This is a genomic window from Enterococcus hermanniensis (assembly GCF_001885945.1).
GTDB classification, from domain to species: Bacteria; Bacillota; Bacilli; order Lactobacillales; family Enterococcaceae; genus Enterococcus_A; species Enterococcus_A hermanniensis.
Map to the genome: position 1 here is coordinate 1 of NZ_JXKQ01000010.1, position 57,671 is coordinate 57,671.

Annotated in this window: 56 protein-coding genes and 1 other annotated feature (1 of these 57 running past the window's edge); of the genes, 36 read left to right on the forward strand and 20 right to left on the reverse strand. The window is 36.7% G+C overall.

Features of this window, described 5'->3' with window-relative positions; genetic code table 11:
* Nucleotides 1-381 precede the first annotated feature (381 nt).
* From croR to serS, 3 genes are all read left to right on the forward strand, one after another.
* Nucleotides 382-1,071 (forward strand): response regulator transcription factor CroR, encoded by a 690-nt coding sequence (gene croR, locus RV04_RS10365; RefSeq protein WP_071858396.1) that lies wholly within the window; start codon nt 382-384, stop codon nt 1,069-1,071.
* Entirely contained in the window at nt 1,061-2,242 is a 1,182-nt protein-coding gene (locus RV04_RS10370; protein ID WP_071858397.1) for a sensor histidine kinase, read from the forward strand. Before croR ends, RV04_RS10370 begins: the two co-directional genes overlap by 11 nt.
* A gap of 30 nt (nt 2,243-2,272) precedes the next feature.
* Nucleotides 2,273-2,484: a binding site (T-box leader), on the forward strand.
* Between the two features lie 43 nt (nt 2,485-2,527).
* Nucleotides 2,528-3,808 carry a serine--tRNA ligase gene (gene serS, locus RV04_RS10375; RefSeq protein WP_071858398.1) on the forward strand — a complete coding sequence of 427 codons (1,281 nt, stop codon included), beginning with the start codon at nt 2,528-2,530 and terminating at the stop codon, nt 3,806-3,808.
* A 74-nt stretch (nt 3,809-3,882) separates the two neighbouring features.
* Here serS and guaB read toward each other — a convergent pair whose 3' ends face one another.
* Nucleotides 3,883-5,367 (reverse strand): IMP dehydrogenase, encoded by a 1,485-nt coding sequence (gene guaB / locus RV04_RS10380; protein ID WP_071858399.1) that lies wholly within the window; start codon nt 5,365-5,367, stop codon nt 3,883-3,885.
* Nucleotides 5,368-5,466: 99 nt separating this feature from the next.
* Nucleotides 5,467-5,943, reverse strand: a complete 477-nt coding sequence (locus tag RV04_RS10385) for a MerR family transcriptional regulator (RefSeq protein ID WP_071858400.1) — start codon at nt 5,941-5,943, stop codon at nt 5,467-5,469.
* Nucleotides 5,944-6,088: 145 nt separating this feature from the next.
* Here RV04_RS10385 and RV04_RS10390 point away from each other — a divergent pair, with 145 nt between their 5' ends.
* Both RV04_RS10390 and RV04_RS10395 read left to right on the forward strand, forming a co-directional pair.
* On the forward strand, nt 6,089-7,555 hold the full coding sequence (locus RV04_RS10390) for an MDR family MFS transporter (protein WP_071858401.1): 1,467 nt from the start codon (nt 6,089-6,091) through the stop codon (nt 7,553-7,555).
* The gene (locus tag RV04_RS10395; RefSeq protein WP_071858402.1) at nt 7,552-8,259 is read left to right on the forward strand and encodes a DUF4811 domain-containing protein; all 708 of its coding nucleotides are present in this window, start codon (nt 7,552-7,554) and stop codon (nt 8,257-8,259) included. Before RV04_RS10390 ends, RV04_RS10395 begins: the two co-directional genes overlap by 4 nt.
* Nucleotides 8,260-8,298: 39 nt before the next feature.
* On the opposite strand, the gene RV04_RS10400 is transcribed toward RV04_RS10395, so the two are convergent.
* The 6 genes from RV04_RS10400 to rsmG form a co-directional block, all read right to left on the reverse strand.
* Nucleotides 8,299-9,003, reverse strand: coding sequence for a DUF1129 domain-containing protein (locus RV04_RS10400; RefSeq protein WP_071858403.1), 705 nt, complete (start codon nt 9,001-9,003; stop codon nt 8,299-8,301).
* Nucleotides 9,004-9,015: 12 nt separating this feature from the next.
* The gene (gene ychF, locus RV04_RS10405; protein WP_071858404.1) at nt 9,016-10,116 is read right to left on the reverse strand and encodes a redox-regulated ATPase YchF; all 1,101 of its coding nucleotides are present in this window, start codon (nt 10,114-10,116) and stop codon (nt 9,016-9,018) included.
* A 44-nt stretch (nt 10,117-10,160) separates the two neighbouring features.
* Nucleotides 10,161-10,346, reverse strand: coding sequence for a DUF951 domain-containing protein (locus RV04_RS10410; protein WP_071858405.1), 186 nt, complete (start codon nt 10,344-10,346; stop codon nt 10,161-10,163).
* Nucleotides 10,347-10,423: 77 nt separating this feature from the next.
* Nucleotides 10,424-11,314, reverse strand: coding sequence for a ParB/RepB/Spo0J family partition protein (locus tag RV04_RS10415; protein WP_071858406.1), 891 nt, complete (start codon nt 11,312-11,314; stop codon nt 10,424-10,426).
* On the reverse strand, nt 11,301-12,068 hold the full coding sequence (locus RV04_RS10420) for a ParA family protein (protein ID WP_071858407.1): 768 nt from the start codon (nt 12,066-12,068) through the stop codon (nt 11,301-11,303). The genes RV04_RS10415 and RV04_RS10420 overlap by 14 nt, the downstream gene beginning before the upstream one ends.
* A gap of 54 nt (nt 12,069-12,122) precedes the next feature.
* On the reverse strand, nt 12,123-12,836 hold the full coding sequence (gene rsmG, locus RV04_RS10425) for a 16S rRNA (guanine(527)-N(7))-methyltransferase RsmG (protein WP_071858408.1): 714 nt from the start codon (nt 12,834-12,836) through the stop codon (nt 12,123-12,125).
* A gap of 575 nt (nt 12,837-13,411) precedes the next feature.
* Here rsmG and RV04_RS10430 point away from each other — a divergent pair.
* Nucleotides 13,412-14,146: a Tim44 domain-containing protein gene (locus tag RV04_RS10430; RefSeq protein WP_071858409.1), complete on the forward strand. Its 735-nt coding sequence runs from the start codon at nt 13,412-13,414 to the stop codon at nt 14,144-14,146.
* A 73-nt stretch (nt 14,147-14,219) separates the two neighbouring features.
* Here RV04_RS10430 and mnmG read toward each other — a convergent pair whose 3' ends face one another.
* From mnmG to rpmH, 6 genes are all read right to left on the reverse strand, one after another.
* Complete coding sequence (gene mnmG, locus RV04_RS10435; RefSeq protein ID WP_071858410.1) at nt 14,220-16,121, reverse strand: tRNA uridine-5-carboxymethylaminomethyl(34) synthesis enzyme MnmG; 1,902 nt, start codon at nt 16,119-16,121, stop codon at nt 14,220-14,222.
* A gap of 18 nt (nt 16,122-16,139) precedes the next feature.
* The gene (mnmE, locus tag RV04_RS10440) at nt 16,140-17,537 is read right to left on the reverse strand and encodes a tRNA uridine-5-carboxymethylaminomethyl(34) synthesis GTPase MnmE (protein ID WP_071858411.1); all 1,398 of its coding nucleotides are present in this window, start codon (nt 17,535-17,537) and stop codon (nt 16,140-16,142) included.
* Between the two features lie 225 nt (nt 17,538-17,762).
* Nucleotides 17,763-18,515 carry an RNA-binding cell elongation regulator Jag/EloR gene (gene jag / locus RV04_RS10445; protein WP_071858412.1) on the reverse strand — a complete coding sequence of 251 codons (753 nt, stop codon included), beginning with the start codon at nt 18,513-18,515 and terminating at the stop codon, nt 17,763-17,765.
* Between the two features lie 73 nt (nt 18,516-18,588).
* Nucleotides 18,589-19,410, reverse strand: coding sequence for a YidC/Oxa1 family membrane protein insertase (locus RV04_RS10450; protein ID WP_071858413.1), 822 nt, complete (start codon nt 19,408-19,410; stop codon nt 18,589-18,591).
* Nucleotides 19,411-19,427: 17 nt separating this feature from the next.
* Nucleotides 19,428-19,763: a ribonuclease P protein component gene (rnpA, locus tag RV04_RS10455; protein ID WP_071858414.1), complete on the reverse strand. Its 336-nt coding sequence runs from the start codon at nt 19,761-19,763 to the stop codon at nt 19,428-19,430.
* Between the two features lie 136 nt (nt 19,764-19,899).
* On the reverse strand, nt 19,900-20,034 hold the full coding sequence (gene rpmH, locus RV04_RS10460) for a 50S ribosomal protein L34 (protein WP_006703104.1): 135 nt from the start codon (nt 20,032-20,034) through the stop codon (nt 19,900-19,902).
* A 502-nt stretch (nt 20,035-20,536) separates the two neighbouring features.
* Between rpmH and dnaA the strand changes: the two genes are divergently transcribed.
* The 14 genes from dnaA to RV04_RS10530 all read left to right on the forward strand — a co-directional run bounded on the left by dnaA (nt 20,537) and on the right by RV04_RS10530 (nt 36,963).
* Nucleotides 20,537-21,862: a chromosomal replication initiator protein DnaA gene (gene dnaA, locus RV04_RS10465; protein WP_071858415.1), complete on the forward strand. Its 1,326-nt coding sequence runs from the start codon at nt 20,537-20,539 to the stop codon at nt 21,860-21,862.
* A 158-nt stretch (nt 21,863-22,020) separates the two neighbouring features.
* Nucleotides 22,021-23,151 (forward strand): DNA polymerase III subunit beta, encoded by a 1,131-nt coding sequence (gene dnaN / locus RV04_RS10470; RefSeq protein ID WP_071858416.1) that lies wholly within the window; start codon nt 22,021-22,023, stop codon nt 23,149-23,151.
* Between the two features lie 227 nt (nt 23,152-23,378).
* Nucleotides 23,379-23,621 (forward strand): S4 domain-containing protein YaaA, encoded by a 243-nt coding sequence (gene yaaA / locus RV04_RS10475; protein ID WP_071858417.1) that lies wholly within the window; start codon nt 23,379-23,381, stop codon nt 23,619-23,621.
* The gene (recF, locus tag RV04_RS10480; protein WP_071858418.1) at nt 23,608-24,729 is read left to right on the forward strand and encodes a DNA replication/repair protein RecF; all 1,122 of its coding nucleotides are present in this window, start codon (nt 23,608-23,610) and stop codon (nt 24,727-24,729) included. Before yaaA ends, recF begins: the two co-directional genes overlap by 14 nt.
* A complete protein-coding gene (gyrB, locus tag RV04_RS10485; RefSeq protein ID WP_071858419.1) occupies nt 24,726-26,675 on the forward strand; it encodes a DNA topoisomerase (ATP-hydrolyzing) subunit B in 1,950 nt (649 codons plus the stop codon). The genes recF and gyrB overlap by 4 nt, the downstream gene beginning before the upstream one ends.
* Nucleotides 26,676-26,686: 11 nt before the next feature.
* Nucleotides 26,687-29,188 (forward strand): DNA gyrase subunit A, encoded by a 2,502-nt coding sequence (gene gyrA / locus RV04_RS10490; RefSeq protein WP_071858464.1) that lies wholly within the window; start codon nt 26,687-26,689, stop codon nt 29,186-29,188.
* 188 nt (nt 29,189-29,376) lie between these two features.
* Nucleotides 29,377-29,679: a 30S ribosomal protein S6 gene (gene rpsF, locus RV04_RS10495; RefSeq protein WP_071858420.1), complete on the forward strand. Its 303-nt coding sequence runs from the start codon at nt 29,377-29,379 to the stop codon at nt 29,677-29,679.
* Nucleotides 29,680-29,723: 44 nt separating this feature from the next.
* Nucleotides 29,724-30,233, forward strand: a complete 510-nt coding sequence (ssb, locus tag RV04_RS10500; RefSeq protein ID WP_071858421.1) for a single-stranded DNA-binding protein — start codon at nt 29,724-29,726, stop codon at nt 30,231-30,233.
* Nucleotides 30,234-30,256: 23 nt separating this feature from the next.
* Nucleotides 30,257-30,490 carry a 30S ribosomal protein S18 gene (gene rpsR / locus RV04_RS10505; protein WP_010742563.1) on the forward strand — a complete coding sequence of 78 codons (234 nt, stop codon included), beginning with the start codon at nt 30,257-30,259 and terminating at the stop codon, nt 30,488-30,490.
* Nucleotides 30,491-30,653: 163 nt separating this feature from the next.
* Nucleotides 30,654-32,618, forward strand: coding sequence for a DHH family phosphoesterase (locus tag RV04_RS10510; protein ID WP_071858422.1), 1,965 nt, complete (start codon nt 30,654-30,656; stop codon nt 32,616-32,618).
* Complete coding sequence (gene rplI / locus RV04_RS10515) at nt 32,615-33,067, forward strand: 50S ribosomal protein L9 (RefSeq protein WP_071858423.1); 453 nt, start codon at nt 32,615-32,617, stop codon at nt 33,065-33,067. The genes RV04_RS10510 and rplI overlap by 4 nt, the downstream gene beginning before the upstream one ends.
* Nucleotides 33,068-33,193: 126 nt before the next feature.
* Complete coding sequence (dnaB, locus tag RV04_RS10520; RefSeq protein WP_071858424.1) at nt 33,194-34,555, forward strand: replicative DNA helicase; 1,362 nt, start codon at nt 33,194-33,196, stop codon at nt 34,553-34,555.
* Between the two features lie 174 nt (nt 34,556-34,729).
* The gene (locus RV04_RS10525; RefSeq protein WP_071858425.1) at nt 34,730-36,022 is read left to right on the forward strand and encodes an adenylosuccinate synthase; all 1,293 of its coding nucleotides are present in this window, start codon (nt 34,730-34,732) and stop codon (nt 36,020-36,022) included.
* A 74-nt stretch (nt 36,023-36,096) separates the two neighbouring features.
* Nucleotides 36,097-36,963, forward strand: a complete 867-nt coding sequence (locus RV04_RS10530) for a DegV family protein (protein ID WP_071858426.1) — start codon at nt 36,097-36,099, stop codon at nt 36,961-36,963.
* 38 nt (nt 36,964-37,001) lie between these two features.
* On the opposite strand, the gene RV04_RS10535 is transcribed toward RV04_RS10530, so the two are convergent.
* Nucleotides 37,002-37,892: a LysR family transcriptional regulator gene (locus RV04_RS10535; RefSeq protein ID WP_071858427.1), complete on the reverse strand. Its 891-nt coding sequence runs from the start codon at nt 37,890-37,892 to the stop codon at nt 37,002-37,004.
* A 139-nt stretch (nt 37,893-38,031) separates the two neighbouring features.
* Nucleotides 38,032-39,651, reverse strand: a complete 1,620-nt coding sequence (locus tag RV04_RS10540; protein ID WP_071858428.1) for an ABC-F family ATP-binding cassette domain-containing protein — start codon at nt 39,649-39,651, stop codon at nt 38,032-38,034.
* 137 nt (nt 39,652-39,788) lie between these two features.
* Here RV04_RS10540 and RV04_RS10545 point away from each other — a divergent pair, with 137 nt between their 5' ends.
* Nucleotides 39,789-40,166 (forward strand): PTS sugar transporter subunit IIA, encoded by a 378-nt coding sequence (locus RV04_RS10545; RefSeq protein WP_071858429.1) that lies wholly within the window; start codon nt 39,789-39,791, stop codon nt 40,164-40,166.
* Nucleotides 40,167-40,198: 32 nt separating this feature from the next.
* Here RV04_RS10545 and spxB read toward each other — a convergent pair whose 3' ends face one another.
* Complete coding sequence (spxB, locus tag RV04_RS10550; protein ID WP_071858430.1) at nt 40,199-41,926, reverse strand: pyruvate oxidase; 1,728 nt, start codon at nt 41,924-41,926, stop codon at nt 40,199-40,201.
* A 152-nt stretch (nt 41,927-42,078) separates the two neighbouring features.
* Between spxB and RV04_RS10555 the strand changes: the two genes are divergently transcribed.
* Entirely contained in the window at nt 42,079-42,897 is an 819-nt protein-coding gene (locus RV04_RS10555) for a ZIP family metal transporter (RefSeq protein ID WP_071858431.1), read from the forward strand.
* 41 nt (nt 42,898-42,938) lie between these two features.
* Here the strand turns inward: RV04_RS10555 and RV04_RS10560 are convergent, their stop codons facing one another.
* On the reverse strand, nt 42,939-43,133 hold the full coding sequence (locus RV04_RS10560) for a hypothetical protein (protein WP_071858432.1): 195 nt from the start codon (nt 43,131-43,133) through the stop codon (nt 42,939-42,941).
* 169 nt (nt 43,134-43,302) lie between these two features.
* Here RV04_RS10560 and RV04_RS10565 point away from each other — a divergent pair, with 169 nt between their 5' ends.
* The 7 genes from RV04_RS10565 to RV04_RS10595 all read left to right on the forward strand — a co-directional run bounded on the left by RV04_RS10565 (nt 43,303) and on the right by RV04_RS10595 (nt 50,408).
* Nucleotides 43,303-43,875: a TMEM175 family protein gene (locus tag RV04_RS10565; RefSeq protein WP_071858433.1), complete on the forward strand. Its 573-nt coding sequence runs from the start codon at nt 43,303-43,305 to the stop codon at nt 43,873-43,875.
* A 102-nt stretch (nt 43,876-43,977) separates the two neighbouring features.
* Nucleotides 43,978-44,646 carry an HAD family hydrolase gene (locus RV04_RS10570; protein ID WP_071858434.1) on the forward strand — a complete coding sequence of 223 codons (669 nt, stop codon included), beginning with the start codon at nt 43,978-43,980 and terminating at the stop codon, nt 44,644-44,646.
* A gap of 406 nt (nt 44,647-45,052) precedes the next feature.
* Entirely contained in the window at nt 45,053-47,128 is a 2,076-nt protein-coding gene (locus RV04_RS10575) for a BglG family transcription antiterminator (protein WP_084405613.1), read from the forward strand.
* On the forward strand, nt 47,128-47,604 hold the full coding sequence (locus tag RV04_RS10580) for a PTS sugar transporter subunit IIA (protein WP_071858436.1): 477 nt from the start codon (nt 47,128-47,130) through the stop codon (nt 47,602-47,604). Before RV04_RS10575 ends, RV04_RS10580 begins: the two co-directional genes overlap by 1 nt.
* 16 nt (nt 47,605-47,620) lie before the next feature.
* The gene (locus RV04_RS10585; protein WP_071858437.1) at nt 47,621-47,911 is read left to right on the forward strand and encodes a PTS sugar transporter subunit IIB; all 291 of its coding nucleotides are present in this window, start codon (nt 47,621-47,623) and stop codon (nt 47,909-47,911) included.
* Nucleotides 47,912-48,064: 153 nt separating this feature from the next.
* Nucleotides 48,065-49,333, forward strand: a complete 1,269-nt coding sequence (locus RV04_RS10590; protein ID WP_071858438.1) for a PTS galactitol transporter subunit IIC — start codon at nt 48,065-48,067, stop codon at nt 49,331-49,333.
* 25 nt (nt 49,334-49,358) lie between these two features.
* Nucleotides 49,359-50,408: a zinc-binding dehydrogenase gene (locus RV04_RS10595; protein ID WP_211271196.1), complete on the forward strand. Its 1,050-nt coding sequence runs from the start codon at nt 49,359-49,361 to the stop codon at nt 50,406-50,408.
* A 48-nt stretch (nt 50,409-50,456) separates the two neighbouring features.
* On the opposite strand, the gene RV04_RS10600 is transcribed toward RV04_RS10595, so the two are convergent.
* Nucleotides 50,457-51,383 carry an alpha/beta hydrolase gene (locus RV04_RS10600; protein ID WP_071858440.1) on the reverse strand — a complete coding sequence of 309 codons (927 nt, stop codon included), beginning with the start codon at nt 51,381-51,383 and terminating at the stop codon, nt 50,457-50,459.
* 134 nt (nt 51,384-51,517) lie between these two features.
* On the opposite strand from RV04_RS10600, the gene rbsR reads away from it, so the two are divergent.
* From rbsR to RV04_RS10630, 6 genes are all read left to right on the forward strand, one after another.
* Nucleotides 51,518-52,510 (forward strand): ribose utilization transcriptional repressor RbsR, encoded by a 993-nt coding sequence (gene rbsR, locus RV04_RS10605; protein WP_071858441.1) that lies wholly within the window; start codon nt 51,518-51,520, stop codon nt 52,508-52,510.
* Nucleotides 52,511-52,631: 121 nt separating this feature from the next.
* Complete coding sequence (gene rbsK, locus RV04_RS10610; protein ID WP_071858442.1) at nt 52,632-53,537, forward strand: ribokinase; 906 nt, start codon at nt 52,632-52,634, stop codon at nt 53,535-53,537.
* A 17-nt stretch (nt 53,538-53,554) separates the two neighbouring features.
* On the forward strand, nt 53,555-53,950 hold the full coding sequence (rbsD, locus tag RV04_RS10615; protein ID WP_071858443.1) for a D-ribose pyranase: 396 nt from the start codon (nt 53,555-53,557) through the stop codon (nt 53,948-53,950).
* Nucleotides 53,951-53,978: 28 nt separating this feature from the next.
* Nucleotides 53,979-54,866, forward strand: coding sequence for a ribose/proton symporter RbsU (gene rbsU / locus RV04_RS10620; RefSeq protein ID WP_071858444.1), 888 nt, complete (start codon nt 53,979-53,981; stop codon nt 54,864-54,866).
* A 93-nt stretch (nt 54,867-54,959) separates the two neighbouring features.
* A complete protein-coding gene (locus RV04_RS10625) occupies nt 54,960-55,361 on the forward strand; it encodes a hypothetical protein (RefSeq protein ID WP_071858445.1) in 402 nt (133 codons plus the stop codon).
* A 60-nt stretch (nt 55,362-55,421) separates the two neighbouring features.
* Nucleotides 55,422-55,724: a DUF5960 family protein gene (locus RV04_RS10630; protein WP_071858446.1), complete on the forward strand. Its 303-nt coding sequence runs from the start codon at nt 55,422-55,424 to the stop codon at nt 55,722-55,724.
* 38 nt (nt 55,725-55,762) lie between these two features.
* Here RV04_RS10630 and RV04_RS10635 read toward each other — a convergent pair whose 3' ends face one another.
* Nucleotides 55,763-56,938 carry a NupC/NupG family nucleoside CNT transporter gene (locus RV04_RS10635; RefSeq protein ID WP_071858447.1) on the reverse strand — a complete coding sequence of 392 codons (1,176 nt, stop codon included), beginning with the start codon at nt 56,936-56,938 and terminating at the stop codon, nt 55,763-55,765.
* 274 nt (nt 56,939-57,212) lie between these two features.
* Here RV04_RS10635 and RV04_RS10640 point away from each other — a divergent pair, with 274 nt between their 5' ends.
* On the forward strand, nt 57,213-57,671 hold the 5' portion of the coding sequence (locus tag RV04_RS10640) for a GntR family transcriptional regulator (RefSeq protein ID WP_071858448.1). 180 nt of this gene lie beyond the right edge of the window; the window shows 459 of its 639 coding nt (coding positions 1-459); its start codon is at nt 57,213-57,215; its stop codon lies off the right edge, out of view.

Below are 57,671 nucleotides of genomic sequence, written 5' to 3' on the forward strand. Positions count from 1 at the left end.
TGAAACTCAACTGACAACTTTGTTATATTAACTCAAAAATAATTATTTGTCAACAATTATTTTAGGTGCCCCGAAATATGAATCCTATTATTGATTCTCCGCTTCAGAACATATAATAATATATCAGTTTTATAGCGTTAGGTCAACAAAAAAACCGCAATTTTATTCATTTTTCAAAAACACGATGAATAAATATAATTAATGTTTTTTTGTTCGCTTTTTATTCTTAAATTCATTATATCAATTAGTTTTAAAATCTAAACTTTCGGTATTTTATTTTTGATTTTTCTTTAACTCGTAGCGTTGTTTTTCGCCTTCTATTGATTTCTTTGGTAAAATGAGTCGTAGTACCACTTATTTATACGGACGGAGGAACCCCATATGAAAGTATTAGTTGCAGATGACGATAAAGAAATCGTCGAGCTATTGAGTATTTATTTACATAATGAAGGCTATGAGGTGGTTAAAGCCTATGATGGAAAAGAAGCGTTAAGTAAACTTAGGACAGCAAATGATATCGACTTGCTTCTATTAGATATTATGATGCCTGTAATGGATGGAATGCAAGTAGTTAAAGAACTTAGAAAAGAATCTCAAATTCCAATTATTATGCTAACCGCAAAGACCACTGATATGGATAAAATCAAAGGGTTAGTTGCTGGTGCTGATGATTATGTTACAAAACCTTTTAATCCTTTAGAAGTAATGGCTCGAGTAAAGTCATTACTTCGACGGACAAAAATGCAAGTAGCCGAAGATCAACCGGATATTTTAGAAATCCAATCATTGATTATTAATAAAGATTCTCATGAAGTAAAAACGATAGACGGAAAAGAAATTCAATTAACGGCTTTGGAATTTGGAATTTTGTATTTATTAGCTAGCCACCCTAACCGTGTTTTCAGTGCTGACGAGATTTTTGAACGCGTTTGGAAACAAGAAAGCATTGTCTCTGCAAAAACTGTTATGGTCCACGTAAGTCACTTACGAGATAAAATTGAAGAAGCAACCGACGGAGAAAAAGTGATCCAAACGGTTTGGGGTGTTGGTTATAAGATCGATGCAAAATAAAGTCGAAAAGAAAAAAAGGATTACTCTTACATCAAAAGAAGTCAGTGAATTAATTGCCGAAGGAATTGTCACTATTATCTTGTTACTTCTATTAAATGTCGCAATTATGGTTTTGTTTAGCCAAATGCTAAATAACTCTCCAGACCTATCAGATGCCATCTATCGATCAAAGAACATTTTTGCTAATAATTTAGGTAGTGATATTTTTTGGAGTGGACGTAATTTTGTAATCCCCTTTTTTCTTATTATTGATGTCTTGATCATCTGTTGGCGACTAATTCGTCGTTATCGCCAAATGCAGTTGCGGCATATTATTAATGAATTGCATTATATTGCTAATGGTAACTACGATTATCGAATTCCTTTTGAGCTACGGGGCGATCTCAGCAAGGTGGTCGATAGTATCAATGGATTAGTCGATAGTACTGTTGCCGCCATTGAAGATGAACGGGCGATTGAAAAATCCAAAGATGAACTAATTACCAATGTCAGTCATGATATTCGTACCCCTCTAACTTCTATTATTGGTTATCTTGGATTGATCGAAGACGGTCAATATCAGAGTCCTGATGAAATACTCAAATATACTAGCATTGCCTACAACAAAGCTAAACAGATGAAATCTTTAGTTGAAGATCTATTTGAATATTCAAAAGTCCGGCAGCCTTCGGTTCCCGTCAACACCATTTCCTTTGATATGGTTCAATTGTTAGAACAATTAGCTGCTGATTTTGAGCTAGAAGCCAGAAAAAAGAACATCCAAGTATTGGTTGAGACGCAAGAGCCACAATTAATAATGGATGGTGATACAGAAAAATTAGTCCGGGTCTTCAACAATTTAATTACGAATGCCTTCAAATACGGGACTGATGCAGATAAAATCTTGATTGGAATCGAAAAAAGTAAGAATGAAGCTATTGTAACTGTCAAAAATAATGGTAAAGAGATCCCTCGCGAAGCCTTGGATCAATTATTTGATCGTTTCTACCGAGTTGACGAATCTCGTTCTCAAGAAATCAGTGGTACCGGATTAGGCTTGGCCATTGCTCAAAATATCATCAATTTACATGGTGGTTATATTTATGCCCAATCAAACGAAGAGTGGACCTCTTTTATTATTCACTTGCCTCTTTATAAAAACCAAGTGAAGACCCTTCCAGATAATCATTGACTTTAATTTTTTGATTGCTTATACTAACCTTAATAAGAAATGCAGGAAACCAAGTACTTATGTTTGTTTTTTTAGAGAGTTGATGGTCGGTGAGAATCAACAGAACAACTTAAGGAAATCCAGTTTCAAAATCTGCGTTTTTCGAAAGAAGAACCGGGTGACGTCGATACTCGTCTTTCAAGTGCAGCTGCTATGCTGAATTTGGGTGGTACCGCGAAATTCAACACCGTTTCGTCCCTATTTACGGGATGAGACGGTGTTTTTTATTTTAAAGGAGGAAAATATATGCTAGATGTAAAAATGATTCGTAATAATTTTACCGAAGTAAAAGACAAATTGGTAACACGTGGTGTAAAAGAAGAAGTTTTAAAACACTTCTTAGAATTAGATGAACAACGTCGTCAATTATTAGTAAAAACAGAAGAATTGAAAAAATATCGAAATGACGTATCAAATGAAATTGCACAATTAAAACGCGATAAAAATGATGCTGCCGATAAGATTGCTGAAATGAAAGAAGTCGGTACAAAAATCAAAGACTTCGATGCGCAAGTGACTGAGATTGATGCGCAATTAACTGAAATTGCTACAACTTTACCAAACCTTCCCCATGATTCTGTTCCTGTCGGTGCAGATGAAGATGATAACGTAGAAGTACGTCGTTGGAGCACTCCCCGTCAATTTGATTTTGAACCGCGTCCGCATTGGGAAGTGGCCGAAGACTTAGATATTCTAGACTTTGAGCGTGGTGCGAAAGTTTCTGGTAGCCGTTTTGTTTATTACAAAGGTTTAGGTGCTCGCTTAGAACGTGCTGTTTATAACTTTATGCTGGATGAGCATATCTACGAGCAAGGTTATACAGAAATGATCACTCCTTACTTGGTCAACAGCAAGTCAATGTTTGGAACAGGACAATTTCCTAAATTTAAAGAAGATGTCTTTCAAGTAGAAGGTCGTGATTTAACACTAATCCCAACTGCAGAAGTTCCGTTAACCAATTATTATGCTGATGAAATCTTAGAAGGCAAAGATCTACCGATTTATTTCACTGCTCTTTCACCTTCTTTCCGTTCTGAAGCTGGAAGTGCCGGCCGTGATACTCGTGGTTTGATTCGTTTACATCAATTTCATAAAGTAGAAATGGTAAAATTTAGCAACAAAGAAAATTCTTATGATGAATTAGAAAAAATGACGAACAATGCTGAAACAATTTTACAAAAGTTGAACTTGCCATATCGCGTGATCACTTTATGCACTGGAGACATGGGCTTCTCAGCTGCTAAAACATATGATATTGAAGTTTGGGTGCCTGCACAAAACACCTATCGTGAAATTAGTTCATGCTCTAACTGTGAAGATTTCCAAGCTCGCCGAGCAATGATCCGTTACCGCGATGAAGATGGAAAAGTTCAATATGCACATACATTAAATGGTTCTGGCTTAGCTGTTGGTCGTACCGTCACTGCTATTCTAGAGAACTATCAAAACGAAGATGGAACTGTTACAATTCCAGATGTCTTAGTTCCTTATATGGGTAATGAAAAAGTAATTAAAAAGAATAACTAAGAATCACTGTCTTTACTTCTATTAATGTACGGGCAAAGAAAAAAGACGGTCAAATGACCGTCTTTTTTGTATTTTTATTGTTCTACTGAATAGTTTGGTGCTTCTTTTGTAATTTGAACATCATGTGGATGTGATTCTTTCAACCCGTTACCACTCATTTGGACAAATTGTGCATTCTCACGTAAGCTTTCTAAGTTTGCTGCTCCAACATAACCCATACCCGCTTTTAATCCACCGATCATTTGGAAAATGATATCTGCCGCAGTCCCTTTATATGCTACACGACCTTCAATTCCTTCAGGAACTAACTTATTGGCTTCATTTACACCACTTTGGAAATAACGATCACTCGATCCTTTTTCCATCGCGCCTAATGAGCCCATGCCTCGGTATGTTTTGAAACGACGACCTTGATAGATTTCAAATTCACCTGGAGATTCATCAGTTCCAGCTAGCATTGAACCTAACATAACTGCATGTCCACCTGCTGCTAAAGCTTTAACGATATCACCAGAGTACTTGATTCCACCATCAGCAATAATTGCTTTTCCATATTGACGAGCAACAGATGCAGCATCATAAATCGCTGTTAATTGAGGAACACCTACCCCTGCAACTACCCGTGTTGTACAAATAGATCCTGGTCCAATACCCACTTTGACTACATCAACACCTGCATCGTATAAAGCTTTAGCTCCCTCAGCAGTTGCGATATTTCCAGCAATCAAAGTCGCTTCTGGGAAGGTTTCGCGAATTTCGCGAATTTTTCTTAAGACACCCGCACTATGTCCATGAGCAGTATCGATTATGATAGCATCAGCACCTGCTTCTAATAAAGCTTCTGAACGTTCAAAAGTGTCACTTGTCACACCCACTGCTGCTGCAACTAATAAACGACCATGTTCATCTTTTGCAGCATTCGGAAATTCAATCACTTTTTCAATATCTTTAATCGTAATTAAGCCACTCAAGCGACCTTCTTCATCTACGATGGGTAATTTTTCAATTTTATGTTTTTGAAGGATTTTTTCTGCATCTTTCAATTTAGTTCCTACAGGAGCTGTCACTAAACCTTCTTTAGTCATCACTTCATCAATCGCCATGTCATAGTCTGTTACAAAACGCATATCACGGTTTGTAATGATTCCAACTAATTTACGGTTTTCTAATGTTTCAACGATTGGAACGCCGCTGATACGATAGCGAGCCATCAATTTTTCTGCATCTTGGACTTTATGTTCTGGAGTTAAGAAAAACGGATCAATGATAACGCCACTTTCTGAACGTTTTACTTTACGAACCTCATCTGCTTGGGCAGCGATACTCATATTTTTATGGATAACTCCAAGACCACCTTGACGGGCCATTGCAATCGCCATTTTACTGTCAGTTACAGTATCCATACTTGCACTCATCAACGGAATGTTCAATTTGATATTTTTAGCCAGTTGTACACTCATATCCACATCATTTGGCAATACATGACTCTCAGCTGGGATTAACAATACATCATCAAACGTCAAACCTTTTTTCGCAAATTTCGTTTCCCAATTAGACATTATTCGTTACCACTCCTCAGAATTATTTTTAATAAAAAACTTAACAGAATGGCTGATTTAAGTCAATAACTTGCATTTAAATCCTCATCTAACCCTTATTTAACTATTAAGAAACCACGTTTTGATGATTGATTCAGATATCTCTGCTTCGTTCTCAATAATTTGATAAGTGACTTCCTCAGACTCTATATCCCGAATCAAATAAAATCCTGCTTTATTTTTAAAATCGTCTAAGTGAATAACAAGATAGCGATCGGCAATTTTTTCAATACTTTTGAATGTATCTCGTAAAATAAGTTTAGCTTGATGGATATTTTCTTGACGTTCACACGCTTTTGTAACTGCTACAGTCAATGTATAACCTTCATCTAAAAAAAGTTTGATCATTTCTACTTTAACAACCATTGGTAACTTAAATTTACGATTTCCACTTTTTTCACCAGTTGAATGAATGTATCCCTTTTGTTCCCAATAGCGAATCTGACGTGGAGAAACACCGGTCATTTTACTTAATTCACTAATTCCTACGACAAATTCATCGCTTTCTATGAGATGCTGGACTTTGCTTTTCTTCAAGATATATCCCTCTCTTCATCAAATAATTATACTTTCGTTGACATTTATGTCAAGCAAGTTGACAAAAAATAAAAACAGCAGTAAAGTAACTATCGGACATTCGTTGTTTCAGAAAATTTCAAAAAAAGAAAGAAGGCGTTAGATCGTGAGTAATAAACAAACGGTCGATATTTACGGTAAGCCTTACAACCGTTCCTTACTAGTCGCTGTACTATTAATCGGAACCTTCTGTACAGTGCTTAACCAAACACTATTAACAACAGCATTTCCAACTCTAATGAAAGCTTTTGATATATCTGCTTCTAGCGTTCAATGGCTAACTACTGGATTTTTATTGGTAAATGGGATCATGATTCCTATCAGTGCCTGGTTAATCAATAAATTCAGTTCAAAACATCTCTATATTACTGCTATGATCATCTTTTTAATCGGTACAATCACTTGTTTCGTAGCACCAAACTTTTCTACATTATTAATTGGACGTCTAATACAAGCAGCCGGTGTTGGTATTTCAATGCCACTACTACAAAACATTATGCTTTCTATCTTCCCACCTGAAAAACGTGGAGCAGCCATGGGTATGGCAGGGGTAGTTATTGGATTAGCTCCAGCCTTAGGACCTACTCTTTCAGGCTGGATCATCGATAATTATACTTGGCGTGATCTTTTCGGTATGGTTATACCTATCGTTATCTTGGTATTAGTTTTAGCTACTTTCTTAATGAAAAGCGTTATACAATTATCTAATCCAAGTATTGATATACTGTCTGCCTTCTTGTCCACTGCTGGTTTTGGTAGCTTACTTTATGGCTTCTCTTCAGTTGGTAATGATGGTTGGGGCAGCGTGAAAGTCATTAGCTTCCTTGTCGTCGGAGTAATCGTGATTGGCTTGTTTGTATGGCGTCAATTACATTTGGAACATCCTTTCTTAGAATTACGCGTATTTAAATCACCCGTATTTACAATTGCCGCAATCTTAAGTGGTGTTGTAAACATGGCCATGGTTGGAGCCGAAATGGTGCTACCTCTATATATCCAAAATATTCGCGGTGAATCAGCTTTCCATTCTGGTTTAATGTTATTACCAGGGGCGTTAGTTATGGGGCTTATGATGCCGATAACTGGGGCAATTTTTGATAAGCATGGAGCAAAACGTTTAGCCATCGGCGGTATGTTTATTTTAGCGGCTGCTACTCTACCTTTTGCCTTCTTAACAAAAGATACACCAGTAGCAATGATCGTTATCTTGTATGCTATTCGTATGTTCGGTATTTCAATGGTCATGATGCCTGTTACGACTTCCGGTATGAACGCTTTACCAATGAACTTAATTAGTCATGGTACTGCTGTAAACAATACCTTCCGTCAAGTCGCTAGTTCTATTGGTACAGCCATTTTAATTAGCGTATTAACTAATGTTACAAAAGATAATCTGCCAAAGGCAAGTTTATTAAAAGAATTGCCTTTAACCTATAAAGATCAAGCAATCAATGCTACTTTATCTGGTTACCATGCAGCCTTTTATGTAGCTGTTATCTTTAGTATTGTTGGTTTCTTTATCACTTTCTTCTTAAAAGCAAATAAAAAAGTTGAAGGAGGCGTTGCAAAATGATTTTTGCCGTAACAATCATCAGTGTTTTAGCATTTGCTTTAACTAATATATTCGCAAAAAAAATGTGGCATACTGCTCTTTCAATTATCTTTGCTCTGCTTTTTATCATCAGTTTATGTTTAATTACTGTTAATGATCATTATCATTATGGTATGAAAAAAGTAACAGATACAACTACACAAGCTCTAACCTCAAGTGCTGATAATAAAAACATGAATATGTTGCTTTATCAACCACTAGGTAATGGTTCTGAAAAAGTTTATATCTATAAAACAAATGAAGCTCAGAAGAAAGCTAAAACAACTGGAACTGAGCATGTAACAAATGTTGTCAAAGAAAATCAAACAAAATCACAAATAGAAACTAAAAAGACTTATTGGGTTTATAAAAATGATACTGCTAAATTATGGTTTAGTCTTTCTAGCAAAAACCGTCAACTAGTTAACGAAAAAAATACTTTTAGCGTTGAAAAAAATTGGGTCGTTTTAAGTACAACACAAGCAAAAAAACTTGCTAAATTAGCAAAAGATCAAAAAGCTACGATGGAAACAGAAGCTAAAGCTTATGTTCAAGAACAAGTCAAAGCGGCTATGATAAAAAATCCTAAAATGAACCAAACTGAACAACAAAAAGTAATCAAACAAGCTACTGCTGAGTATCAACAACAAGCAATGGCTAAGATGATTGCCGAAGCAAAAAAATAAAAAATAAGGCCCTCCTCATTACGAGGAGGGCCTTATTTTTTATTTGCGTGGCGCAGTAGCTAAACTGCTGATGATCCCAAAACGTTTCTTCAAGTAATAACGAGCGGCTAATGCCAATGCTGATAAGACTACTAAAACCATCGGATCAAGAATCGGATTTAATGACTGCGGTAATAATGCCGCGCCATTAAAGACTAAGAACCAAACAAGTGTCACTGAGCCTAGCATAACGATAGTTTTCCATGTTTTTGGTTTCTTTGATTTATCTGCACCTGGCTGTTCATACTGATAAACAAACAAATACATCATATAAAAGACAAGTCCACCAACGGCTGAAGCTATGATTAAAGCTGTTAATCCATAAGTTACCGCTTGTGTTCCACGTGGAACAAATAACCCCATGATTCCGGAAACAATCCCTAACAAACCAAATAGTAATAAGAAATTATCTAACCACATCAATGAAGCAGTAGATGATTTTTTCTTTTCTACAGGTCTATCTACGATAACGTCTAATCGCTCTGAAACTGTACCAAATAATTGGCGCGCAGTCTTCCCTGTTTTTTGTTCTTCAACTAATGTCGGAAGCATTTCATTCAATGCTACTGTCATTTGTTCATCGGACAAATTAGCGGCCCTCAAAGCTTTTTTTAAGTCAAAAATATATTGTTCATTTCGTTTAGTTAATTTTTCTTCAAATTGATCATTCTCTAAACTCAAAGCTTGTAACTTCTCTAACTCCATCTTATTTCCTCCCTAAACGTTGAAACGGAATAACATTACATCGCCATCTTGAACAATATAATCTTTTCCTTCCAATCTAACACGGCCAACTTCTTTTGCTGCGTGCATACTGCCATATTTATTTAAGTCTTCGAAAGAAACAGTCTCTGCACGAATGAATCCCCGCTCAAAATCGGTATGGATGATTCCCGCTGCTTGAGGGGCTTTCATCCCTTTACGGAATGTCCACGCACGAACTTCTTGTTCACCTGCAGTGAAATAAGTTGCTAACCCTAAAAGATCATAAGCTGTGCGGATCAACTGATCTAATCCAGATTCTTCAATCCCCATTGCTTCTAAGAATTCAGCTTTATCTTCTTCTTCTAATTCAGCAATTTCTTCTTCAGCTTCTGCACACACAACAATCACTTCTGAATGTTCGCTTGCTGCAAAATTACGGACAGTTTGAACATAGCCGTTGCTATCTGGATCTGCAACCGTATCTTCATCTACATTGGCTACATATAAAACAGGTTTGCTTGTTAAAAGAAATAGACCTTTTACAATTTGTTGTTCATCTTCCGTAAATTCGATCGTACGAGCAGATTGCCCTTCTTCTAGCACAGGCTTTAGCTTATCTAGAACTGCTAGTTCAGCAACTGCATTTTTTTCTTTCGTTCTTGCGACTTTTGCTACGCGTGTGTAGCGTTTATTTACAGAATCTAAATCAGCTAAAACTAATTCTAAATTGATTGTCTCGATATCTTCTAACGGATCTACACGACCTTCTACGTGTGTGATGTTTTCATCATCAAAACAACGGACTACGTGGCAAATAGCATCAACTTGACGAATATGGCTCAAAAATTGATTTCCTAATCCTTCACCTTTACTAGCACCTTTAACGATACCTGCAATATCAGTAAATTCAAAAGTTGTTGGAACAGTTTTTTTAGGTTGAACTAACTCTGTCAAACGCTCTAAACGCCAATCTGGAACTTCTACCATTCCTACATTGGGATCGATCGTAGCAAAGGGATAGTTGGCAGCTTCCGCTCCCGCTTTAGTAATTGCATTAAATAAAGTTGACTTACCAACGTTTGGTAATCCTACGATTCCGGCTGTTAAGGCCATAATTTACTTCACTCTTTCTCTATTAATTTAGCTTATTCTTATGCCTAATCCTCTTTTTTGACAAGGATTTTTTTCATTTTTTTATCAAAGTCACGACGTGTCATCATCACAATATGTCCACAATTAACACATTTAATTTTTATGTCCGCACCCATGCGAATAATTTCCCAGCGATTTGTCTGACAGGCATGTGGCTTTTTCATTTCTACAATATCACCTAAATCATACATCTGGTAAATCCTCCTCTAGTTCGTTATAAGACCACAGCAAGCGAATTATAACATTGGATTGTATTTGATTAATTGTTTTATGATTCATCAAAATGGATATTTAAGATATCTAAAATACGCGTCAAGTCAGAGGGCGATAGGTATTCAATTGCAATTTTTCCTTTGCCGTCTTTTTCAACGATTTCAACTCCGGTTCCAAACTTATCCATTAAACGATCTTCACTTTCCCTTAGATAATAAGGCTTTTCTTTAGTCAAGCGTGGACCTTTTTTCTTATCTTTAGCTTTTCCTTCGTTATACTCACTAACGATTTGTTCTAATTGACGGACGGTTAGATTTTCTTTTACTGCCCGATTCGCTAATTTTAGAATTTGATCTTTTTTCTTTAATCCTAACAAAGTACGAGCTTGTCCCATCGATAAACGTTCATCTTGGACCATTTCTTTTACCAATTTAGGCAATGTTAATAAGCGCAGATAATTAGCGATGTATGGCCGACTTTTACCTAAGCGATTGGCAACATCTGCCTGAGTCAATTTCAGATTTTTCATCAGCATCTCATAGGCTTCTGCTTCTTCTAAAGGATTTAAATCTTCCCTCTGTAAGTTTTCTAGTACGGCGATTTGCATCATCGCTTCTTCATCGAATTCACGGATAATAGCCGGAACGGTTTCTTTACCCGCTAATTTAGAAGCCCTAAAGCGGCGTTCACCCGCGATGAGCTCATAGCCTTTTACTGCTGATTTTCTAACAATGATTGGCTGGAAAACACCCGATTGTTCAATCGAATTCGCTAATTCCTGTAAGCTATTTTCATCAAAAGATTTACGTGGTTGGTACGGGTTAGGACGTAAATCACTCAAAGGAAGCTCAACTACTTGATCGCGTTTTACATCGACCTCTTCAATCTCAGAAAGATCTTGAAATAAAGCATCAATTCCACGACCTAAACCTTTATTTTTGCTCACGAACTAACACTTCCTTTGCTAAAGCTTGATATACTTCAGCACCTTTAGAGCGAGGATCATAATCTATGATCGGCTTGCCATGACTAGGCGCTTCAGATAAACGAACATTTCTAGGAATAATGGTGTCATAAACTTTTTCTTGGAAATAACGTCGAACTTCTTCTACTACTTCTGCGCCAAGATTGGTACGCGCATCGAACATGGTCAACAATACGCCTTCAATTTCTAATTCTGGATTAAAATGTTTTTGAACCAATCGAACGGTATTAAGCAGTTGGCTCAATCCTTCTAACGCATAATACTCACACTGAACAGGAATCAAAATAGCATCACTGGCCGTAAAAGCATTGATGGTTAAATGCCCTAACGATGGCGGACAATCGATCAAGATGAAATCATAGTCATCATCCACATCTTCCAATGCACTCTTTAAGCGTGATTCTCTTGCCATCATCGATGTTAATTCAATTTCTGCCCCTGCTAATTGTAACGTAGCTGGTACAATCGATAAATTTTCTCTTGAAGTTTCAATGATTGTTTCTTTAATAGGAACTTCATTGACTAAAACATCATAAATATCTTGTTTCACGTCTGGCTTACGTACGCCAAGTCCGCTAGTAGCGTTCCCCTGTGCATCACTATCGATCAGTAAGACTTTCTTACCAACGTAAGCTAAACAAGCACCTAGGTTGACGGTAGTCGTTGTTTTACCTACGCCACCTTTTTGGTTTGCAACAGATATGATCCGTGCCATCTGATTTCCTCCTACTTTTACTTGATTGTTTAATCAAGACTAGCATTTTTACTATTATTTCAACGGTTGCTTGTTAGGCAATCCTGGTTTACGCGGGTATTTTTTAGGTGTTTCTTTCTTCTTCTGAATGGTAATGACATGACGCGTGTCACCATTTGGCAATGAGACGTCTTCAGCTTGAATCAATTTACCACCTAACAACGCAATTGCTGTCTTAGCTTCTACTAATTCTTCATCACTCTTTGCGGCTTTTAACGCAAAGAAATAACCGCCTTTTTTAACTAACGGAACACAAAGTTCTGTTAGAACATTCAAACGAGCCACAGCACGAGCTGTCACAAAATCAAATGACTCGCGATATTTCTTGTTTTGTCCAAACGTTTCCGCACGATCATGATACAGGGAAACACCTTTTAATTCTAACGCTTCAACCAATGTCGTTAAAAACGTAATACGCTTATTCAAAGAATCCACAATCGTGATCTCCAGATCTGGAAAAACAATTTTTAATGGAATACTAGGAAAACCTGCGCCAGAACCGACATCGCATAGTTTGCCTTGAGGCTCAAATGTATCTGAAAAAGCCAGAGTAATCGAATCATAGAAATGCTTCAAATAAACTTCTTTCAGTTCAGTGATTGCTGTAAGATTCATTTTTTGGTTCCATTCAACTAATAATTCAAAATAAGTTGCAAATTGTTGCATCTGAAACGCCGAAAGCGACAGTCCCAGCTTCTCTAATTCAACTTGAAATTCTTCTGGTATCATAAGAAATCCTTTCATTTTGTGAAACAGAAAAATGTTTCACAGACTATCCTCTACTTTAACGCAAATTAACATTTCATGCAATGGCTTACGCATGTTTCACAAAGGGATTAAGAAAGAATTAATGCAATAATTCTAAGACTAAAGTTCCAACTAATGCATCCGTTTTCATCAGGAGATATTATTGAGTTCCACCTCCGAATAACATACTTCTCAGATTCTCTTATTGTCTTAAATCGGTATTTTAACCACCAGTGAAAATATCACATGTGATATTTTTATCAATTAAAAAGCTATTAAAACAATAAAAAAATATTAAAAAAAATTATTTAGTGATTTTTTAACAATCTCGCTCATTGAGAAAGCGTTTAGATTGATCACTATTGATCAATCTAAACGTGATAAAAGTGCTTTTTGAATTGTTTAGAAGTATTAATTGCTTCAACATTAAATGCCAACTACGGATGTTTCACATGAAACATCTACTTTTAGTTATTTGATTAAATTTTTTCCCATTTAATTCTCTTTATATGGTTCTATTCGCTATAATAAATGCAACGCAAAACAAGGAGTATCACATGAAAAAAATTATTATTTTAATTGCTTTTATTTTTCTATTTTTAACAGCTTTCCCTTCACATTCAGCAGCTGTTGCTGGTGGTCATGGTGGTGGGAGTTCCAGTCGCGTATCTAGCTATCATAGCAGTAGGAGCACCAGTTTTAGAAATACTGGCCGGTCAACAACCTATTATTCAACCAGTATTCGTTTCCTTTCACCATTCAGAACATTTATTTTATATTTTCTTTTTATAAGTACTGTTGGTATCTCGTTAATTAGAAAAAAAGTTCAATCTTATCAAGTATCTGAAGCTGTAAGAAAAGAATTTTTAGCCGCTTTACCCGGTGATAAACGAAATAAAAAGCATTTGATCCAAGAAATCAAAAAAATTTTTTTGACTATTCAAACTTCCTGGAACCAAAGTACTTTAGCAATTGCAAAAGATTGCTATACTCCTACTCTTTACCAAAATCACTTAAGTATTTTAAATGCGCAACAAACACAAGGTATTAAGAATCGAACAGAAAAAATCTCACTTAAGAAACTATCGAATTTTCGTATCATTCATGAAAATAGTTTCTCCGTCCAACTTTATTTCACTTGTTTGGATTATGAAGAAGTAGTGGACACAGGTCAGATCATTTCTGGTAGTCATCGTAAAAAACAAGCTTTCTTACAAACTTGGTACTTTAATTATGATGCTACTGACAAACGTTGGAAAGCAGATTTTATCCAACCAATTAATTTAAATTAATTCGTTAAAAAACGATCTGACTCTAAATTAAATTTAGAGTCAGATCGTTTTTTTTGTTTTTTTTCACTAAGAATTATACTTTTTCACTACCTACTTTAGCAATCTTCCCTTGTTCAATATAAACCATTAAAATACTGATATCCGCTGGATTTACTCCACTAATTCGACTGGCTTGAGCAATTGTTTCGGGTTGGATTTTTTGTAATTTTTGTTTTGCTTCTGTTGCTAATCCATTGATAGCTGAATAATCGATTCGATCTGGAATACGTTTTGCTTCCATCCGTTTCAATTTTTCTACTTTTTCCATCGCTTTTTTGATATAACCTTCATATTTGATTTGAATCTCTACTTGTTCAATTTCTTTATTAGCCAATTCCTTATTTTCAGGGATGAATTGCAGTAATTCTTGATAAGAAATTTCAGGACGCTTCAAGAAATCATTGGCTAAAACACCATCTTTTAATTCTGCGCTATTTTTAGCCCGTAGAAAGCTTTGAACTTCCTCGTTAGGTTTTATCCGAATTGTTTGCAATCGAGCCATCTCAGCCTCTATACGGCCTTTTTTGATTAAATAGGCTTGATAGTCTTCTTCAGAAACAAGCCCAATCTCATGTCCAATTTCTGTTAAACGTAAATCAGCATTGTCATGACGCAAAATCAACCGGTATTCAGCTCTGGAAGTTAACAGGCGGTAAGGTTCATTGGTTCCTTTCGTTACTAAGTCATCGATCATCACGCCAATATAACCATCACTACGTTTCATAATAAATGGTTCTTTCCCTTGAATTTTCAAGGCTGCATTGATTCCAGCCATCAATCCCTGACCAGCAGCTTCTTCATAACCACTAGTTCCATTTGTTTGTCCCGCAGTATACAAGTTTTCAATCACTTTTGTTTCAAGTGTTGGACGTAATTGATGCGGTGCAACCATGTCGTATTCAATCGCATAACCCGTCCGCATCATCTCTGCATTCTCTAGTCCTTCAATTGAGTGCAGCACATCGTTTTGCACATCTTCTGGTAATGACGTAGACAAGCCTTGAACATAAACTTCTTCCGTATGACGTCCTTCAGGTTCTAAAAATAATTGATGGCGTTCTTTGTCTGCAAAGCGAACAATCTTATCTTCGATCGATGGGCAGTAACGAGCACCTACTCCATCAACGATACCTGTAAACATCGGTGCACGGTGAAGATTATTTTGAATAATTTCATGACTCTTTAGATTTGTATAAGTCAACCAGCAAGGAATTTGATCTTTCAAATAGTCACTATCTGGTGTTTGATAACTAAAATGATTGGGTTTTTCATCACCTGGTTGAATTTCTGCTTTACTATAATCAATTGTTCCAGATTTAACACGTGGTGGCGTCCCTGTTTTGAAACGATGAATTTCCAATCCTAATTCTCGAAGATGATCCGCTAATTTGATTGAAGGTTGGGAATTATTGGGTCCGGATGAATATTTCAATTCTCCAATGATAATCTCTCCACGCAAAGCTGTCCCTGCGGTGATCACTACTGCTTGAGCAGAATAAACGGCTCCCGTTGAAGTGATGACTCCTTTACAAATCCCATCCTCTACTACTAGACGATCCACTACACCTTGTTTCAAGGTTAAATTTTCTTCTTTTTCAATCGTATGTTTCATCTCTTCCGCATACGCATGCTTGTCTGCTTGTGCTCTTAACGCACGGACGGCCGGACCTTTTCCTGTATTCAACATTCTCATTTGAATATACGTTTTATCAATATTCCGTCCCATTTCACCACCCAGTGCATCGATTTCTCTTACGACCACACCTTTGGCTGGGCCGCCGATTGAAGGATTACATGGCATAAAGGCAACCATATCTAAATTAATCGTGATTAATAACGTTTTTTGTCCCATTCGCGCAGCTGAAAGAGCCGCTTCTGAACCAGCATGTCCTGCACCAACGACGATTACGTCATAATTTCCTGCTTTATATTCCATATTGTTGCTCCTCTTCTTCTATTTCCCTAAACAGAATTGACTAAATAATTGTGTAATCAATTCATCTTGAACGCTGTCTCCAACAATTTCCCCTAAGTAATCCCAACAACGAGTCATATCGATTTGTACTAAATCAACAGGCATACCTGCCATGATGCCATTTCGTACCTCGCTCAGTGATTGGCCGGCTTTTTCGAGTAAAGCAATATGACGAGTATTAGAAACATACGTAGCATCTTTTTCGCCGGTTTGACCACCAAAAAATAGTTTCGCGATTGCTTCTTCTAGTTGATCCAACCCAGCTTTTTCTAATACTGAGATTGCAAAAACTTCATCTTTGCCTAAATAAACAGCTAGTTCGCTTTGAGGAAGTTGACTTGGCAAATCAGTTTTATTAAGCAAAACAATGCGTTTCAAACCCTTGGTTGCCTCAAGTAATGCTTTATCTTCTGTAGTTAATGCTTCACTTTGATTTAATACTAATAAAATCAAATCCGCTTCACTCAGCGCTTTACGACTACGCTCCACGCCGATTCTTTCAACGATATCGTCCGTTTCACGGATCCCTGCTGTGTCGATTAATTTTAGTGGTACACCGCGAACATTCACATATTCCTCGATCACGTCACGGGTGGTTCCAGCTATTTCGGTAACGATTGCTTTTTCTTCATGCAATAAATAATTCAACAAACTAGATTTACCAACATTAGGACGACCTATAATCGCCGTGCTCAAACCCTCGCGCAAAATCTTTCCTTGTTTAGCATTCAACAATAATGCATCGATCTGCTGTCCAACTTGTTGAGATTTTTCCAATAATAATTGTGTAGTTAGTTCTTCGACATCATCATATTCTGGATAATCGATATTCACTTCAACTTGTGCCAATGTTTGTAGAATTTCTTGACGTAAACTACGAATCAAATGCGATAAATTTCCGTCTAATTGATTGATAGCGATATTCATTGCCTTATCTGTTTTTGCCCGAATTAAATCCATTACTGCTTCCGCTTGAGACAAGTCTACTCGACCATTTAAAAATGCGCGTTTGGTAAATTCACCTGGCTCGGCTAGACGCGCTCCTGAACGTAAAACCAATTGTAACAATTGATTAACTACTACAATTCCACCATGACAATTTATCTCAACGATATCTTCACGAGTGAATGTCTTCGGGGCACGCATTACACTGACCATAACTTCATCAACAATTTGTTGATCAGAAGGATCAATAATATGTCCATAATGGATCGTATGTGAAGAAACATCTACTAAACTTTTTTTGCCACTGCGGTAGATACTATCTGCAATTTGTACTGCTTGATCACCGCTCAAGCGTACAATACTGATTGCACCCTCACCCGGCGGTGTTGAAATTGCTGCAATCGTATCAAATTCTAACGTGATCTCTGCCACTATTATTCCTCCTACTAAATGGGTTTTAAACGTAAAAAAAGTGCCTACTCCACCCCTAGTTTTAAGGAGTAGATTGAGCACTTTGACTGCTTATTCTACAAAATTCTGGTGTTAGATTAGCATACTTTTCTTAACAATTCAAGCACACACGCTGAAAGCCTTGCATTTCTCAAATTTTGGTAAAGAAAAAGAGAGTCCGCAGATGCGGACTCCCTGTTCTTTTAATTAAAAATATTTTTTTGCTGGTTCAACAACTAAATAGCGATAAGGATCTTCTCCTTCAGAATGAGTTTTGATGTAATCATCTTTACTCAAAGCTGCATGAATCATTTTTCGCTCAAAGGCAGGCATCGGCTCTAAAAAGACTGGACGGCCGGTTTCTTTCACTTTTTCAGCAGTTCGTTTAGCTAAGCGGACCAATACTTCTTCTCGTTTTTGTCGGTAATTTCCGACATTTACTACAACGGATAATTTTTCTTTAGCTACTCGATGCAAAAAAACTTGCGACAAGTATTGTAAAGCATTTAAAATTTTCCCATGTTTTCCAATTAACATTCCTTGCTTGCTAGTCTCTAAATCCATAATAATCAAGCCATTTGATTCATGTCGAATTTTAACTAGTGCAGGTACTCCCATTTCATTCGTAACATTGGTCAAATAAAGTGCTAGCTCTTTCACTGCTGTATCTCCATCTAAATCGACTAATAAATCCGTCGATTCAGCTGAATCAGTAGTTTCTGATACTTCAGCAAGCGGCTCTGGCTCTACCGGAGTCTCTTCTGTCAATTCAGAAGTAACAATCGGTTCTTCTATTGCAATGGGGTCGATCGAAACACGCGCATCTTTCTTACCCATGCCTAAAAATCCTTTTTTAGCATCGGTTAAAATATCAATAGTAACGGCTTCTTTTTTCAATCCCAAAGCATGCAAACCTTGAGAAATGGCTTCGTCAATTGTTGGCCCTTCGTAAATAGGCATTTATTAAACCTCCTTATCTGTAATGAATGATTTTTTGAAATCACATAAATCCTATTATTAAAATATATTCCTTTTAGTTTTTACGTTTTTTCTTTGGTCGTTTGGCTTTTTCTAATGCTCGTTCTCTATCACGGATTTGGCGCGCTGCTTCTTCCCGTTCGCGACGAATCTTAAACGGATTGTTGATCAATAATGTTTGAACAACTTGGAAAGCATTCGAGACTACCCAGTAAAGCGATAAGCCACTTGCCAAATTCAAAGCCATCACAAAAATCATAACCGGCATTGCAAAATTCATAACTTTCATTGAAGCATTTGATTCGATTTGACTCATACTAGATAGATACGTACTTGCAAAAGTAAAGACGGCTGCAAGGATTGGTAAAATGAAGTATGGATCCGACTGACTCAAATTCAGCCATAAGAAGTGTCCTGAACGTAATTCAGGAATTCGTAAGATTGCTTGATACAATGCCATCATTACTGGCATTTGTACTAGTAGCGGCAAACAACCCGCGTAAGGGTTCACATTATTTTCCGCATAAAGCTTTTTCGTTTCTGCTTGAAGCTTTTGCTGTGTTTCTTGATCCCGAGAACTATATTGTTGTTGCAATGCCTTTAATTTAGGTTGCAATTCTTGCGTTTTGCGCATACTTTTGGTTTGAAAATGCATTAAAGGCATTAAAATCACCCGAATAATGATCGTGAATAAGATGATCCCTATTCCGACATTACCGAAAGATAATCCTTTGATTGCTTGACCAAAGTAATAAACAACATACCGATCCCACAAGCCCGTGCTATGCGCACTTACTTGACTTGTTCCACAAGCAGACAACAAGAAGACTAGACTTAGCAATCCTGTCATTAATAATATTCTTTTGTATTTCTTCACGTATTTCTGTTTCCTTCCTAACTCAGTATTTTTGCTAATTTTAAAACATGTAGTAGATTTGAACGCATTTCAGCATGAGGTAAGTCTTTTGTAGTTGGACGAGCAATCACAATAAAATCAATTGGTGGCAATTCTGTTTTGATTTCTTGCAATACTGCACGTATTTGACGTTTCACGTGATTACGTGTCACAGCGTTGCCCACTTTCTTCCCTACAGAAATTCCTACTCGAAAATGTTTTTGACCAGAAGGCTCTAGACGATAAACTACGAATTTTCGATTCGCAAAAGAAACACCTTCTTGAAACACCTTTTGAAATTCTCGTTCTTTTTTGACCCGATATTTTTTCTTCATCTAGTTTCCTTCGTTTCTTTTCAATCTATACCTGACAATAATACCATATTTCAAAATGAGGAATCATCCTTATTAGTAGAAAAATTCTTAAAATCTCTATCATTGGATACAAAAAAAACCACTGACCAGCAGTGGCTTAAGCAGCAAGTACTTTTCTTCCTTTACGACGACGGCTTGCTAATACGCGACGGCCGTTTTTAGTGCTCATACGTTTACGGAATCCATGAACTTTTTGACGTTTACGTTTATTTGGTTGATAAGTTCTTTTCATTTAAAATACACCTCCATAACTAACTTTACATAGACATACCTGAATATTATAACGACTAGCACCCTATTTTGTCAATCATCAAATATAAAAAAGAAAATTCTTTATCCACAATTTTTGGGGATAAAACAAGCTAGATTGTGTACAACAGTTTTCCACAAAAAAATAGATTCTGTTTTTCTAGCCAGTTTTCCACAAAAACAAGCCCTTTGCATAAGTTATCAACAGGGTGGATAACTTATGTGCAAAACTCTTACTATCCTTTTCATACCAACCTCTATTTTTTAAGCTTTTTGTGACTATTCCAGAAAAAAACTTCACTTTTTAGAATTATGCACAAGTTTGTAAAAGGGACTTTTTCACCGTGTGTATATTATTTTGAATTTTTATACATTCTGTGGAAAAATAATTTATTTGTTTTATTCTAAGTTAGGTTGTGGAAAACTTATTGAAAAAATGATAAAGTAAAGCTATCTGAATTTTATTAAATTAGGAGGCGAATTATTTGACCTCATTAGACAATTTCTGGCAGGAATTAAAGGAACGCTACAAAGCGGACCTTAATCCTGCCAGTTATGATGCTTGGGTAGGCACAGCTAAACCATTAGCTTTAACAAATAATCAGTTAACAATTGAAGTAACAAGCGATTTACATAAGCGCTATTGGGAAAAACATTTAGCTGCTAAAATTGTAGAAATAGGGTTTAAAGTCACGGGGGATGAGATTATGCCTGTCTTTGTGACACCTGATGAGGCACCCGCAGTTAGCATTACAGAAAAAGAAGAACCACCTAAAGTTGAAGTAACTAAGCGAGCAATGCTCAATCCCAAATACACATTTGATACATTTGTTATCGGGAAAGGTAACCAAATGGCGCACGCAGCTGCTTTAGTGGTCGCTGAAGAACCAGGATCTATTTACAATCCACTTTTCTTTTATGGAGGAGTTGGTTTGGGGAAAACTCACTTGATGCATGCAATCGGTCATCAAATGTTAGAAATCAATCCTGAGGCTAAAGTAAAATACGTTTCTAGTGAAACTTTTGCAAATGATTTTATTAACTCGATCAAAAATAAAACTTCTGAGGAATTTCGTCAGGAATATCGTAAAGTTGATTTGCTTTTAGTCGATGATATCCAATTTTTTGCAGATAAAGAAGCTACGCAAGAGGAATTTTTCCATACCTTTGAGAATCTATATAATGATAATAAACAAATCGTTTTAACTAGCGATCGTTTACCAAATGAAATTCCTAAACTGCAAGAACGTTTAGTTTCACGTTTTGCTTGGGGATTATCGGTAGATATTACACCTCCAGACCTTGAAACAAGAACGGCCATTTTACGAAAAAAGGCTCAAGCTGAAAATTTAGAGATTCCAGATGATACGCTAAGTTACATTGCAGGCCAAATTGATTCTAATATCAGAGAATTAGAAGGAGCACTTGTTAGAGTTCAAGCTTTTGCTACTATGAATAATGCTGATATTACTACGAGTATTGCTGCAGATGCATTGAAAAGCTTGAAGGGATCAAGTAATTCACAACTAACAATTACTACGATTCAAGAAGAAGTTGCGAAATTTTATCACATCCAAGTAAAAGACTTAAAAGGGAAGAAACGTGTAAAAGCGATTGTTGTACCACGCCAAATCGCTATGTATCTCTCGCGTGAAATGACCGAAAATTCACTACCAAAAATTGGTGCTGAATTTGGCGGAAAAGACCATACTACTGTCATTCATGCTCATGAAAAAATTAGTCATTTAGTTAAAACCGATAGCAGTATGCAGCAAGAAATCTCAGAAATTAAAAATTTGTTGTTAGGATAGTATGTGGAAAACACTAAAAATAAGAATGGATTTATCCACACACTTTCCACAAGTGGAAAACCTTTCAGCACAATCTTTAGATAGACTTTTCCACAAGATTAACAGCACCTACTACTTATATTACTTATATTATTAAATAAATAAAAAGGAGTTTCACCATGAAATTTACAATCAACCGTGCTCGTTTCATTCAAGAATTACAAACAGTTCAACGTGCTATTTCGACGAAAACAACCATTCCAATCCTTACTGGAGTAAAGATTGAATTAAATAATGATGGATTAAACTTAACAGGGAGTAATGCAGATATTTCGATCGAAACATTTTTAGCTACAGAAGATGAAAAAGCAGAATTAAGAATTGCTGAAATTGGAACGATCGTATTGCAAGCACGCTTCTTTAGCGAAATTATTCGCCGTTTACCAGAAACAACATTTACTTTAGAAGTTCAAGAAAATCATCAAGTTTTGATTACTTCCGGAGCAGCACATTTTACAGTTAATGGTTTAGATGCGGACAATTATCCACACTTGCCTGTAGTGGAAGAACAAAATCAATTAAAAATACCTGTCCACATGTTGACAAAATTGATTAGTGAAACTGTTTTTTCTGTATCTCAACATGAAAGCCGTCCAATTCTTACAGGGGTACATTTTACGATGACCAACGACCAATTATTGGCTGTTGCAACCGATTCGCATCGTCTAAGTCAACGTATCGTGCCAGTAGAGAATGCCAATAAAGACTTCGATATTGTTATTCCAGGGAAAAGCTTGGTCGAATTATCTCGTTCGTTGTCTGACGAGGAGGCTGAAGTGGAGATTAGTATCATGGAAAACCAAGTATTGTTTAAAACACCCACGATGTATTTCTACTCACGTCTGCTAGAAGGGAATTATCCTGACACAAATCGTTTAATTCCAACTAGTTTTAATACAGAATTGGTATTCTCAGTCCCAACATTTTTAGCTGCAATTGAACGAGCATCATTATTGTCTCATGAAGGTCGAAATAATATTGTACGTTTAGCAATCAGTGATAATTCTGTTATTTTATATGGTAATTCACCTGAAATTGGTAAAGTAGAAGAAGAATTAGTCTATGAACAGGTCAGTGGTGATCCGTTAGAAATTTCTTTCAATCCAGATTATATGAAAGATGCTTTACGTGCTTTTGGCGATATGAATATCAAAATCCAATTTATTTCTTCAATTCGTCCGTTCACTTTGGAACCAAGTGAGGGAGATGTTTCCTTTATTCAATTGATCACACCGGTTCGAACAAATTAAACTGTCTAAATTATAAGTTTCATGAAAAGAATAAAAAATTATGTAAAAGTTAATTTTGCTGTAAAAGGTCTTAAAATCGATTTTAAGGCCTTTTACTTTTTTTTGAGTAATTTAAATAAAACAAGCTAAAACTTCTTATATCGTAAAATATAACGAGTTAATTTGTTTTATCCGTAAAAAAAAGGTATAATAAAGTAGTGTTTCTAGCATGAAAATGAGGGATGAATGTGAAACAGAAAGTTTTTTTAGAAACGGAGTTCATGACGCTAGGCCAGCTGCTTAAAGAAGTCAATGTGATTTCTAGTGGAGGACAAGCGAAATGGTTTTTAGCGGAAGAAACAGTCTTTGTAGATGGTGAGTTAGAAAATCGCCGTGGCCGAAAGCTCTATCCAGGAATGATGATTGAGATTCCTGAGGTAGGAACTTTTTTTATGGTCAAAAATAGGACAGAAAATAATGAAGCTGAATAAGCTTGAACTAAGAAATTATCGCAATTACGATGAATTATTATTGGAATTTCCTAATCGATTAAATATTTTCCTGGGTGAGAATGCCCAAGGTAAGACAAATCTATTGGAAAGTATCTATGTTTTAGCATTAACGCGCAGTCATCGAACGAACAGCGAGCAAGAGCTGATTGGTTGGAATGATGATTTCGCCCTAGTTAAGGGTCGAATCGAACGCGGAACGAGTGAATTAGAACTAGCATTGCAGTTAACAAAAAAAGGACGGAAATCCAAAGTCAATCATATTGAACAGAAAAAATTGAGCAGTTATATAGGGCAATTAAATGTCATTTTATTTGCTCCAGAGGATTTATCTTTAGTCAAAGGTAGTCCTCAAACAAGACGCCGCTTTATTGATATGGAATTGGGTCAAATTAATCCAGTTTATTTGTATGATTTGGCTCAATACCAGCAAACATTAAAACAGCGAAATCTTTACTTAAAACAATTGTCTGAAAAAAAACAGACAGATATGATTTATTTAGATATTTTGACTGAACAGCTTGTTGATTTTGGCAGTAAAGTATTAGCAAACCGTTTAGAATTTGTAAAAAAGTTAGAGCATTGGTCAAATGAGCTTCACGGTAAAATCACAAATCAAATGGAAAATTTAACGATTGAGTATGAGGCAAGTCTTCCTCTAAAAAATGAGGATGTGACAGCTATTCGTGAGGTTTTTTTAACAGAATTACAAAAAAATCGCAAACGTGAAATTTTTAAAGGAAATACATTCTTAGGACCACATAGAGATGACCTGATTTTTAAGATCAATCAAAAAAATGTTCAAACATATGGTTCACAAGGGCAACAACGAACAACTGCTTTGAGCGTTAAATTAGCAGAAATTGATTTAATGAAACAGGAAACCGGAGAATATCCAATTTTACTTTTAGATGATGTCATGAGTGAGCTTGACGACAATCGTCAAATACATTTATTAGAGGCGATTGAAAATAAGGTCCAGACTTTTTTAACAACGACGACCTTAAATCATGTAAAAGGGAAAATGACGGTCCATCCGGATGTTTTTTATGTCCATCAAGGGCAGATAGAAAGGAAAGAAACTGAATGACAGAAGAGGAAAAGAGTTTACAAGAACGTGCTCAAGAGTATGATGCCAGTCAGATCCAGGTACTAGAAGGCTTAGAAGCTGTTCGTAAACGTCCGGGTATGTATATTGGGTCAACAAGTACGGAAGGATTACATCACCTTGTATGGGAGATCGTAGATAACTCGATTGACGAAGCTTTAGCAGGCTTTGCAACGCATATCCATGTAGTGATTGAACAAGATAATAGCATCACTGTTAGTGATGATGGACGTGGAATTCCAGTGGATATTCAAGCGAAAACAGGTCGTCCAGCATTAGAAACTGTATATACGATTTTACATGCAGGCGGAAAATTTGGCGGTGGTGGATACAAAGTATCCGGTGGTCTTCACGGCGTTGGGGCATCTGTTGTAAATGCGCTATCTGCTAGTTTAGATGTACGTGTTTTTAAAAATGGAAAAGTTTATTTCCAAGAATATCGCCGTGGCGCAGTTGTAGATGATTTAAAAATCATTGATGACACTGATCAACATGGGACAACCGTTCACTTTATTCCTGATCCTGAGATTTTTACAGAATCAACGGTTTTTAGTTTTGATAAACTAGCGACTCGTGTTAGAGAATTAGCTTTCTTAAACCGTGGATTAAAAATCTCAATTGAAGATAAACGGGAGGAAGCACCTGTTTTACGTGAATATTATTATGAGGGTGGTATCAAAAGTTACGTAGAACATTTGAACCATAATAAAGCAGTGCTTTTTGAAGAACCTGTTTATGTAGAAGGTGAACAACAAGATATCACTGTAGAAGTAGCTATGCAGTATACCGATGGTTATCATACGAATATTTTAAGTTTTGCAAACAATATCCATACCTATGAAGGTGGGACACATGAATTTGGTTTTAAAACAGCATTAACACGCGTAATCAATGACTATGCCCGTAAACAAAAAATCATGAAAGATAATGATGAAAATCTTTCGGGAGAAGATGTTCGTGAAGGCTTGACAGCAGTTATTTCGATCAAACATCCAGAACCTCAGTTTGAAGGTCAAACAAAAACAAAATTGGGAAATTCTGAGGTGCGGACAGTAACTGATCGTCTATTCTCAGAGAATTTATCAAAGTTCCTAATGGAAAATCCTTCTGTTGGCCGTCGAATCGTCGAAAAAGGTATTTTAGCTTCAAAAGCACGATTAGCTGCTAAGCGCGCGCGCGAAGTTACACGCCGTAAAGGAACGCTAGAAATTAGTAATTTACCTGGTAAATTAGCAGATTGCTCAAGTAATGATCCTGAAAAATGCGAATTGTTCATTGTTGAAGGAGATTCTGCGGGAGGTTCTGCTAAACAAGGTCGTAGCCGTGAATTCCAAGCAATTTTACCGATCCGCGGAAAAATTTTGAATGTGGAAAAAGCTTCGATGGATAAAATTTTAGCCAATGAAGAAATTCGTTCACTATTCACTGCAATGGGAACGGGTTTTGGAGCTGATTTTGATGTTTCAAAAGCTCGTTACCACAAATTAGTAATCATGACGGATGCTGATGTCGATGGTGCACATATTCGGACATTATTATTGACTTTGTTCTATCGCTATATGAGACCGATTGTGGAAGCTGGTTATGTTTATATTGCTCAACCACCGCTATACGGAATCAAACAAGGAAAAAATATTACGTATATCCAACCAGGGAAAAATGCAGAAGAAGAATTAGCTCAAAAAATTGCTGAATTACCAGCGACACCAAAACCAAATGTTCAACGGTATAAAGGTCTTGGTGAGATGGATGATCATCAATTATGGGAAACAACGATGGATCCAGAAAATCGTTTAATGTTACGAGTGAGTGCTGATGACGCGATTGAAGCCGATCAAGTTTTTGAAATGTTGATGGGAGACCGAGTAGAACCACGCCGTGCATTTATTGAAGAAAATGCGCATTACGTTAAGAATTTGGATATTTAGTGAGGAGGATCATTTTGGAAGATCGAAGAGAAAATATACATGACGTCAATCTAAGCAGTGAAATGCGAGAATCCTTCATTGATTATGCAATGAGCGTTATTGTGGCACGGGCCTTACCTGACGTAAGAGATGGATTGAAACCTGTACACCGTCGTATTTTATATGGAATGAATGAATTAGGCGTCACCCCCGATAAACCACATAAAAAATCAGCCCGAATCGTTGGGGATGTTATGGGTAAATATCATCCACATGGTGATAGTGCAATCTACGAATCTATGGTACGGATGGCACAAAGTTTTAGCTACCGTAATATGTTGGTGGATGGTCATGGTAACTTTGGCTCTGTAGATGGTGATGGAGCTGCGGCGATGCGGTATACCGAAGCTCGTTTAAGCAAGATTGCAATGGAAATGTTGCGCGATATCAATAAAGATACTGTAGACTTCCATGGAAATTATGATGATAGTGAACGTGAACCTGATGTACTACCAGCTCGTTTTCCTAACCTATTAGTCAATGGTGCAACAGGTATTGCAGTTGGGATGGCAACAAATATCCCACCGCACAACTTGAGAGAAGTGATTGCCGGGATTGAATTATTAATGGAAAATCCTGAAGTAACAACACAAGAATTAATGGAAGTAATTCCGGGACCAGATTTTCCAACGGGTGGTCTAGTTATGGGGAAATCTGGGATTCGTAGAGCTTACGAAACCGGAAAAGGTTCAATCACAGTTCGGGCTAAAATTGAAATTGAAGAACAAAAAAATGGTAAAGAACGAATTATTGTAACTGAATTACCTTATATGGTAAATAAAGCAAAACTAATTGAACGTATCTCTGAATTACACCGCGATAAACGAGTGGAAGGTATTACAGATCTACGGGATGAATCTTCTCGTGAAGGTATGCGGATTGTTATTGAGGTTCGTCGAGATGTTAGTGCGTCAGTGATTTTAAATAATCTATACAAAATGACTTCTTTACAAACGTCATTTAGTTTTAATATGTTAGCAATCGAAAAAGGTGTTCCACGCATTCTTAATTTGAAACAAATTTTAGAAAATTATGTCGAACATCAAAAAATCGTTATTACTCGTCGAACAATTTTTGATAAGAAAAAAGCTGAAGCACGTGCTCATATTCTTGAAGGTTTGCGAATTGCTTTGGATCATATTGATGAAATTATTGCGACGATTCGTAGTTCTGCTTCTGATGATATTGCCAAAGCTACATTGATTGAGCGTTTTGAATTGTCAGATCGTCAAGCACAAGCTATCTTGGATATGCGTCTACGCCGTTTAACAGGCTTAGAGCGTGAGAAAATCGAAAATGAATACCAAGAGTTATTAAAAACGATTCGTGACTTAGAAGACATTTTAGCGCGTCCTGAGCGTGTAATAGAAATTATACTGACTGAATTAGCCGAAATTGCGGTTAAATTTGGTGATGATCGCCGTACAGAATTACTTGTCGGTGAAGTATTAAGTCTGGAAGATGAAGATTTAATTGAAGAAGAAGATGTTGTGATCACATTAACGAATAATGGCTATATCAAACGATTGGCTTCTACTGAATTTCGTTCACAACGTCGCGGTGGTCGTGGTGTTCAAGGAATGGGGATTCACAACGATGACTTCGTGAAGAATTTAGTATCATGTTCAACACATGATACACTATTGTTCTTTACTAACAGTGGTCGAGTTTACCGTGCAAAAGGCTATGAAATACCTGAATACGGTCGGACAGCTAAAGGAATACCGATTATCAACTTGTTGGGAATCGATTCGAGTGAGACTGTTCAAGCCGTAATCGCAGTAAATGGTCAGGCAGAAGATGGGCATTTCCTATTTTTTGTTACGAAGAAAGGTACTGTTAAAAGAACAACTGTTACAGCCTTTTCAAATATACGTGCCAATGGATTGATCGCGATTGGATTACGCGAAGGCGATGAACTAGTGAATGTTATGTCCACTGAGGGAGCTGAAACAATCATTATCGGCACACACGCTGGATATTCTGTAACCTTTAAAGAAGCAGCCGTTCGTGATATGGGCCGTACTGCTAGCGGTGTCCGCGGAATTCGTTTACGCGAGGAAGATTATGTGATCGGTTCAGCTGTTTTGAAAGAGGATCAAGAAGTATTGGTTATTACTGAAAAGGGCTACGGTAAACGAACGAAAGCCTCTGAATATCCAATCAAAGGACGTGGCGGTAAAGGTATTAAAACAGCTAACGTTAAAGAAAAAAATGGTCCGTTAGCTGGTTTATCTGCAGTTAACGGAGATGAAGATATCTTATTGATCACGGACAAAGGCGTTATCATTCGTTTTAATGTTGCTGGGGTTTCTCAAACGGGTCGAGCAACATTGGGAGTCCGTCTAATGAAGATGGAAGAGAATACGAAAGTAGTCACTATGGCAATCGTAGACAAAGAAGACGAAGAAGTTAATGCATTGGAAGAAACAATCGTAGTTGAAGAAACAAAAAATGAAACAGAATCAGAATAAAATAAAGTAATCAAAAAGAGTTGGGTATAATCTCAACTCTTTTTCGTAATTTAAGTAAAGAAACAGTTGATTTTTGAAAATCAATTCTGTATAATTGGTATTTGTGAGTAGTCTAGAAAAATTTTAGATCGCTCTCCTTGCTCTTAAGAAATTTAAGAGCCTTATAGTCCATAGGGAGGTGAAAATCAATGAGTCAAAATACGAAGTATGAAATCACATACATTATTCGTCCGAACATTGATGAAGAAGCAAAAACTGCTTTAGTAGAACGTTTCGATACAATTTTGAAAGATAATGGCGCTGAAATTATCGATTCAAAAGATTGGGAAAAACGCCGTTTCGCTTACGAAATGAACGGATTCCGTGAAGGCATCTACCATATCGTCAATGTAACTGCGCCAACAACAGCTAGTGCAGTTAACGAATTCGATCGTCTTGCAAAAATCAATGACGGTATTATCCGTCACATGATCGTTAAGATTGAAGAATAATTGTTTCACGTGAAACAATTGACGAGAAAGGAGCTGGCTTTACTTTGATTAATAATGTTGTATTAGTTGGTCGTTTAACAAAGGATCCTGATTTACGTTATACAGCAAATGGTACAGGAGTAGCGACGTTTACATTAGCGGTGAATCGTAATTTTACGAATCAAAGTGGTAATCGTGAAGCAGACTTTATCAATTGTGTGATTTGGCGGAAATCGGCAGAAACTTTAGCAAATTATGCGCGCAAGGGAACTCTTTTAGGTGTAACTGGCCGTATCCAAACCAGAAATTATGAAAATCAGCAAGGGCAACGTGTCTATGTGACAGAAGTTGTTGCTGAAAACTTCCAGTTATTGGAATCTCGTTCTGCAAACGAACAACGTCAACAGAACCCAAGTTCTAATGATGACAGTTTCCAAAGCGGAGGAAATAATTTTAACAACAATTATAATCAATCCTCTCAGTCAGCTAAGAACACTATGCCTGACTTCGATCGAGATTCAGATCCATTTAGTGGGTCCTCAATCGACATTTCAGATGATGATTTACCATTCTAACAATTGAATAGGAGGGAAACGGAATGGCACAACAAAGAAGAGGTCGCAAACGTCGTAAAGTAGACTATATTGCTGCTAATCATATCGAATACATCGATTATAAAGATATTGAATTATTAAAACGTTTCATCAGCGAACGTGGTAAAATTTTACCTCGTCGTGTAACTGGAACAAGCGCTAAAAACCAACGTAAATTAACGATCGCTATTAAACGCGCTCGTATCATGGGCTTACTAGCATTTGTTTCTGAAGAGTAAAATATAAGTAAAAAAAGACTTCATTTTATGAAGTCTTTTTTTTGTTTCACGTGAAACTTTTGAAAAGTCGCTTACAAAAGGAGATTGTGATAGAATTAATCTGTTAACCAATGTATTCTTTTTTATATACACTGTTTTATAAAAATGAGTGAGGAGGTTTTAAATGGAAAAGACTTCATGGATAAAGTGGTCAGCATTTTTTGTAGGATTATTGATCATTCAAATAGTTGCAATCTTTTTTTTATCAGCCAATTATTTAACTGCTGGAATTGTTATATTAATTGATTTGATATTATGGATATATGTCGTAATTTTGCGGAAACATATCGAGTTAAATAATCAACAAAGGATTCAGTATGCATCACGAAGAGCGCAAGAAGCACTTGAATATGTATCTAATGATATGCCTGTTGGAATTATTGCATGGGATGAAAATCATTTGTTTACTTGGATGAATCCTGCTATAAGTAAAAAAATCCAAGATTTGTCTGAAGCTGACCAACAAGACATGATAAATGAATTACTTCAGCGTGCTGAAAAGGGAAAAACAGTCTATAAAATTGATAGTATTCTTTATCATTTTGAAATAGATATAGAGAAAAAAATTGTCTATTTAATTGATGTGACAAAAGAGTATGCTTTAGAAAATAGAGAGAAGCAGCAACAAGCAGTAGTGGGAATTCTTTCCGTAGACAACTACGATGATGTCATCGATCGTCGGGACGACAAGGAAGTTTCGAATCTGAATTCATTTATTACAACAATTATTTCTGATTGGATGGATTCGTATCAAATATTTTATAAGCGAGTGAATGCCGAACGATTTTATATCTTTGCTCGGTATAATGACTTAGAGAAAATGATTGAAAATAATTTTGATCTTTTAGAACATATTCGAGCTTCAGCTGAAAAACAAGGTATGTTAATCACGATTAGTATGGGTATTAGCTATGGTGATGAATCATTAGAAAAAATCGGGGATGAAGCACAAAATAATTTGGATATTGCATTAGTTCGTGGTGGAGATCAGGTTGTTGTAAAAAATGCTGCGAAAGATCAAAAACCAATTTTTTATGGTGGAAATTCCGCTAGCGCTGCTAAACGAACCCGTGTCCGATCACGGGCAATGTCCACAGCATTAAAAAATGTATTTAATCAAACCGGAAACGTCTATGTGATGGGCCATCGCTTTCCTGATATGGATGCTATTGGTTCTGCTTTCGGAGTCGCATGTCTTGCGCGTTACTATGATAAAAATGTTCAAGTGGTGATTAATGAAAACGAAACAATTCCTGATGTAGATCGCTGTTTAGCTGAAATTCATGAAAATAGCGAGTTAGAGAATTTAGTAATTTCACCTGATGTGGCTAAGAAACAGCGTAAAGCGGGCGACTTATTAGTAATGGTAGATTATCATCGACCATCATTATCAATTGATCAAGAATTATATGAACAATTTGAAAATATTGTTATTATTGATCACCATCGTAGAGGAGAAGAGTTTCCTGAGCAATCATTACTAACATATATCGAATCTTCCGCATCTTCGACTTCAGAGCTAGTGACAGAATTGATTCAATTTAAGAGCAGCGAAGGGCGGCAGATGAGTAAAATGGAAGCGACTCTTTTGTTAGCTGGTATTACGGTAGATACTAAAAATTTTGCTGTTCGAACGACTGCACGTACATTTGATGTCGCTAGTTATTTAAAAACTTGTGGTGCAGATGCTTCTTTAGTACAATATTTACTAAGTACAGATATTCAATCTTACTTAGAAATCAGTAAGTTAATAGGGGCTAGTGATTACGTTAGAGATGATATCGTTGTTACTACAGGAACAGATGACCAAGGATATGATAGTGTAACCGCAGCTAAAACAGCAGATACATTATTATCTATGGTTGATATAAACGCAGCATTCGTCATTATTAAAAGAACAGATGGAGTTATTGCGATCAGTGCAAGAAGTTCTGGGACGATAAATGTCCAAATAGTGATGGAAGCATTAGGCGGTGGAGGACATTTTACGAATGCAGCCACACAGCTTAAAGATAGTACTATCGCAGAAGCAAAAGAACAATTATTGTGTGCGATTAATAAACAGTTAACGGAGGGGACAGAAGAATGAAAGTAATTTTCTTACAAGATGTCAAAGGTAAAGGTAAAAAGGGAGATGTCAAAGAAGTCCCAACAGGATATGCACAAAACTTTTTACTAAAAAATAATTTAGCAAAAGAAGCTACTAGAAGTAGTATCTCTGAATTAAGTGGACAAAAAAAAGCTCAAGACAAAAAAGCAGCAGAGGTTTTAGCAGAAGCCAAAGAGCTAGCCGCATTCTTGGCAAAAGAAGATACAGTAGTTGAAATCAAAGCTAAAGGCGGCGAAGATGGTCGGTTATTCGGTTCGATCCCTTCAAAACAAATCGCAGAAGGCTTGAAAAAACAATATGATTTAAAAATTGATAAACGTAAAATTGAATTGGAAAATCCGATTCGGACATTAGGCTATACAAAAGTTCCGGTCAAACTTCATAGTGAAGTAGAAGGAATAATCAATGTACACGTGGTTGAAGAATAATTAATCTGATAAATAAAAGAGTATGAGCGTTTTTTGAGATTTCAACTAACACTCATGCTCTTATTTTTATTGTATTTATCAGATAGATTTTGTAAAATAGATGGACGAAGAGGAGCGTAAATAGACATGAGCGAAATGTTACAAGATCGTGTGCCACCTCAAAGCGTCGAAGCGGAACAAGCTACATTGGGTTCCATTTTTTTAGATACAGATGCTTTGATCACGGCCATGGAATACATAGTTCCAGAGGACTTTTATCGTCGTGGACATCAATTAATTTTTCGAGGCATGATTCAGCTAAATGATCGAAATGAAGCTATCGATGTGGTAACGATCAAGGAGTTATTAGAACAACAGAACCAATTAGAAGACGCTGGTGGATTAAGTTATTTATCAGAATTAGCTCTAAGTGTTCCTACAGCAGCGAATGTAGGATACTACGCTAAAATTGTTGAAGAAAAATCATTATTGCGAAATCTTATTCAAACAGCAACCAACATTGTAACGCAAGGTTTTGAGCAAGGAGACGACGTTCAGACGATTTTAGACACTGCTGAGCGTAATATTATGGAAGTCTCTGAACGGCGTAATAAGAGTGGTTTTTTGACGATCAGCGAAGTGTTGAATACAGCGATTGAAAATATTGATCAACTTGCGCGAAACGATGAAGAAATTACAGGTTTACCTACCGGGTATGCCGCATTAGATAAAATGACTGCGGGGCTGCAATCGGAGGAATTGATTATTTTAGCAGCTCGTCCCGCGGTCGGTAAGACAGCTTTTGCTTTAAATATCGCCCAAAATGTCGGAACTAAAACAGATAAATCCGTTGCGATCTTTAGTTTAGAAATGGGTGCAGAGTCGTTAGTAAATCGAATGCTTTGTGCAGAAGGTTCTATAGAAGCTAGTCATTTACGAACAGGTCAGTTGTCTGAAGAAGAATGGCAAAACTTGATTGTAGCGATGGGTAGCTTATCTCGTTCAAATATCTATATCGATGATACACCAGGAATAAAAATTTCTGAGATTCGAGCAAAATGCCATAAACTTGCAAAAGAAAAAGGCAATCTAGGTTTGATCCTGATTGATTACTTACAATTGATCGAAGGTACTGGACGAGAAAACCGTCAACAAGAAGTTTCTGAGATATCTCGTCAATTAAAAAAATTGGCAAAAGAATTAAAGGTCCCAATCATTGCTTTGTCACAACTTTCTCGTGGTGTTGAGCAACGACAAGACAAACGACCAGTTTTAAGTGATATTCGAGAATCGGGTTCTATTGAACAGGATGCAGATATCGTCGCTTTCTTGTATCGTGATGATTATTATGAACGTGAAGGAGAAGAAGAGGAAGATTCTTCTGCTAATCGGAACGTGATCGAAGTTATCATTGAAAAGAATCGGAGTGGAGCTCGTGGAACAGTAGAGCTACTTTTCATCAAAGAATACAATAAGTTTTCTTCCTTATCTCCTAGAGAAGAATTTTAGCGCAAGGTTAATCCTAGCGCTTTTTTTCTATGCAAATATAGATTTATAAAAATAATGTTCGTGATTTGCCTATCAAAACTCTTTTTTAAAATTTAATATTCGAATTTAAGTTGAAAGATGTCAGTATTCTTGATACAATAGTTCAGGATTAAAAAAATTAAATGAGGTGTTCAGATGTCATCTGTAGTAGTTGTAGGAACGCAGTGGGGCGATGAAGGTAAAGGGAAAATCACAGATTTTTTAAGTGAGAATGCAGAAGTTATTGCTCGTTACCAAGGTGGAGATAACGCAGGTCATACAATCAAGTTTGACAATGAAACATATAAATTACATTTGATTCCTTCAGGGATCTTTTATAAAGAAAAAACAAGCGTCATCGGTAATGGAGTCGTAGTCAATCCTAAATCATTAGTAACCGAGTTAGCTTATTTACATGAGCGAGGAGTCGCAACAGATAATTTACGTATTTCTGATCGTGCACATGTCATTTTGCCGTATCATATCAAATTGGATCAATTACAGGAAGATGCAAAAGGTGAAAATAAAATCGGTACAACGATCAAAGGTATTGGACCGGCATACATGGATAAAGCGGCTCGTGTTGGGATTCGAATTGCTGATTTATTAGATAAAGAAATTTTTGAAGAACGCTTGAAAATTAATCTAGAAGAAAAAAATCGCCAATTTGTCAAAATGTTTGATGATGAAGCGATTGATTTTGCTGATATTTTTGAAGAATATTATGAATATGGTCAACAAATCAAGAAGTATGTAACGGATACTTCTGTTATCTTAAATGATGCACTGGATGAAGGGAAACGAGTACTTTTTGAAGGCGCACAAGGTGTAATGTTAGATATCGACCAAGGAACCTATCCATTTGTTACATCATCAAATCCAGTTGCTGGAGGTGTAACTATCGGGAGTGGGGTAGGTCCATCAAAAATTGACAAAGTTGTAGGTGTTTGTAAAGCTTATACCTCTCGTGTTGGTGATGGCCCGTTTCCAACAGAATTATCTGATGCAGTCGGCGATCAAATTCGTGAAGTCGGTCGTGAATATGGGACAACAACAGGACGTCCGCGACGCGTTGGCTGGTTTGATACAGTTGTAATGCGTCATTCAAAACGTGTCTCTGGAATCACAAACCTATCTTTGAATTCGATTGACGTATTAAGTGGTTTAGAAACGGTTAAAATTTGTACAGCTTACGAGCTAGATGGAGAATTGATTTATCATTATCCAGCAAGCTTAAAAGAATTAAATCGCTGCAAACCTGTATATGAAGAACTTCCTGGTTGGAGTGAAGATATCACTGGTTGTCGTGATTTGGCTGATCTGCCTGAAAATGCTCGTAATTATGTTCGTCGTATTTCTGAACTAGTCGGTGTACGAATTTCTACTTTCTCTGTAGGACCAGATCGTAATCAAACGAATATTATGGAAAGTGTTTGGGCACAAATTTAACATATCGTGAGACAAGCACCTAATAATTTAGTAAAATAGATATACTATGACGTGGGTGTTTGGAGGATATCAATATGTATCAAATTCTGACAGATTCTTGTTGTGATGTACCTTATACATTACTAGAAGAAAATAATGTCGATTTTATTTCGATGTATGTTACCATCGAAGGTAATGAGATCGCAGATGATTTAGGTCGAAATTTTAAAATTGATGATTTTTATCAAAAAATTAAAGAGGGCGCAATGCCGACGACTTCACAAGTCAATGTAGGACGTTATGTGGAATTTTTCCGTAGTTATGCGGAAAAGAATGTTCCCATTTTGTATATTTGTTTTTCATCAGGTATGAGTGGCTCGTATCAAAGTGCACTACAAGCTGTTGAGATTTTAAAAGAAGATTTACCAGATGCCGAAGTATATATTGTTGATTCTTTAGCAGCTAGTGGTGGCGAAGGATTAATGGTTTATGAGGCTGCTCAGAAACAGCAAGCAGGAATGTCTCTGAAGGATTTATATAACTGGTTAGAAGAAAATAAGTTAACCTATCATCATTGGGTGACTGTAGATGATTTACATCATCTACAACGAGGTGGACGTATCTCTAGAACGAGCGCAGCGATTGGTGGATTAATGAATATCAAACCAATCATTACCGTAGATGTAGCAGGTAAATTACAAAATGTTGAAAAGATTCGTGGACGTAAAAAGGCATTGCAGCTAGTAGCTGATAAGATCAGTGCAGCTACAACAGATCCTGAAAATCAAACGATTTTTATTACAACGAGTGCAGACCAGACGGGTGCTGAAGAAGTAAAACGTCATTTGGAAGAAAGCATCCATCCGAAGGAAATCAAAATCTTTCCATTAGGAACGACGATTTCTAGCCATACTGGTTTAGGATGTATCGCTGTATTTACCCGAGGAAATAAAAGAACTTAATTAAAAAACGAGGAAATCTATTCAGATTTCCTCGTTTTTTAATTTTTTTGTTGGCTAAATTCGCGAATCAGCTCAATGAGTTGGCCACGAACAACTGTATCTAAAACTTGTTCTCTCTGGACTAATGAAATCATAAAGGTTGGTTGAGGTTGATCGATGATAGGAATAGTGACTAGATTATCTTCTGAAGATACTGCTAGTTCTGCTAAGAATCCGATGCCTATTTTTTCTCGGATCATACCTTTTAAAATATTCAAATTATTATTTTGATAAATGATCTGTGGTTCAAAGTGGGCTTGCTGGGTCATCATTTTAAAGGCTGCTGGATGAACATAATGCTCATTTAACAAGACAAAAAGTTCCTCTTTAAGCTCAGAGAAGGCGAGTTCTTTACGCTTTGCCAAGTGGTGTTCGGGACTCACTACGATCACAAAGTTTTTTTCTACAAGTAATTCGCTCGTTAATTCGTCATCATGAATGGGTTCAATTGTCCCCAATAATGCTAAATCGATTTTACTATGTCGCAAAAGGCGGTAAAGATCATGTGAACCTCCATCTACTAGGTGAATATGACGCATGAGGTTATTTTGAAAAAGATAGGAAGACAATTTAGGAAAATAAAAATTTCCAATAATCGGAGGTAATCCAAAATCTAATGTTTCATCCTTTAAACGATCAATCTCAGTTACCGCGACTGCCAGTTCTTTTAGGATATTAGAAATATGGCGAGATAATACTAGTCCTGATTGCGTAATGACTAATTGTTTATGCGACTGGTCGCGATAAACAAGTTCTGTTCCAAGTTCCTCTTCTAGTCGTTTGACGGCATAAGTAATGGTGGGTTGGCTAACACGAAAAGCGTTTGCTACTTTAGTAAAACTCTTTTCACGTACTAAGCGTTGAAAATATTCTAAGTCTTTAAACTTCATTTTGAGCTCCTTTGTTCCTTTCAAATTATCATATAAATAAAATTTATGCTAATAAACTCAACTCAGGATGAGAATAGTACAGCAGTAGTACAGATATGCAAAAATAAAAAACTGCGCGAAAGACTCGCACAGTTTTTTATTAATATAGAGTACTCATTTGTTTTTGTACTTCTGGATTTTCTAAAAATTCATCGTAAGTTGTTTCTGCACGGTCAACTACACCATTACTTGAAACTGCGATGATACGATTAGCAATCGTTTGGATGAATTGGTGGTCATGAGAGGCGAAAAGGATTGAACCTTTATAAGCAATCAGACCTTCATTCAATGCCGAAATCGATTCTAAATCTAGATGATTGGTTGGATCATCTAAGACTAAAACATTAGATTTAGAAAGCATCAATTTAGATAACATGCAGCGAACTTTTTCTCCACCAGATAAAACATTGACAGATTTCATTACTTCATCGCCTGAGAACAACATACGTCCTAAGAAACTACGTAAGAAGGTATTGTCATCTTCTTCTTTACTTGCATATTGACGTAACCAATCAAGAATTGGCATTGAACTATCAAATTCTTTTGTTGTATCTTTCGGCAAGTATGCTTGGCTAGTTGTAACACCCCAGCGGACAGTACCTGTATCAGGCTTTAAATCACCCATGATTACTTTAAATAGAGTTGTTGTTACTAAGTCGTTTTCAGCAACAAAAGCAACTTTATCATCGCGATTTAAAGTGAAAGAAATATTATCTAAAACTTTTTTACCGTCGATCGTCACACTAACACTATCGACTTGTAGCAAGTCATTTCCGATTTCACGTTCAGGTTTGAATTGAACGAAAGGATATCGACGTGAAGAGGGCTGAATGTCGTCTAGAGTAATTTTATCCAACATTTTTTTCCGCGAGGTTGCTTGTTTTGATTTCGATGCGTTAGCACTAAAACGCGCGATAAACTCTTGCAATTCTTTGATTTGCTCTTCTTTTTTAGTATTTTGTTGTGATTGTAATTTAGTAGCTAATTGACTAGATTCTAACCAGAAATCATAGTTACCAACATATAATTTGATTTTTCCAAAATCTAAATCAGCCATATGGGTACAAACCTTATTCAAGAAATGTCGGTCATGGGATACAACAATCACGGTATTATTGAAATTGATCAAAAATTCTTCTAACCAGTTGATTGATTGGATATCTAATCCATTGGTTGGTTCGTCTAGTAGCAGAACATCTGGTTTACCAAAAAGTGATTGTGCTAACAACACTTTTACTTTTTGCCCAGCAGTCAATTCGCTCATTTTTTGTTGATGCAACTCTTCCGAAATATTTAACCCTTGAAGCAAAACAGCTGCTTCTGGTTCGGCTTCCCAGCCATCAAGTTCAGCAAATTCACCTTCTAATTCAGCTGCTCGAATTCCATCTTCATCAGAAAAATCTTCTTTCATATAGATAGCATCTTTTTCTTGCATCACTTCGTATAAGCGTTCATGTCCCATAATGACTGTTTCAAGAACAGTATATTCTTCAAAGTCAAAATGATTTTGTTTTAAAACAGCCATTCGTTCGTTCGGGCCTAAAGTAACTGAGCCAGTAGAAGGCTGGATATCGCCCGCTAAGATCTTAAGAAACGTTGATTTTCCGGCGCCATTTGCACCAATCAACCCATAACAATTGCCGGGAGTGAATTTAATATTTACGTCATCAAATAATTTACGGTCAGGAAACTGTAAACTAACGTCACTTACTGTAATCAATGATTTTCCTCACTTTATCAGTATTGGCACAAGGCCTCTTTGCATTATATCGGGGAACATCTTAAGTTTCAAGCATCCTTAAGAATTTACTTGGGATTTAAAATAGGATAAACTTAAGTGCGAAGGGATGTGTCAGAATGATCGGGATTATTATCGCGACCCACGACCATTTAGCAGAGAGTCTATTAAAAACGGCTGAAGCCATTTTAGGCGATCAAAGCTGTGTGGAAACATTAAATATTGAACCAGGGGCCACAGGCATTCAAGCAAAGGTTGAACAAGTAGCTGAACAAGTACTGAAGGAAAATGATGAACTTATTTGGTTAGTCGATATGTTTGGTGGAACACCATTTCGTTATGCTAGTTATTGCATGATGGATGATCCGCGCCAAGCGTTAGTAACTGGAGTAAATTTACCTATGTTACTTCAAGCATTAGTTAATCGAGAAATTACTGCTAAAAAACTAGCCCAATTGTTAGAGTTAGAAGGAAAGCAAACGATTCGTAGAATATAAAAAGGTGTTCCGAATTTATCGGAACACCTTTTTTATTTTTTATTTAGTAGTTCACGTAAAGTAGGCATGTCATGAACTTGATATTTTTCTTTGAAGTTCTGGATTTTTTCTGGTGAGAATTTATCAGGTTCTAATTCTAATGCTTCAACTGGTAATGGACGTTCATCTTTGATTTTTATATCGATTACAACCGGGCGATTGCTAGCTTTCGCAGCGGTAAAGGCTGGTTCGAGTTGGCTATATTCTGTAATCGTAAATCCATCTGCACCAAGGGCTTCACCAACTTTACCAAAATCAGCACCCTCTAAAAAGACACCAAATTTTTGCTGTTCCGTATCTTCTTGTTCTGCTTCAATAAAACCAAACGCATCATTTGAGAAAATAATATTGATAACGGGTAGTTGATATTTCACTTGGGTAATAATATCTTGCATCTGCATAGCAAAACCACCATCACCACTTAGCGTAAAGACTTGTTTTTCAGGATAACTTAATTGTGCAGCAATTCCACCAGGCACACCATTTCCCATAGTAGCAAACCAACCAGAAGTCGTGAATTGTTGTTCCCCATTCATTTCTAAATGACGAATTGCATTTAAGGTAACGTTTCCGACATCGGATACAAAAATAGCATCATTTTTAGCAATACGATTGATTTCTTTAAAAACCGGTTCTGAACGCAACGGAGTCGCTGTATCATTATAGAAGCTTTTCCGCCAAGCATGCCAATTCTGAATATTTTCTTGGTTTGCTCTTAACCAATCATCGACAGGACGTTCTTTCCCAACTTCGACCCAACGGCGTAATGTTGTGATACCGTCACCTAAGATGGAATAATCAACTGTGTGTCGACGTCCAAATTTAGCTGCATCGATATCTACTTGGATAAATTTGGCTTTAGGATTCAAAAACGAGCGACCAAATGGGAAATCGCTACCGACGAAAACAATCAAATCAGCATCCGCCAAAGCTTCATTAGCTGGTTTAGTTGCTACTCGTGCAGCAAACCCTAAGAAATTTTCATACAGATCTGGAATGATTCCTTTGGCTAATACGGCAGCAGCTACTGGCATAGAGAAATGTTCCGCAAAGGCTTTAATATCATCAAAACCGCCACGAACACCTTGTCCGATATAAAGAACAGGTTGCTTGGCATTTTCGATTAAAGGTAAAGCGGCTTTTATATCAGCATCTTCAGGTAATAAGCGATTTGTTTTATAGGCATTAGCTGTTGCCTGTTCGGCATCTTTGATTTCTGCAAAACCAAAATCGACTGGAATGGTAACGATTGCCACACCATGATATTTATAAGCGGCTTTAATTGCTTCATCAACTACGTGAGGAAGACTTTCTGGTGTCATAACAGTCCGGTTATAAACACTGACATCTGCAAACATAGGATTTTCATTCAATTCTTGGAAGGCATCATAATTCATTGATGTTGAAGCAACTTGGCCTAATAGAGCTAAAACAGGAACATGGTCCATCTGTGCATCATAAAGACCATTGATCAAATGACTGGCACCTGGTCCAGCTGAGCCGAAGACAGCACCAATTTTTCCTGTGAGTTTAGCATCTGCAGCGGCAGCTAAAGCTCCAGCTTCTTCATGTCGAACTTGAATATACTTGATAGATTCACGTTCGTGGTACAAAGCATCCATAGTCGAATTGAATGAACCTCCAGGTATCCCATAGATATGATCAATTCCCCAAGCTTCTAAAATATTGACCATCGATATTCCAGCATTGATTGTTGACATAATATTCCCTCGCTTTCTTTTTGTAAGTTTCGTATGTAAAAAGTATAACGCGGTAAAAAAAATGGAGCAAAGAAAGTGTCTTCAAAATAAGTTTACGGGCCTGTCTGACTTGTGTTAGAGTTAAAATAGACAAACGCTTTCAGGAGGGATATATGATCGACTGGTTATTAAGTCTGGATGCTTGGCAACAAGCATTAGTAGGAACACTTTTTACATGGGGAATGACTGCATTAGGAGCTGCACTTGTTTTTTTCTTTAAAAACATCTATCGGAATGTGTTGAATTTGATGTTGGGATTTGCTTCAGGAGTTATGATCGCCGCAAGTTTTTGGTCCTTATTAGATCCAGCAATTGCAGCAGCAGCAGAAAATGGTTCAATTCCATGGCTAGTTGTAAGTATTGGGTTTGGCTTAGGTGGTTTATTTCTATATATAGCAGATAAAACCTTACCTCACATGCATTTTGGGCCCAATAAAGAAAAAGAAGGCCTACCTAGTCATTTAAAACGAACGATTTTATTGGTTTTTTCGATTACTTTGCATAATATTCCTGAAGGCTTAGCTGTGGGAGTTGCCTTTGGAGCCGCCAATGAAGCTGCTAACCCCGCAGTCGCTGTTTTAGCAGCTATTTCAGTTTCTCTAGGGATTGGTATCCAAAATTTCCCCGAGGGAGCGGCAGTGTCTATTCCACTGCGTCAAGAAGGATTGAGCCGAACAAAATCCTTTTTTTATGGTCAAGCTTCTGGAATCGTGGAACCTATCGCTGCCGTTATTGGAGCATTATTAGTAACTAGGGTAGAGCCCTTGCTTCCATATGCATTGTCTTTTGCCGCAGGTGCGATGATTTATGTTGTTGTCGAGGAACTCATTCCTGAAGCTCAAGCAACAACAGATAGTAAACATCACTTTGGTGTTTTTGGTACAATGTTAGGTTTCATGATTATGATGATTTTAGATGTTGCATTAGGATAATAAAAAGGTCGCAAGCATAATGACTTGCGACCTTTTTTGTTTTAATACGTTCTACGGCGACGTTTAGTTAACCAATTAACGAAGAAATAAACAATTGCTAATGGAATGACCAATCTAAAGAATAATCCTAGTAGTCCTGAAAGGATCGCTCCGACGATACTTAAAATGAATCCAGCAACTAAGAAAAAGCCGATGACTGCTAATATACGTACAATTAAAGGATAAGTTTTTAACATTTAAAATCCCTTCTTTCTATGAATTTTTAAGCTATATTAAGTGTAACAAATGAATTTTTAATTTACGTCCAACTTAAGATGTATTTAATTGGTAAAATAAGAACTTTTTTGGTTAAATAAGTAAATAAAATAAACTTATTTATAGTAAGTGTTGAATGGAGAAACTAAAATGCCTAAGTCACGAATTGAAGCTTTTACTGATGCTGTCATTGCAATTATTATGACATTGTTGGTTTTAGAATTACATGAACCAGGTGCACCGACATGGTCAGCATTTTTACAGATGGAACATAAATTTATTGTTTATTTGATCAGTTTTATTAGCTTGGCCATCTATTGGAATAATCACCACCATTTATTTCAACTTGTCAAAAAAGTCGACGGATGGGTACTTTGGGCAAATAATTTTTTAATCTTAATGATGACGTTATTTCCATATGCCACAGCTTGGGTTGGCGATTACCCATTTGCTTGGCCACCGCAAGCATTATACGGGTCGGTTATATTAGGTACAGATTTTGCATATTATTTATTAGTCAGATCTTTAGTTCGTGCCAATGGAACAGATTCTGAAATCGGACGATTATTTAGACATTATCCTAAACTGTATCTATCGATTGGCCTAGCTATTGTTGCCTTGATTTTAGGTAAATTGATTGCACCAATTGCTGTTTTAATTGTTAATGTTTTAATATTATTAATGTGGTTTATTCCGGAAAAATCAATTGAAAAAACTTTATGAAGGACAGCGAGTAGCTGTTCTTTTTATTTATCTAGCTAGAAAGTGCTATAGGATCTTTGTTTGTATGGTAGAGTGTAGTCAATCAGTTTGAGGAGGGGTTAGATGTTAGAAGCAGTAATATTTGATATGGACGGGGTACTCGTTGATTCAGAATATACATACTTTCAAAGCAAGTCGCAGATTTTAAGCGAAGCAGGTCATGAAGTAGAAGAAAATTATCATTATCAATTTATGGGAACAACTAGTGAGTATATGTGGGAACAAATGAAACAAGAGTTTTCACTTCCGCAATCTGTCGGAGAATATATCCAACAAATGACCTCGTTACGTCAAGTGATGATTCAAAAGGATGGTATTCGAGCAATTCCAAATGTACAGGACTTTGTAAAACGGTTATTTGATTCGGGATTAACATTGGCGGTTGCGTCGTCTTCATCATTAATAGAAATCAAAACGAATTTAGTCGAATTAGGTCTGTCAGAATATTTTACGGCTGTTGTGAGTACAGAAGAAGTGAAATTTTCGAAACCAGCGCCCGATGTTTATTTAGCAGCAGCTAAGAGAATCGGTGTAGAACCACAAAATTGTTTAGGCATCGAAGATACTAAAAATGGTATTGGCGCGGTAAAAAATGCGGAGATGGTTTGTGTTGGGTTTGCTAATCCGGCATTTCCAGTACAAGATTTAACAGCGGCAGATGTAGTGACGACAACTTTTTCTCAAATGGATAAGCCAGAGTTGCTTCAGATATATACTGAAGTAACAAAATAGTTAGAAAGTAGAATTTATGATCAATAAACCAGCATAAATGAACAAAAGGTCTGATTAAAAAAGAATCTAATTAACCTCAAAAAAACCTCGATAAGCGCGCTTATCGAGATTTTTGTTCTAAAAATTAAAGAGTATCAGGTGATTAAAGAACAGACGAAAAATGGGACTTATGTTAAACTATGAATTTTATTAGAGTATCATATTGCATAATAAGTAGTAAATATTAGAGATTAAACAAGCAAAAAAAGCTTTTATTTAGATGTTTTTCAGTAAGAGTAGATATTTTTTTTATTAATTCATATACTTAAGTACCATATTGCATAAAAAACACTGAATTAATTGGGAACAAATAGGATAGAAATGTAAGCGTTTTTCATTTAAATTAAAGATGTAAAGAGGGATGACAATGAATTTAGAAGAAAGAACCAATCAAATTTTTGTTGAGTTGGTTAATAATCCGCGAATCACTAGCAAAACACTATGCGAAAAATTTGATTTAACGAGAGGTCAATTAAATTATGCTCTGAAAAAAATCAATGATTCATTGCTAGAAGAAAAGATGAGCGAAATCAAACGTACAAAAAATGGACACTTTCTCATTACGAATGAAATTCTTTCAAATTTTAAAGGTGGTGGTGAAACGCTTGGAGAAAAAACTGAAAATTATGTTTTTTCAAGTAAAGAACGAGCGGCAGTGATTGAATTGATGTTATTTAGCAAAGAAGATTATCTATCATTGAATCATTTTATCGATGAATTGAAAGTTAGTCGTAATACAATACTTCGAGATTTAAAAGAAGTCGATCAAGGTTTAGCAAAATACGATTTAAAACTAAAATATACACGTCAAAAAGGTTACTTTATCCAAGGTGATGAATGGAACAAGCGCAATTTACTTTCAGATGTATTGAATAACTTGGCACTTATGTATAACGGAATCAATGTGATTATTCAATTTGCTAACATTGATCATCAGCAAGTTGAAACATTTCGTAAACGGGTGGAATTAGTGGAAGAAGAGTTAGAAGTTCAATTTACAGATGAACGTCTAAAAACATTGCCTTTATTGATTCTTTTAATGATCCGGCGAGCACAAAAAGGAAAATTGATCTCTTATAGTTTTAAAGTTAATTATCGTGAACTGGCAGATACAAAAGAATATCTAGCTGCCGATCGAGTAATTTGGGATGTTGAGGGTTTGAGTGAAAATGAACGCGTTTACTTAACGATGCTCTTGTTAACAACAAATCTTTCACGTGGAGATATTCTATCAGTAAAAGCTATTAACAAAATGAAAGAAGCACTGGAACAAGTTATTGCAAATTTCGAACGAATCGCAGGCGTTAACTTAGAAGACAAAGAAAAACTATTAGACCGTTTATTAGTTCATATGCGGCCAGCATATTACCGAATTAAGTATCATCTGAATCTACAAACGAGGTTTTATCAAGAAAACAAAGATGCGAATTTATTTTCACTTTTTTACTTAGTCAAAGAGGCTGCGGGTCCTTTAGAAACGTATTTTGAGCAGTCCGTTCCTGATGCAGAATTATTTTTTATTTCTTTGTTTATCGGTAGCCATATCGTAGAAAGTTCTGAAATTATCCATCCAGAAAACCGAAAAAAAGCGATCATTGTTTGTCCAAATGGTGTTTCCATCGCAGCGTTATTAGAAAACACCTTACGTAATTTATTACCGGAAATCGATTTTATCACTACTATGTCAGCACGTGAATTTTATCGAACAGACTATAAAGTAGATTATATTTTTTCAGCAGTCCCACTAAAAACGGAGCGAAAAGTCTTTGTCGTCAACAATTTCTTGAATGAACGAGAAAAAAGACAACTAAGAGAACGAGTTATTCGATCTTCAGTGATTATCCAAACGGAAGTCGTAACGCCGGAAAAAATCTTAGCGGTCGTCAAAAAACATGCAGACAATGTAGATGAAGCAAATCTTTATGATGAACTACTGACTTTATTCACACCAAAAGAATCAAAAATATTAGAGAAAAAACGTCCCCATTTGATTGATTTACTGAAGGAAGAAACGATTCAAATCTTTGAAGAAACAATCAGTTGGACGGAAGTTTTAGAGAACCTAGCTAAGCCTTTAGAACAAAAACAAGTGATTACCCCTATGTACGTTGAAGCATTGAAAAAGGAGATGCCGCAACCACCAGTTTACTCAATTTTACGGCATAAAATTGCTTTACCACATACAGTAGCAGAAGCTGGAGCCATCGGTGTAGGGATTAGTTTAGGTATCGTTAAAAATGGGATTTTAACAGAAGATGGACGAAAAGTTCATACCGTCATTTTACTAGCATCAAATGATAAAGAAGAACATTTGGACTTGATTTTTGAAATGATGAGCCTAGCTGGAGATGAACAATTGATCAAAATGGAACAAGCAACTACACAAAATGAAATTCGAACTGCGTTGATTGAGTTCAACGAACAGTATTGGAGGCAAAAATAATGATAGAAGCAACCACACTGAGTGCTTATGTAAAAGAGCCATTAGTTTTTACCCAAGAAAATTATTTTTCGCAAGATGAATTATTCGAACAAGTTACTCAAAAAGCAGCAGATCTTGATTGGGTCAGAGACGATTTTTTGGAAAGAATCAAAAAAAGAGAGACAACATTTCCAACAGGTATTCAGCTAGTCCATTATGGAGCTGCTATTCCTCATACTGATGCTGAATGTGTGCACGAAGAGTTTGTCGCAATCGTTACCTTACAAGATCCAGTAATTTTTCAGAGTATGGAAGACAATGATCAAGAGGTTAAAGCACAAATTGTTTTTGTATTAGGATTAAATCAACCGCACGCACAATTAGAGATGCTACAGTCGCTGATGGGCTTGTTACAAAATGAATCCTTGTTAGCAGAGTTGCTGTTAGCAACAACACCATCAGAATTAATCGAAATCATCAAACAAAATAACTTATAAAAGGGAGCAAATTAGAATGAAAAAAGTACGAGTATTAGTCGCATGTGGAGCCGGAATCGCAACATCAACGGTGGTAATGAAAAAAGTAGAAGATTTATTTGCAAGAAATGAGATCCCAGTAGAAATTAATCAAATTAAAATTTCGGAAGCGGCTTCAAAACAAGACGGGGCAGACATGTTGATTTCAACAACAATGTTGCCAACAGAGTATAAAATTCCAGCAATCAAAGCGATGGCGTTTTTAACCGGGATCGGTACTGAAAAAGTTGAGAATGAAATCATTGAAGCAGCTAAAAGTGTTCAATAATTTTGATTAACATGTATATCTTTCACTAATTATTTATATGAAAAAGCCACTTAGCTTTAGTGATCAGTAGTGGAAGATATATGTGTTGAAGACAGATTTATTTTTTCAAGAGAAAATTTAAATATATCAATGCAAAACAGGAGGAATCAATTTATGGATGGATTAACGGACGTAGTACAGAGTATATTAGGCGCCGGTCCAAGTGTCATGTTGCCGATCATCATTTTCATTGTTGGTATTATTTTCAGAGTCTCGGTCAAAAAAGCAATTATTTCAGGTATCACTGTAGGGATCGGAATGATCGGAATCAATCTAGTCATTAATGTATTAACGACGAATGTTGGTCCAGCCGCACAAGCAATGGTTGAACGATTTGGTTTGAATTTAACAATCATCGATGCAGGATGGCCAGCAGTTTCAGCCGGGACATGGGCGCAACCAATCGCGGCTGTAATGATTCCAGTTATTTTAGTAGTGAATTTAATTATGTTGGCATTAAATCGCACCAAAACACTGAATATCGATATCTGGAACTACTGGCATGTTAGTTCTGTAGCAGCAACTGGTTATATTGTAACAGGAAGTTTCTTCTTTGGCATCTTGTGTGGGATTTTATTCTCAATCATTATTTTAGTGATTGCTGATAAAACAGCACCAAAAGTCCAAGAATATTATGGACTTGAAGGTATCAGTATTACAACCGGTTCAGCCCAAGGTTATGCCATCTTAGCATTACCAGTTGGTTGGGTATTAGACCGAATTCCAGGATTAAATAAATTAGATGTAAAACCAGAAACGATTCAAAAACGTTTTGGTATCTTTGGTGAACCGATGATTATGGGGATTATCATTGGTATGTTTTTAGGCTTATTAGGTGGTTATGATTTAATCGGTATTTTACAGATCGGTATGAACATGGGAGCGGTAATGTTCTTGATGCCACGGATGGTAAAAATCTTGATGGAAGGTTTGATTCCGATTCAAGAAGGGGCACAAAAATTATTGCAAAGCCGGTATGGCGACCGTGAAATTTATCTAGGAATGGATGCAGCACTAGCAACGGGGTCACCAGCAGCGTTATCAACAGGTCTATTAATGGTTCCGATCACATTATTCTTAGCCGTAATTTTACCAGGAAATCATGTGTTACCATTCGGAGATTTAGCAACGATTCCATTTTTCGCAGCTTTAGTTGTTCCAAGCCGCAGAGGAAACATTTTAACTTCAGTTATTTCATTAACGATTGTAATGGCCTTTGCTTTATTGATGGCGACAAACTTTGCGCCAGTATTAACTGAAATGGCCCAAGGAATTGTTAAATTCCCTGAAGGTGCAGCTCAGATCACTAACTTGGATACTGGTGGTAACTTCTTGAAATGGATCTTCTTAAAATTGTCAGAATTAGTTGCACAAGTAATGTAGGGGGCTTATAAAAATGAGTAGTAAAATGATGAAGGGTGTTTCAAAACAAGCACCCGGTTATGATCAAATGGCATTTATTGATTTACCTGTTCCAGAAGCAACCGAAGATAAAGTATTGATCAAAGTAGCGTATACGGGTATTTGTGGATCAGATATCCATACATTCAAAGGAGAATATAAAAACCCAACAACCCCAGTAGTGCTAGGACACGAATTTTCTGGTCAAGTAGTGGCAGTAGGGGAGAAAGTAAGCTCAATCAAAGTGGGCGACCGAGTAACCAGCGAAACAACTTTTTATGTATGTGGTGAGTGTGACTATTGTCAAAATAAACAATATAACTTGTGTCCACATCGAAAAGGGATCGGTACGCAGCAAAATGGGTCCATGGCCAATTATGTGTTAGCGCGTGAAGAGAGCATTCATATCTTACCAGATCAGCTGAGTTATGAAGGCGCAGCGATGAGTGAGCCATTAGCTTGTTGTGTCCATGCAATGTATCAAAAGAGTCATTTAGAATTGCGAGATACCATCATTATTATGGGACCTGGACCAATCGGTTTGTTTTTACTACAGATTGCAAAAGAAATTGGGGCTTTCGTCATCATGACTGGTATCACGAAAGATGCTCATCGATTAGCATTAGCTGAAAAGTTAGGGGCTGACGTAATCGTTGATACCATGAAAGAGGACTTAGCAGCGATTGTTAATCAACTAACAGACGGCTATGGAGTAGACAAAGTTTATGATGCCTCAGGTGCCGTTCCAGCGGTCAATGCTAGCTTGCCGTTGATTCGCAAGCAAGGGCAGTTTGTTCAAGTAGGATTGTTTGCTAATAAACTGGTTGAATTAGATACAGAATCGATTATCCAACGTGAAATCGAATATATTGGTAGTCGTTCACAAAATCCATATGACTGGCCGATTGCTATTCATTTACTAGCAAAAGGTGCGATCAATATCGATGAAATGATTACGAAAAAGTACCCATTAGATGATTGGCGAGAAGCCTTCGATAAAGTGATGGAAGGCAATGAAATCAAAGTAATGATCGAATCGAATCCCGGTGAATTTTAAGTAAAAAGAGGCTGTGCCAACTGGCACAGCCTCTTTTTATTATATTTCCTAGTTTACATATTTTGCTAGAAATTCGGTAACTTTTTTCTGATAAGTAGTTGGATCTTTACTTAGTGATTCTGCATGTCCAGCTCCATGGACAGTGTATTTTTCTTTAGGTCCTTTTGTCGCAGCATAGACATCATCAAGCATCGAATAAGGAACAAAATCATCTTTGTCACCATGGATAAAGAGCATGGGAAGCTGATTTTTCTTTAATTGTTTCACGGTATCTGCTTCACCAAAGAAATAACCAGCCCGAATTTTTGTCACTAGGCTAGTGACAGGGATCAATGGAAATGCCGGCAAATTGAAAAGTTGTTTTAATTGATAGGTTAATTCTCCATTGACCGAGCTATAACCGCAGTCTTCTATAATTGCTTTAACATTATTGGGTAACTGTTCACCACTCGTCATCATGACCGTGGCTGCCCCCATGCTTACCCCATGAAGGACAATTTCTGATTTTGAATCTTGTTTAACGATCCGTTTGATCCATTGAACATAGTCTTTTCGTTCGTGCCAACCAAATCCGATATAGTCTCCCTCGCTTTTTCCATGGCCTCTAGCGTCAGGCATCAGGACATTGTAGCCAAGATCATGATAGATCTTAGCGTATTGTGTCATATCAGTCGCCTGTCCCATATAACCATGAGCAACAATGACAGTTTTGTGTCGATCTTTTTTTGCCGGTAAATAATAGGCAGATAGTTTGAGATCATCTTCAGAAGTCAATTGCCAAGTAGTACGATTATTTTTATCATTAAACCAACTTTCAGCTGCAATCAATTCGGGAGATTTTTTAGTAGCCCCGTTGGACAAAAAATCTTTTTTTGATGGAACAACAGCATACGAATAGAAATAATTGCCTGCAAAAGCTAAAGCAACAAGGATAATAAAAATAATTCCTAGGATAATTTTTGTTTTTTTATTCATCGTTTCACTCCTATAAATATATCATAAGCAGTATAGTTAAATTTTAGAGTGATAGCAAGCGTGCGATTTGGTTGGTTTACAGGCAAGCCCTTTCGTGAGAGAATGAAACAGAATTTAAAGCAGGAGCGAAATAAATGGAAAATAAAAAAATTACAATCAAAGATGTAGCCAAACAATCAGGAGTCTCGATTGCGACTGTTTCCCAGATTCTAAATGGAAATGCACAAAAATTTAGTCCAAAAACGGTGGAGAAAGTACTAGCAGCCAAAGAGGAGTTAAATTACGAACCTGACTATTTTGCTCGACGAATGATCATGAAAAAAAGTAAGACGATCGGTGTATTAGTACCGGATATCACGAATCCATTTTTTAGTACGTTAGTCCGTGGAATCGAAGGTGTTTTATATCGTGAAAATTTTGTAACGATGTTATGTAATGCTGATTTAGATATGGAGAAAGAAACCAATTATTTGGCAGAATTAAGTCGCCGTGGAGTGGACGGTTATATTATTGCCAGTTCTGCGATTTCCAATCAAGCAATCAACCAGACTTTAAGAAAAAAGAATTTACCCTTTATTGTACTGGATCAAAAAAAAGCAGAAGGCTTCAGTGACGCTGTGCTGACCGATGATTTTGCAGGCGGTGACCTTGCTGGGAAACATCTTTATGAATTAGGCCATCGCAAAGTCGCTGTTGTATTGCCCGAAGATGCGACTGAAAATATTCAAAATCGGTTGCAAGGATTTAAAGCAATCTATTCAAACCCTATTTTGATTCATAGTGAACTTTCAAAAGAGGGTGGTCGTCAAGCAGTCAAAAGAATCGTAGCTTCCGAAGCCACAGCTATTTTTGCCATTAATGATGAGCTTGCTTTTGGTATATATCTAGGATTAGCTGAAGTTGGGAAAACAATCCCAAATGATTATAGTGTGATCGGTTATGATAATGTAGATATGTGTGAATATATGACCCCCCAACTAACTACTGTGGCGCAACCAATTTATGAACTAGGCCAAACAACGGCAGAACGATTGTTGGAAAGAATCCATCATCCAAAGAAAGATTGGGAAGAAACAACGTTACCCGTTCAAATAAAAAAACGTTTTTCAACAGCACACTTGAAATAGCTTTCAAGCTGTGCTATATTTTTGGTGTCGAATTAAAACGTTTTACTAAAACGTTTTAATTCTAAGCGAATGGTTAAATTTAAAAGTTAAATTTTGAAGAAGACGAAATGGAGTGACTAAAATGAATACGATTACAATTATTGGTAGCATCAATTTAGACCGCACGATTCGTGTCAAACAAATGCCTAAACCTGGCGAAACAATGCACACAAAAGAAATTTTTTCAGCCGGCGGTGGTAAAGGTGCTAATCAAGCAGTAGCTGCAAAACGATCGGAAGCTAAAACCAATTTTATTGGAGCGATTGGAAATGATGAAGCAGGCGAAATGATGCATCAACTTTTAACAGAAGAAGGAATCGATCTTTCAGGAGTTCAAACGCTTGAAAAACAAGCCACTGGCCAAGCTTATATCATAGTCGATGATCAAGGTGAAAATAGTATCATGATCCATGCGGGTGCTAATAATGCTTTTACACCTGAACAAGTACAAGCAAATACTGATGTAATTAAAACAAGTGATTTCGTAATAGCACAGTTCGAAAGCACTTTAGCAAGTACGGTTGAAGCTTTTAAAATTGCTCGTGAAGCCGGAGTAAAAACCATTTTAAATCCTGCGCCAGCATTGGAAAAAGTCCCAACTGAATTATTAGCTGTTACCGATATGGTTGTTCCTAATGAAACAGAAACGGAAATTTTAACAGGGATCAAAGTGACTGATGAAGCAAGTTTGAAAGCTGCAGCAGATTCATTACATCAATTAGGTATTGAAGCAGTAATCATAACGATTGGTAGCAAGGGTGCTTTTTATGATGTTAACGGACGGAATGGGATTATTCCCGCGTTTAAAGTAAATGCTGTTGATACAACCGCTGCAGGGGACACTTTTATCGGTGCAATGAGTAGTGTGTTAGAAAAAGATTTTAGTAATTTAGAAGAAGCCATCAAATATGGTAATAAAGCTTCATCTATTACGGTACAACGTTTTGGCGCGCAACCATCGATTCCTTATAAAAATGAATTGGACTAAAGAAAGGAAGTAGCAAAATGAAAAAAGGTAAAGTAATTAATTCAGATATTTCACGTGTAATCGCTCAAATGGGTCACTTCGATCAACTAAGTATTGGTGATGCTGGTATGCCAGTACCTGCTACAACAGAAAAAATTGATTTAGCAGTCGATAATGGAACTCCTAGTTTTATGGCTGTCTTGAACAATGTATTAGAAGAATTAGAAGTTCAACGGATTTATTTAGCTGAGGAAATAAAAACGGAAAATCCGGATATGTTGAAACAAATCAAAGACCGTTTACCTGAGATGCCAATTACGTTTATCCCGCATGCAGATATGAAAGTTGCTTTACATGATAGCAAAGCATTTATTCGTACCGGTGAAATGACCCCGTATGCGAATATCTTATTAGAAAGTGGCGTCGTATTTTAATGTTTAAAACTCAAGGAGGAAGTATCATATGAATGCAACGGCAATTTTGATTGGATTAGGTCCATTATTAGGTTGGGGGCTTTTTCCAACTATTGCGTCAAAAATCGGTGGACGGCCAGTCAATCAAATTTTAGGTTCTACTTTAGGAACATTGATCTTTGCTATCGTATTTGCGTTAGCAAACGGCATGAGTTTTCCAACCGGGATGGATTTATTCTTTTCGATTCTTTCAGGGATTGGTTGGGCAACCGCACAAATCATCACATTCCAATCATTTACGTTGGTTGGTTCATCACGTGCAATGCCGATTACGACAGCATTTCAGTTATTAGGGGCATCTTTATGGGGCGTTTTTGCATTAGGTAACTGGCCTGGCACTAGCGCTAGATTGATTGGAGCCTTTGCTTTAGTGTTGATTATCTTAGGCGCTTGGATGACTGTTTGGTCAGAAGAAAAGACGCAAGAAAAAGCTAGTGTACTGAAAAAAGCGGTAATCTTATTAGCTTTTGGTGAAATTGGTTATTGGGCTTACTCAGCCGCACCTCAAGCAACAAGTATCGATGGCATGCATGCCTTTTTACCACAAGCAATTGGAATGGTGATCGTCGCTGTTGTTTATTCAGTGATTGTAACCGTGAAAGATAAAGAAAAATCACCCTTTGCAGAAGCTGTATCGTATAAACATATCTTCTCAGGTTTCTTCTTTGCCTTTGCAGCATTGACGTATTTGATTTCAGCCCAACCAGACATGAATGGATTAGCTACTGGGTTTATCTTATCGCAAACGTCGGTTGTTCTAGCAACGTTGACTGGAATCTGGTTCTTAGGGCAAAAGAAAACCAAGAAAGAAATGACGATCACGGTTATTGGATTAATTTTGATATTAGTCGCCGCAACAATGACTGTTATGATATAAAAAAAACGCCAGTTGGCGTTTTTTTTTTGAAAGGATTTATTCGAAAGAATCATCGGTTGAATGCTATAATTGCATCAGAAAAGGGGCGAATTTATGAAATTAACAATTTCATTAGATCTTTTAGAAGAAGCATTTTATTATGTATCTCCTACAAAACCAGTATCTGCCGTACCATTAGTTTATCTAACGTTAGCAGTCGAGAAAGCTCAAATCGCTTATACGACGGACAATGAAGCGAAATTAGCACGCAAAATTGAGCGTTCATTTAAAGCAGCTTTCCATGAAATTCTGCAAGCGAATCAAGTATATCGCAGTGAGTTGGATCAAGATAAGTTACTGACACCGCAAGATCATTTAAAGAAACAAGGACAAGTTGTTGATTCGATCGTGGCAGCAATTAAAAAATATCCTGAATTATCATTGATTCGGGTTGAACTCGCAGGTAGTTGGCCTTTGTATCAAACGCAAGAAGGTCATTTAGATTTGACTGAGTAAGCGTGTTAGTGTTGGAAATGTTTGATAGATGGTAAAGTTAAATGGAAAGGGTGATGAAAAATGGATATGATATTTTTTGAAGGACAAGCGGCCTTTTTAGAAGACTACAAAAAAGTCGCAAAGAATCAAAGGATTGATGAACAACAAGTAATATCTGAAGTGATGGATCAATTGAATCAGCCCACACCAAATGACGAATTGTATTATATTTTACCTGGCGACCAAACAACCAAAGGGTATGCTGTTCGTTTCCCATTCCGTAAAGAATTGATCGCTACCGATAATGAAGCGACTGTTTCAAAACAATATTTCTATGAAGGCTCGCCATACGAATACGAAATGTACGAGGATGAGCAATTATAAAAAAAGACGTGAAAGAAATTTTCTTTCACGTCTTTTTATTAAAAAATCAAGCCAGTAATAATTGCGCTTAAAAAGCTGACTAAACTAGCACTTAAAAGAATCTTTAATCCGTGTTTGGCCACAAGATTGCCTTTTTCTTCATTCAAGCCTTTCATAGCACCTGAAATGATTCCGATGGAAGAAAAGTTAGCAAATGAAACCAAGAAGACAGAAACAATTGCTGTGGTACGTGCTGAAAAATGCCAAGTCCCTTTAGATAATTCAGTCATGGCAACAAACTCATTTGTGACTAGCTTTGTTGCCATCAAGCTGCCAGCATGGACAGCTTCTTTCCAAGGAATCCCTGTTAAAAAGGCTAGCGGTGCAAAGACATACCCCAAGATTTCTTGGAATGTCAGACCTGTGATTTTTGCAAAGATGAAGTTGATCATAGCAATCAATGCTACGAAACCAATCAACATCGCTGCCACAGTAATAGCGACTTGGAAACCGTCTAGAATATATTCACCTAACATTTGGAAGAATGTTTGATCTTTATCTTCCTCAATGACTAATTCATCGTTTTCCAATTGATATGGGTTTACGATCGAAGCAATGATGAATCCGCCAAATAAATTTAAAACAAGTGCTGTAATAACATAACGCGGCTGGATCAAGGCCATATAAGAACCAACGATCGACATTGAAACTGTCGACATCGCTGAGATACTCATTGTGGTTAAACGTTGCTCTGATAGAGTCGGCAATTCTTTTTTGATAGAAATAAAGACTTCGGATTGACCTAAAATTGCGGAAGCAATCCCATTATAAGATTCTAGTTTACCCATTCCGTTGACTTTACTTAATACGATCCCAACGCCTTTCATGAAGAGCGGTAAGATTTTTATATAACGCAAAATCCCAATAATTGCTGAAATAAATACGATCGGCATCAAGACATTTAAGAAGAATGGGAAGCTGCCTTTATTGGCAATGCCGCCGAAGACAAAGTCAACCCCTGAACCAGCAAAGCTCAGTAATGCATCAAAGACATTTGCCAAACCGCCAACGATTATGGTTCCTATAGAGGTGCGTAATAAAATAAATCCTAATAAAAATTGCAGTACGAGCATCACTAAAAGTGGCATATAACGAATCTTTTTACGATCATTACTAATCAAAAAACCTAACGCCAAGACGAGAACTAAACCAATAATACCAATTAAAAAATGCAAATAATCACTCCTATTTTTTATTTTCAGAATGGCCTATCAGAGAATGGAAATAAGAATTAAAGTTTTCATATGATTGGCCAAAAAAATAATCTGAATCAGTCTAGCCTTTTTTTGAAGAAAAAGCGATAAAAAATTCTCAGAAAAATGCTTCTATGAATAAATTCTAAAAGCGAAAGCACTAACAACTTCATTTAAATCTCTACAGACTGACTACAGCTTTTCTAAAAAAAATATGCTATGCTAAAAGGGAAATTTGAGGAAAAGAGGATTGAAAATGGAAGGAGAAAATAAAAAACGTGTATTGCTCCCGCGGTACCAACAGATGGCCGTGGAAATAGCTGAGCGAATCGCAGATCAGCGCTATAAAGTTGGCGAAAAAATTCACGCACGCTCAACCTTAGCGAGCAATTTTAATGTTTCTCCTGAAACAGCGCGCAAAGCAATCAATGTCTTAGTTGATCTTGAAATTATGGAGGTCCGGCATGGTAGTGGCGCATATGTACTTTCAAGGGAAAAGGCTCGTGCATACTTTGAACAGTATCAAGATGTGCAGACGGTTCAAGAAATCAAAAATGATATCCAAGAAAATATCAATAATCAACGCCAAGAATTGGACACTATGAGCAAATTATTGAATCAATTACTGACGCAAACAAAACGTGTACATAATGCGGCTCCTTTTGTTCCGTATGAATTAACTTTAACGAAAGAAGCAGCTCATTTAGAAAATACT

Coding starts and splice junctions, on each gene's coding strand:
- croR (WP_071858396.1), top strand. CDS start 382: ATGAAAGTATTAGTTGCAGATGACGATAAAGAAATCGTCGAGCTATTG.
- RV04_RS10370 (WP_071858397.1), top strand. CDS start 1,061: ATGCAAAATAAAGTCGAAAAGAAAAAAAGGATTACTCTTACATCAAAA.
- serS (WP_071858398.1), top strand. CDS start 2,528: ATGCTAGATGTAAAAATGATTCGTAATAATTTTACCGAAGTAAAAGAC.
- guaB (WP_071858399.1), bottom strand. CDS start 5,367: ATGTCTAATTGGGAAACGAAATTTGCGAAAAAAGGTTTGACGTTTGAT.
- RV04_RS10395 (WP_071858402.1), top strand. CDS start 7,552: ATGATTTTTGCCGTAACAATCATCAGTGTTTTAGCATTTGCTTTAACT.
- RV04_RS10400 (WP_071858403.1), bottom strand. CDS start 9,003: ATGGAGTTAGAGAAGTTACAAGCTTTGAGTTTAGAGAATGATCAATTT.
- ychF (WP_071858404.1), bottom strand. CDS start 10,116: ATGGCCTTAACAGCCGGAATCGTAGGATTACCAAACGTTGGTAAGTCA.
- RV04_RS10410 (WP_071858405.1), bottom strand. CDS start 10,346: ATGTATGATTTAGGTGATATTGTAGAAATGAAAAAGCCACATGCCTGT.
- RV04_RS10420 (WP_071858407.1), bottom strand. CDS start 12,068: ATGGCACGGATCATATCTGTTGCAAACCAAAAAGGTGGCGTAGGTAAA.
- rsmG (WP_071858408.1), bottom strand. CDS start 12,836: ATGATACCAGAAGAATTTCAAGTTGAATTAGAGAAGCTGGGACTGTCG.
- RV04_RS10430 (WP_071858409.1), top strand. CDS start 13,412: ATGAAAAAAATTATTATTTTAATTGCTTTTATTTTTCTATTTTTAACA.
- mnmG (WP_071858410.1), bottom strand. CDS start 16,121: ATGGAATATAAAGCAGGAAATTATGACGTAATCGTCGTTGGTGCAGGA.
- jag (WP_071858412.1), bottom strand. CDS start 18,515: ATGCCTATTTACGAAGGGCCAACAATTGACGAAGCCATTTCTCAAGGT.
- rnpA (WP_071858414.1), bottom strand. CDS start 19,763: ATGAAGAAAAAATATCGGGTCAAAAAAGAACGAGAATTTCAAAAGGTG.
- rpmH (WP_006703104.1), bottom strand. CDS start 20,034: ATGAAAAGAACTTATCAACCAAATAAACGTAAACGTCAAAAAGTTCAT.
- dnaN (WP_071858416.1), top strand. CDS start 22,021: ATGAAATTTACAATCAACCGTGCTCGTTTCATTCAAGAATTACAAACA.
- recF (WP_071858418.1), top strand. CDS start 23,608: ATGAAGCTGAATAAGCTTGAACTAAGAAATTATCGCAATTACGATGAA.
- gyrB (WP_071858419.1), top strand. CDS start 24,726: ATGACAGAAGAGGAAAAGAGTTTACAAGAACGTGCTCAAGAGTATGAT.
- rpsF (WP_071858420.1), top strand. CDS start 29,377: ATGAGTCAAAATACGAAGTATGAAATCACATACATTATTCGTCCGAAC.
- rpsR (WP_010742563.1), top strand. CDS start 30,257: ATGGCACAACAAAGAAGAGGTCGCAAACGTCGTAAAGTAGACTATATT.
- RV04_RS10510 (WP_071858422.1), top strand. CDS start 30,654: ATGGAAAAGACTTCATGGATAAAGTGGTCAGCATTTTTTGTAGGATTA.
- rplI (WP_071858423.1), top strand. CDS start 32,615: ATGAAAGTAATTTTCTTACAAGATGTCAAAGGTAAAGGTAAAAAGGGA.
- dnaB (WP_071858424.1), top strand. CDS start 33,194: ATGAGCGAAATGTTACAAGATCGTGTGCCACCTCAAAGCGTCGAAGCG.
- RV04_RS10525 (WP_071858425.1), top strand. CDS start 34,730: ATGTCATCTGTAGTAGTTGTAGGAACGCAGTGGGGCGATGAAGGTAAA.
- RV04_RS10530 (WP_071858426.1), top strand. CDS start 36,097: ATGTATCAAATTCTGACAGATTCTTGTTGTGATGTACCTTATACATTA.
- RV04_RS10535 (WP_071858427.1), bottom strand. CDS start 37,892: ATGAAGTTTAAAGACTTAGAATATTTTCAACGCTTAGTACGTGAAAAG.
- RV04_RS10545 (WP_071858429.1), top strand. CDS start 39,789: ATGATCGGGATTATTATCGCGACCCACGACCATTTAGCAGAGAGTCTA.
- spxB (WP_071858430.1), bottom strand. CDS start 41,926: ATGTCAACAATCAATGCTGGAATATCGATGGTCAATATTTTAGAAGCT.
- RV04_RS10555 (WP_071858431.1), top strand. CDS start 42,079: ATGATCGACTGGTTATTAAGTCTGGATGCTTGGCAACAAGCATTAGTA.
- RV04_RS10560 (WP_071858432.1), bottom strand. CDS start 43,133: ATGTTAAAAACTTATCCTTTAATTGTACGTATATTAGCAGTCATCGGC.
- RV04_RS10565 (WP_071858433.1), top strand. CDS start 43,303: ATGCCTAAGTCACGAATTGAAGCTTTTACTGATGCTGTCATTGCAATT.
- RV04_RS10570 (WP_071858434.1), top strand. CDS start 43,978: ATGTTAGAAGCAGTAATATTTGATATGGACGGGGTACTCGTTGATTCA.
- RV04_RS10575 (WP_084405613.1), top strand. CDS start 45,053: ATGAATTTAGAAGAAAGAACCAATCAAATTTTTGTTGAGTTGGTTAAT.
- RV04_RS10580 (WP_071858436.1), top strand. CDS start 47,128: ATGATAGAAGCAACCACACTGAGTGCTTATGTAAAAGAGCCATTAGTT.
- RV04_RS10585 (WP_071858437.1), top strand. CDS start 47,621: ATGAAAAAAGTACGAGTATTAGTCGCATGTGGAGCCGGAATCGCAACA.
- RV04_RS10590 (WP_071858438.1), top strand. CDS start 48,065: ATGGATGGATTAACGGACGTAGTACAGAGTATATTAGGCGCCGGTCCA.
- RV04_RS10595 (WP_211271196.1), top strand. CDS start 49,359: ATGATGAAGGGTGTTTCAAAACAAGCACCCGGTTATGATCAAATGGCA.
- RV04_RS10600 (WP_071858440.1), bottom strand. CDS start 51,383: ATGAATAAAAAAACAAAAATTATCCTAGGAATTATTTTTATTATCCTT.
- rbsR (WP_071858441.1), top strand. CDS start 51,518: ATGGAAAATAAAAAAATTACAATCAAAGATGTAGCCAAACAATCAGGA.
- rbsK (WP_071858442.1), top strand. CDS start 52,632: ATGAATACGATTACAATTATTGGTAGCATCAATTTAGACCGCACGATT.
- rbsD (WP_071858443.1), top strand. CDS start 53,555: ATGAAAAAAGGTAAAGTAATTAATTCAGATATTTCACGTGTAATCGCT.
- rbsU (WP_071858444.1), top strand. CDS start 53,979: ATGAATGCAACGGCAATTTTGATTGGATTAGGTCCATTATTAGGTTGG.
- RV04_RS10625 (WP_071858445.1), top strand. CDS start 54,960: ATGAAATTAACAATTTCATTAGATCTTTTAGAAGAAGCATTTTATTAT.
- RV04_RS10630 (WP_071858446.1), top strand. CDS start 55,422: ATGGATATGATATTTTTTGAAGGACAAGCGGCCTTTTTAGAAGACTAC.